The organism is Xanthomonas fragariae, from assembly GCF_900183975.1.
Lineage (GTDB): Bacteria > Pseudomonadota > Gammaproteobacteria > Xanthomonadales > Xanthomonadaceae > Xanthomonas > Xanthomonas fragariae.
On record NZ_LT853882.1, the window covers coordinates 57,672 to 115,342 of the forward strand.

General features: G+C 62.5%; 33 protein-coding genes, 4 other RNA genes and 13 pseudogenes (2 of these 50 cut by a window edge). 27 read left to right on the forward strand and 23 right to left on the reverse strand.

The annotated features are described in order from the left end of the window. Nucleotides 1-1,322: the 5' portion of an NADP-dependent isocitrate dehydrogenase gene (locus PD885_RS00270; RefSeq protein WP_002803633.1), read on the reverse strand. 910 nt of this gene lie to the left of the window's left edge; only the first 1,322 of its 2,232 coding nucleotides appear in the window; it begins with the start codon at nt 1,320-1,322; its stop codon lies off the left edge, out of view. Here PD885_RS00270 and PD885_RS21230 point away from each other — a divergent pair. Further along, on the forward strand, nt 1,321-3,186 hold the full coding sequence (locus tag PD885_RS21230; protein ID WP_145954027.1) for an SWIM zinc finger family protein: 1,866 nt from the start codon (nt 1,321-1,323) through the stop codon (nt 3,184-3,186). The two genes, PD885_RS00270 and PD885_RS21230, sit on opposite strands and share 2 nt — an antisense overlap. Nucleotides 3,187-3,320: 134 nt before the next feature. Here the strand turns inward: PD885_RS21230 and PD885_RS00280 are convergent, their stop codons facing one another. The 5 genes and pseudogenes from PD885_RS00280 to PD885_RS21785 form a co-directional block, all read right to left on the reverse strand. Continuing rightward, nucleotides 3,321-3,881, reverse strand: coding sequence for a hypothetical protein (locus PD885_RS00280; protein WP_040762171.1), 561 nt, complete (start codon nt 3,879-3,881; stop codon nt 3,321-3,323). A gap of 90 nt (nt 3,882-3,971) precedes the next feature. Next, nucleotides 3,972-4,047: non-coding RNA, sX9 sRNA (locus tag PD885_RS00285), on the reverse strand. Nucleotides 4,048-4,143: 96 nt separating this feature from the next. Beyond that, on the reverse strand, nt 4,144-4,437 hold the full coding sequence (locus PD885_RS00290; RefSeq protein WP_002803629.1) for a LysM peptidoglycan-binding domain-containing protein: 294 nt from the start codon (nt 4,435-4,437) through the stop codon (nt 4,144-4,146). 103 nt (nt 4,438-4,540) lie between these two features. Continuing rightward, the gene (gene queF / locus PD885_RS00295) at nt 4,541-5,356 is read right to left on the reverse strand and encodes an NADPH-dependent 7-cyano-7-deazaguanine reductase QueF (protein ID WP_002803628.1); all 816 of its coding nucleotides are present in this window, start codon (nt 5,354-5,356) and stop codon (nt 4,541-4,543) included. 257 nt (nt 5,357-5,613) lie between these two features. Continuing rightward, a pseudogene (locus PD885_RS21785) lies at nt 5,614-5,790 on the reverse strand (amidohydrolase); the annotation flags it as partial. A 263-nt stretch (nt 5,791-6,053) separates the two neighbouring features. Here PD885_RS21785 and PD885_RS00305 point away from each other — a divergent pair. The 5 genes from PD885_RS00305 to PD885_RS22595 all read left to right on the forward strand — a co-directional run bounded on the left by PD885_RS00305 (nt 6,054) and on the right by PD885_RS22595 (nt 16,803). Then, a complete protein-coding gene (locus tag PD885_RS00305) occupies nt 6,054-7,292 on the forward strand; it encodes an efflux RND transporter periplasmic adaptor subunit (protein WP_002803626.1) in 1,239 nt (412 codons plus the stop codon). A 91-nt stretch (nt 7,293-7,383) separates the two neighbouring features. Then, on the forward strand, nt 7,384-10,620 hold the full coding sequence (locus PD885_RS00310; RefSeq protein WP_002803624.1) for an efflux RND transporter permease subunit: 3,237 nt from the start codon (nt 7,384-7,386) through the stop codon (nt 10,618-10,620). Between the two features lie 154 nt (nt 10,621-10,774). Continuing rightward, nucleotides 10,775-13,912 carry an efflux RND transporter permease subunit gene (locus tag PD885_RS00315; protein WP_002803622.1) on the forward strand — a complete coding sequence of 1,046 codons (3,138 nt, stop codon included), beginning with the start codon at nt 10,775-10,777 and terminating at the stop codon, nt 13,910-13,912. A gap of 315 nt (nt 13,913-14,227) precedes the next feature. After that, on the forward strand, nt 14,228-15,697 hold the full coding sequence (locus tag PD885_RS00320) for an XVIPCD domain-containing protein (protein WP_156775337.1): 1,470 nt from the start codon (nt 14,228-14,230) through the stop codon (nt 15,695-15,697). Nucleotides 15,698-16,392: 695 nt separating this feature from the next. Continuing rightward, nucleotides 16,393-16,803: an MBL fold metallo-hydrolase gene (locus PD885_RS22595; protein WP_407071324.1), complete on the forward strand. Its 411-nt coding sequence runs from the start codon at nt 16,393-16,395 to the stop codon at nt 16,801-16,803. A gap of 248 nt (nt 16,804-17,051) precedes the next feature. Here PD885_RS22595 and hglS read toward each other — a convergent pair whose 3' ends face one another. After that, complete coding sequence (gene hglS / locus PD885_RS00335) at nt 17,052-18,419, reverse strand: 2-oxoadipate dioxygenase/decarboxylase HglS (protein WP_002803617.1); 1,368 nt, start codon at nt 18,417-18,419, stop codon at nt 17,052-17,054. Between the two features lie 163 nt (nt 18,420-18,582). Continuing rightward, nucleotides 18,583-19,197, reverse strand: a complete 615-nt coding sequence (locus tag PD885_RS00345) for a hypothetical protein (protein WP_065974996.1) — start codon at nt 19,195-19,197, stop codon at nt 18,583-18,585. 333 nt (nt 19,198-19,530) lie between these two features. Between PD885_RS00345 and PD885_RS00350 the strand changes: the two are divergent. The 4 genes and pseudogenes from PD885_RS00350 to PD885_RS00360 form a co-directional block, all read left to right on the forward strand. Then, nucleotides 19,531-19,853, forward strand: a pseudogene (locus PD885_RS00350) (transposase); the annotation flags it as partial. A gap of 316 nt (nt 19,854-20,169) precedes the next feature. Further along, nucleotides 20,170-20,976 (forward strand): IS5 family transposase, encoded by an 807-nt coding sequence (locus tag PD885_RS00355; protein WP_002801519.1) that lies wholly within the window; start codon nt 20,170-20,172, stop codon nt 20,974-20,976. A 349-nt stretch (nt 20,977-21,325) separates the two neighbouring features. Then, a pseudogene (locus PD885_RS21235) lies at nt 21,326-21,532 on the forward strand (DUF4380 domain-containing protein); the annotation flags it as partial. Nucleotides 21,533-21,600: 68 nt separating this feature from the next. Further along, nucleotides 21,601-23,202 (forward strand): glucan biosynthesis protein D, encoded by a 1,602-nt coding sequence (locus PD885_RS00360; protein ID WP_088057086.1) that lies wholly within the window; start codon nt 21,601-21,603, stop codon nt 23,200-23,202. 544 nt (nt 23,203-23,746) lie between these two features. On the opposite strand, the gene PD885_RS00365 is transcribed toward PD885_RS00360, so the two are convergent. Then, complete coding sequence (locus tag PD885_RS00365; protein ID WP_002803605.1) at nt 23,747-24,382, reverse strand: thymidine kinase; 636 nt, start codon at nt 24,380-24,382, stop codon at nt 23,747-23,749. 112 nt (nt 24,383-24,494) lie between these two features. Here PD885_RS00365 and rep point away from each other — a divergent pair, with 112 nt between their 5' ends. The 4 genes from rep (at nt 24,495) to PD885_RS00395 (ending at nt 29,794) form a co-directional block, all read left to right on the forward strand. Further along, nucleotides 24,495-26,471 carry a DNA helicase Rep gene (gene rep, locus PD885_RS00370; RefSeq protein ID WP_002803604.1) on the forward strand — a complete coding sequence of 659 codons (1,977 nt, stop codon included), beginning with the start codon at nt 24,495-24,497 and terminating at the stop codon, nt 26,469-26,471. Nucleotides 26,472-26,691: 220 nt separating this feature from the next. After that, a non-coding RNA gene (locus PD885_RS00375) (sX9 sRNA) lies at nt 26,692-26,767 on the forward strand. A gap of 635 nt (nt 26,768-27,402) precedes the next feature. After that, on the forward strand, nt 27,403-29,667 hold the full coding sequence (locus PD885_RS00390) for a hypothetical protein (protein ID WP_145954086.1): 2,265 nt from the start codon (nt 27,403-27,405) through the stop codon (nt 29,665-29,667). Nucleotides 29,668-29,727: 60 nt separating this feature from the next. Beyond that, nucleotides 29,728-29,794: non-coding RNA, sX9 sRNA (locus PD885_RS00395), on the forward strand. A gap of 206 nt (nt 29,795-30,000) precedes the next feature. Here the strand turns inward: PD885_RS00395 and PD885_RS00400 are convergent. Continuing rightward, nucleotides 30,001-30,669: a YceH family protein gene (locus tag PD885_RS00400; RefSeq protein ID WP_002803599.1), complete on the reverse strand. Its 669-nt coding sequence runs from the start codon at nt 30,667-30,669 to the stop codon at nt 30,001-30,003. 310 nt (nt 30,670-30,979) lie between these two features. On the opposite strand from PD885_RS00400, the gene PD885_RS00405 reads away from it, so the two are divergent. Both PD885_RS00405 and pyrF read left to right on the forward strand, forming a co-directional pair. Further along, entirely contained in the window at nt 30,980-31,972 is a 993-nt protein-coding gene (locus tag PD885_RS00405; RefSeq protein WP_088057087.1) for a 5'-nucleotidase, lipoprotein e(P4) family, read from the forward strand. Continuing rightward, a complete protein-coding gene (gene pyrF, locus PD885_RS00410; protein WP_002803596.1) occupies nt 31,969-32,700 on the forward strand; it encodes an orotidine-5'-phosphate decarboxylase in 732 nt (243 codons plus the stop codon). The genes PD885_RS00405 and pyrF overlap by 4 nt, the downstream gene beginning before the upstream one ends. 241 nt (nt 32,701-32,941) lie before the next feature. On the opposite strand, the pseudogene PD885_RS00415 reads toward pyrF, so the two are convergent. Then, nucleotides 32,942-33,239, reverse strand: a pseudogene (locus tag PD885_RS00415) (tryptophan 7-halogenase); the annotation flags it as partial. 232 nt (nt 33,240-33,471) lie between these two features. Between PD885_RS00415 and PD885_RS00420 the strand changes: the two are divergent. Continuing rightward, nucleotides 33,472-33,794, forward strand: a pseudogene (locus PD885_RS00420) (transposase); the annotation flags it as partial. Nucleotides 33,795-33,881: 87 nt separating this feature from the next. On the opposite strand, the pseudogene PD885_RS21790 reads toward PD885_RS00420, so the two are convergent. Beyond that, nucleotides 33,882-34,022 (reverse strand): annotated as a pseudogene (locus PD885_RS21790) (tryptophan 7-halogenase); the annotation flags it as partial. Between the two features lie 57 nt (nt 34,023-34,079). Further along, nucleotides 34,080-36,806, reverse strand: a pseudogene (locus PD885_RS00425) (TonB-dependent receptor plug domain-containing protein); the annotation flags it as partial. Nucleotides 36,807-37,209: 403 nt separating this feature from the next. On the opposite strand from PD885_RS00425, the gene PD885_RS00430 reads away from it, so the two are divergent. The 3 genes from PD885_RS00430 to PD885_RS00440 all read left to right on the forward strand — a co-directional run bounded on the left by PD885_RS00430 (nt 37,210) and on the right by PD885_RS00440 (nt 42,313). Further along, nucleotides 37,210-38,184, forward strand: coding sequence for a hypothetical protein (locus PD885_RS00430; protein WP_002803590.1), 975 nt, complete (start codon nt 37,210-37,212; stop codon nt 38,182-38,184). Then, on the forward strand, nt 38,184-40,853 hold the full coding sequence (gene plsB, locus PD885_RS00435; protein ID WP_040762146.1) for a glycerol-3-phosphate 1-O-acyltransferase PlsB: 2,670 nt from the start codon (nt 38,184-38,186) through the stop codon (nt 40,851-40,853). The genes PD885_RS00430 and plsB overlap by 1 nt, the downstream gene beginning before the upstream one ends. Nucleotides 40,854-41,332: 479 nt before the next feature. Beyond that, nucleotides 41,333-42,313 (forward strand): zinc-binding dehydrogenase, encoded by a 981-nt coding sequence (locus tag PD885_RS00440; RefSeq protein ID WP_002803588.1) that lies wholly within the window; start codon nt 41,333-41,335, stop codon nt 42,311-42,313. Nucleotides 42,314-42,544: 231 nt separating this feature from the next. Here PD885_RS00440 and PD885_RS00445 read toward each other — a convergent pair whose 3' ends face one another. Next, nucleotides 42,545-42,748, reverse strand: coding sequence for a YdcH family protein (locus PD885_RS00445; RefSeq protein ID WP_040762144.1), 204 nt, complete (start codon nt 42,746-42,748; stop codon nt 42,545-42,547). Nucleotides 42,749-42,936: 188 nt separating this feature from the next. Between PD885_RS00445 and PD885_RS00450 the strand changes: the two are divergent. Next, nucleotides 42,937-43,349 (forward strand): annotated as a pseudogene (locus PD885_RS00450) (transposase family protein); the annotation flags it as partial. A 394-nt stretch (nt 43,350-43,743) separates the two neighbouring features. Here the strand turns inward: PD885_RS00450 and PD885_RS00455 are convergent. The 3 genes from PD885_RS00455 to PD885_RS00465 all read right to left on the reverse strand — a co-directional run bounded on the left by PD885_RS00455 (nt 43,744) and on the right by PD885_RS00465 (nt 46,191). Continuing rightward, entirely contained in the window at nt 43,744-44,550 is an 807-nt protein-coding gene (locus tag PD885_RS00455) for an IS5 family transposase (RefSeq protein WP_002801519.1), read from the reverse strand. Between the two features lie 321 nt (nt 44,551-44,871). After that, nucleotides 44,872-44,945, reverse strand: a non-coding RNA gene (locus PD885_RS00460) — sX9 sRNA. A gap of 142 nt (nt 44,946-45,087) precedes the next feature. After that, nucleotides 45,088-46,191, reverse strand: coding sequence for a type I restriction endonuclease (locus PD885_RS00465; protein ID WP_088057088.1), 1,104 nt, complete (start codon nt 46,189-46,191; stop codon nt 45,088-45,090). A gap of 198 nt (nt 46,192-46,389) precedes the next feature. Here PD885_RS00465 and PD885_RS00470 point away from each other — a divergent pair. Further along, nucleotides 46,390-46,590, forward strand: a pseudogene (locus tag PD885_RS00470) (IS3 family transposase); the annotation flags it as partial. 236 nt (nt 46,591-46,826) lie between these two features. Further along, nucleotides 46,827-48,196 (forward strand): annotated as a pseudogene (locus tag PD885_RS00475) (IS5 family transposase). A 9-nt stretch (nt 48,197-48,205) separates the two neighbouring features. On the opposite strand, the pseudogene PD885_RS22885 reads toward PD885_RS00475, so the two are convergent. From PD885_RS22885 to PD885_RS22370, 4 genes and pseudogenes are all read right to left on the reverse strand, one after another. Then, nucleotides 48,206-48,366: pseudogene (locus PD885_RS22885) on the reverse strand (mannitol dehydrogenase family protein); the annotation flags it as partial. A 166-nt stretch (nt 48,367-48,532) separates the two neighbouring features. Continuing rightward, nucleotides 48,533-51,151, reverse strand: a pseudogene (locus PD885_RS00485) (glycoside hydrolase family 3 protein). Nucleotides 51,152-51,294: 143 nt separating this feature from the next. Continuing rightward, nucleotides 51,295-51,665 (reverse strand): annotated as a pseudogene (locus tag PD885_RS21800) (hypothetical protein); the annotation flags it as partial. Nucleotides 51,666-51,807: 142 nt separating this feature from the next. After that, nucleotides 51,808-51,933 (reverse strand): hypothetical protein, encoded by a 126-nt coding sequence (locus tag PD885_RS22370; RefSeq protein ID WP_257784599.1) that lies wholly within the window; start codon nt 51,931-51,933, stop codon nt 51,808-51,810. Between PD885_RS22370 and PD885_RS00495 the strand changes: the two genes are divergently transcribed. From PD885_RS00495 to PD885_RS00515, 4 genes are all read left to right on the forward strand, one after another. Next, the gene (locus PD885_RS00495) at nt 51,875-52,900 is read left to right on the forward strand and encodes a LacI family DNA-binding transcriptional regulator (RefSeq protein WP_231892766.1); all 1,026 of its coding nucleotides are present in this window, start codon (nt 51,875-51,877) and stop codon (nt 52,898-52,900) included. The two genes, PD885_RS22370 and PD885_RS00495, sit on opposite strands and share 59 nt — an antisense overlap. 364 nt (nt 52,901-53,264) lie before the next feature. Further along, nucleotides 53,265-54,176 carry a tRNA 2-thiocytidine(32) synthetase TtcA gene (gene ttcA, locus PD885_RS00505; protein ID WP_002803793.1) on the forward strand — a complete coding sequence of 304 codons (912 nt, stop codon included), beginning with the start codon at nt 53,265-53,267 and terminating at the stop codon, nt 54,174-54,176. A gap of 63 nt (nt 54,177-54,239) precedes the next feature. Continuing rightward, on the forward strand, nt 54,240-55,145 hold the full coding sequence (locus PD885_RS00510; protein WP_002803791.1) for a recombination-associated protein RdgC: 906 nt from the start codon (nt 54,240-54,242) through the stop codon (nt 55,143-55,145). A gap of 273 nt (nt 55,146-55,418) precedes the next feature. Then, nucleotides 55,419-56,204, forward strand: a complete 786-nt coding sequence (locus tag PD885_RS00515) for a YgjP family zinc-dependent metalloprotease (protein WP_040762214.1) — start codon at nt 55,419-55,421, stop codon at nt 56,202-56,204. A gap of 72 nt (nt 56,205-56,276) precedes the next feature. On the opposite strand, the gene PD885_RS00520 is transcribed toward PD885_RS00515, so the two are convergent. Both PD885_RS00520 and hemH read right to left on the reverse strand, forming a co-directional pair. Next, nucleotides 56,277-57,143, reverse strand: a complete 867-nt coding sequence (locus PD885_RS00520; protein WP_040762195.1) for an alpha/beta fold hydrolase — start codon at nt 57,141-57,143, stop codon at nt 56,277-56,279. Between the two features lie 2 nt (nt 57,144-57,145). Further along, nucleotides 57,146-57,671 carry the 3' portion of a ferrochelatase gene (gene hemH, locus PD885_RS00525; protein WP_002803784.1) on the reverse strand. Its footprint extends 440 nt past the window's final position, so 526 of the gene's 966 nt are visible here — the last part of the coding sequence; its start codon lies off the right edge, out of view; its stop codon occupies nt 57,146-57,148.

Sequence of the window (57,671 nt, forward strand, 5' to 3'; positions counted from 1 at the left end):
CCATCGGTAACCTTGACGGTGCCGGCGGCAGAAATCTGGAAGGTTTTGTCGTGCGAGCCGTATTCCTCGGCCTTCTGTGCCATCAGGCCGACGTTGGGCACCGATCCCATGGTGGACGGATCGAACGCGCCGTGCGCCTTGCAGTCATCGATCACCGCCTGATACACGTCGGCGTAGCAGCGATCCGGAATCACCGCCTTGGTGACCTGCAGTTTGCCCTCGGCATTCCACATCTGGCCGGAGTCGCGAATCATCGCCGGCATCGATGCATCGACGATCACATCGCTGGGCACATGCAGATTGGTGATGCCCTTGTCCGAGTTGACCATCGCCAGACCCGGACGCTGCGCATATTCGGCCTGGATGTCGGCCTTGATCTGCGCCTGCTGGTCTTCCGGCAGTGCGCCGATGCGTGCGTACAGATCGCCGATGCCGTTATTGGGGTCAAAGCCAACTGACCTGAGCGCATCGGCATGCTTGCTCAGCGTGTCCTTGTAGAACTCGCCGACCACCACGCCGAACAGCACCGGGTCGGAGACCTTCATCATGGTGGCTTTCAGATGCACCGAGAACAGCACGTTCCTGGCCTTGGCATCTTCGATCTGCGCATCGATGAAGCTGGCAAGCGCGCGCTTGCTCAGCACGGCGGCATCGACGATTTCTCCGGCCTTGACCGCAACCTTGTCTTTCAGCACGGTGCTGCTGCCGTCGTTGCCGACGAACTCGATCTTCAGCGTGCCGGCGTCCACTACCGTGATGGATTGCTCGCTGCCGAAGAAATCGCCTTCGTCCATATGCGAAACGTGCGACTTGGAGTCACTGCTCCACGTACCCATGCGATGCGGATGCTTGCGTGCGTAATTCTTCACCGACAGCGGTGCGCGACGATCGGAATTGCCTTCGCGCAGCACCGGGTTGACCGCGCTGCCCTTGACCGTGTCATAGCGCGCCTTGACGTCTTTTTCGGCAGCGTCCTGGGGCGCATCCGGATACTCCGGCAGCGCGTAGCCTTGGCTCTGCAATTCCTTGATCGCGGCCTTGAGCTGCGGTACCGAGGCGCTGATGTTGGGCAGCTTGATGATGTTGGCTTCCGGCGTTGTGGCTAGTTGGCCCAACTCGCCGAGGTCGTCGGCAATCTTCTGCGCGTCGGTCAGCTGTTCCGGAAACAACGCAAGAATGCGGCCGGCCAGCGAGATGTCGCGTGTTTCGACCACAATGCCGGCGGTGTCGGTGTAAGCATCGATGATCGGCAGCAGCGACTGCGTGGCCAGGAAGGGAGCTTCGTCGGTGAGCGTGTAGATGATCTTCGGTGTGTTGGACATGGAGTTTGCGTTGCCTGAAGGAATGAGGAAAGAGCACTGGGCGCGAACCCGTCAGCGGGCACCGGGGGCCTCCATTGTCGCGTGTCGGCCGGCCATGGGCAAAAGCCGGTTCCCGTTGCAACCGCCCAATCATGAGCAAGGTCGGGCGATGCATTTTACACTTGACACGATGACGCCCCCATCTACGAGTTCCATCGATTCACGGCTGCTGCAACGCTTGGCCGACTCACGCAGCTATGCGCGTGGTTTGGCTTATTTCGAGCAAGGCAGGGCAGTGCTTGTTCAAGCCACCGAAGGCCGCGTAGCGGCCAATGTCAGAGGTAGCGAGAACTACCGCGTCACCCTGGAGTGGGACGGCACTCTTCTGCAGGGCGAGTGCGACTGCCCGATAGGCCGCGGTGGGGACTTCTGCAAGCACCAGGTCGCTGTCGCTTTTGCCTGGGCCCGCGGCCAGGCGGTTGCACCTGAAAATACGAGCGCCGGGCGCAAGCGCAGTGCCGGGACGCAGCAGCCCCTCACGGAAGTACAAGAGTGGCTGGCCGACATGCCTGCACACGCAATGCGCTCGCTGCTGCTGGAACTTGCAGCCGCCGACGCCAGCATTGGCAAGCGCCTGCTGGCGCAGGCACACATGGCGCGCAGCACGCCGCAGGAGTGGCGCAAGGCAATCACGACCCTGCTCGGGCGCAAGCGCTTCATGGATTATCGCGCCAGTGTCGCCTATGCCAGGCATATCGCTCCCTTGCCGGACCTGCTCGACCAGGCACTGCAGCGCGACCCAATGGCAGCGCTGGATCTGCACGAATATGCGCTAAGACGCCTGATGACGATCTACCACGAGTGCGACGATTCCAGCGGCCATGTCGGCGACGCATTGGCATCGCTGGCGCGTTCCCACGTGAGGTTTGCGGCAGCCGCCCATCCACAGAATCTGCCGCGCCGCCTGCTCGACCTGCGCCTGCAAGATGCCTGGGGACTGATGCCGCCACTGCGAGATTATTGCCCGCCGCTGGATGAGCGCGACGTGGCAATGTTGCAGCACGCCACGCTGGAAACACTCCAGCAACCCTTGTCGGCAGCGCAGCAGTTAGCAGCCGAGACGCTGCTTGAGGACGCCGCGCGCAATGGCGGAGAGGTCGATGCGATGCTGCAATGGTTCGCTCCCCGGTGCAGCAGCGGATGGGACTATTTCCAGATGGCGCGCCGGTGCCGTGAGCATAGGCGCGAACGTGAGGAGACCAGTTGGCTTGAGCGAGGCATCAGGGCTTGCCCGGACGATGGCCGTCTCAAGGCAACACTTGCCGCGGCCTATACGCGCGACGGCATGACCGAGGAGGCGCTGCAACTGCGCTGGGAGGTATTCACGCAGACACCGTCCGAAGACGCCTATCTGGCGCTGCGCCACGCCACACGTGCGGCACACGTGCCGTGGGAATCCTGGCGTGCGCGTGCACTGGCAGCAGTCGCCGCGAATCGATCGCTGCAACGTCATGCGCAGGATCTGCAGGTGCGGCTGTTCTTGGCCGAGGGTGAGCATACCGCTGCGCTACAAGCGGGTGCGGCACATCAGGCAGACATCGCGATGACCACGTGGGAGCGCCTGCTGCAGGTCGCCGAATCACACGATGCCAGCTTCGCCGTCCGCATCTATAAGTTGCTGATAGAAAACAAGGCCGAACGCACCAATCAACAGGGCTACAGCGCGGCGCTGATCTTGCTGAGATCGCTTCGGCGTTTGTGTGAGATGCACAAGGCAATGAGCGAGTTCGATGATTATCTCGTCCAGATCCGCCAACACTATCGGGCCAAACGCACCTTCATCGAGATGCTGAGCCAGGCATTCGGACTCGGCTCCGGTTCATGAGCCTGCAACCGAACAGCTGGTCTTGATACTTGATAGACGAAAGCGCTGTCGCAATGGATTGTACGGTCTGCGAACCCATTCGCGCCATTTCGGGCGCGAATGGTACGCCGTAAATCGTTCTTGCCTGACGGTGCTTACTTGACCGTAATGGTCTGCGCCGTTCCCGCCGGCTTGCCATCCACCATCACCTGCGCGGTGTAGGTGCCGGCCGGCCAGCCATCGGGCTTGCTGAAGCTGAGGTTGGTGGTTTCGGCGCCCGTGGTGGTCAGTGTGGCGTTCTGTTCGCCGGCAACCTGGCCATCTTGATAGGTGAGCTTGGCTGCGACCGGCACATTGCTCGCACTGCCATCGGTCTTGACCGAGACAATGATGGTGTCCTTGGTGCCGATATTGGCGGAAGGGGTCACCGTCTTGTCGGCAGCAGCCTTGGTGCCGACCGCAACGCTGGAGACGGTCACTGTGGAGCCCGCTGCAGCGTCACCACCAGTGCTGTCCGCGCCGGTTGCGGTGCTCTGCCCTGCCTGATCGCTCGCTGGCGGCGTGCCCGCCGGGCCTGGCATTGCATCAGTGGCAGCGCCGGAGGTCGGATCCTTGGCGACATTGGAATCGTCGTTGGCTTCCTTGCGGCAACCCGATAATGCCAGAACGCCAGCAAGCGCAATCACGAGGGTGCTTGAAACGGATTTAGTACGCATAGATCAATCTCCGGATATCGAATGAATCGTTGTTTCTGGGATGAATGAATCGTTGTTTCTGGGATGTTTGTGAAATGAGTTACTAAGAGTGGCTAACAAAACATAGCGAGCAGTGGACAAGTGGGTGCGGACGGCGCGGAGGAACCGCAGTATACGAGGGGTACATGCCTATTCCGAGCGCGGCCCGCGCCCGCCTGGCGGCTGCGCAGCCGTTTTTTTAGCCACTCTAAGCCGATGCACCAGTTGGTGCTTGGGCGGGGCATTACGCTTTTGGCGGTAAACGCAGCATCTGCCCCGGGAAAATCTTGTCCGGGTCCTTGAGCGTTTCGCGATTGGCTTCGAAAATGCGCGGCCACAAATTGCCGTCGCCCAGATGCCGTTTGGCAATGCTGGACAGGCTATCGCCGGCTTGCACGGTGACCGACTCTTCGATGAGCTGCGCGGTGCTTTGCACGCTGGTGCGGACGTTGGAAAAGTCTGCAGCCGGTGCGACATCTGCGGTACTGTCGGCCGAGGACGCCACGTTGGAAAAATCTGCTTTTTTATCGACACTCATTTACTGCAATCCCTATGCATTACGATGCTTGTAGGGTACACGGAGCACCGTTAAGCGTGGATCGCGCCGCCGTGAAGCCGGCGCGATCCTTGGCAGCAACCGATTACTGACGCAGGTCGCGAAAGATCGACAGCGGTGCAGGCACGCTCGGTGAGCTGCGCAACGGATTGATGTCCAGTCCGCCACGACGGGTATAGCGCGCTTCCACCACCAACCACTCGGGTGCGCAGCGAGTCAGTACGTCATTGAAAATGCGCTCCACGCATTGCTCATGAAACTCGGCGTGGTTGCGGAAACTCACCAGATAGCGCAGCAAGCCATCGCGATGGATCGGTGCACCGCGATAGCGCAACGTGACGCTGGCCCAATCCGGTTGACCGGTAACCGGGCAATTGGATTTCAGCAAGGCCGAGGTCAGTACTTCTTCCACCGTGGCCTGCGCATGCGCGAGCAGATACGCGGCATTCGGCGGGCCGTAATCATCGATGCTGACATCCAGTGTGTCGATCGATTCGCCCTCGCCCACCGCATCGACCGGTGGCAGGCCGAAGTCCACCGACACATCCGCACCGGCACGCGTGGATAGATCGTTGGCGATGCGCGTGCGCACCGCTTCGGCGCTGGTGAAGCGTGTGGCATTGAGCGAGTTGAGATACAGCTTGAGTGACTTGGACTCGATCAACGACGGCGAATCGCTGGGCACATGCAAGGTCGCAGTCGCCACGCACGGCTTGCCGTGCGCGTTGAGCCAGCTGAGTTCGTAGGCATGCCAGCGATCGCATCCGATGAAAGGCAAGGCGCCGGTCAGGCCGATGGCCTCACGCCCGGCCGCACGCGGAATCGGAAACAGCAAGGACGGGTCGTAGCCGCTGGGATAAGCGGTTTCACGACCGAGCGTGGAATCTTCTGGGGTATTCATTGCGCCATTTTAGGCCGCACGGGCTGGCCTTGAGGTGTATGGCGAGCGCCGAACAGCGTAGCTAGGCGAACGGGAAAGTCGGACGTCACAGGGCAGGCCCCTACCTACCTGTCGACCGAAAGCAGGATTTGCCCAGCCGCAGACCAATCTCCAATCCCGACTCCCCAATACCAACTCACCCCTGCTGCAAATAATCCAACGACATCGCGCCAAAGCTGAGCACCGCCTGTTGCTTGGACAGGTTGGAAGATCAGCATCACTTCGCCGGGCAGCTGCTCGCCCATGCCGACCAGTTCGGAGTGCTGATGGAAGTCGCGCCGCCACTGCACCAGCTTGACCTTCAACGGGGCGGCAGCGGCCTGGACTGCAGGCCGCTGCACGGTGTGCGCGGCGGCGAGCGTTGGCAGGGCGAGCAACAGCGTGCTGATCTGCAGGCGGGGGGTGGCGCATCGAGAATCCTCTAATAATGCAACTTCACTATTGCGCGCCCACGCGCTCCCTGTGCTGCAGTGAGGCCCGATTCTGCACGGCCATCAACCGGCGCCAACCGTGGCGCGTTGCCGCATGCATTGCATCTGTGAACGTTGTGGTCGTTTCGCTAGGCGAGCCATTACTTCAGTAGCGCTCAATCGCTATGCTCTGCAAAGCTGTCACCCGGTCGCACCCACGCGCCCGGCCCGCCCTCAGGAGTTGTCGCATGTCGCGTTTTTGGAAGATCACACTGCTGGTCGTAGCGGTGCTCGTCGTGGTGTTCGTCGCAATGCGGATGATGGGTGGGAGCAATCACGGCAAGCGGTCCGGCACGCAGGACGGCAATGGCGCCGAAAACAGCGGCCCGGTGCCGGTGACGGTGGTGGCCGCCACGACCCAGGATGTGCCGGTCTACGCCAGCGCGCTGGGGACGGTCACCGCGCTCAATACGGTCACGGTCAGCCCGCAGGTCGGCGGCCAGCTGATGAGCCTGAACTTCAAGGAAGGCCAGGAAGTGAAGAAGGGCGACCTGCTGGCGCAGATCGACCCGCGCACGCTGCAGGCCAGCTACGACCAAGCGCTGGCGGCCAAGCGGCAGAATCAGGCGCTGCTGGCGACCTCGCGAGTGAACTACCAGCGCTCCAACGATCCGGCCTACAAGCAGTACGTCTCGCGAACGGACCTGGATACCCAGCGCAATCAGGTGTCGCAGTATGAGGCGGCGGTATCGGCCAACGATGCGCAGATGCGCTCGGCGCAGGTGCAGTTGCAGTTCACCCGCGTCACCGCGCCCATCGACGGCATCGCCGGTATCCGTGGCGTGGACGCGGGCAATATCGTCAGCAGCACCTCCACCATCGTCACCTTGACCCAGATCCGCCCGATCTACGTATCCTTCAACCTGCCCGAGCGCGAATTGCAGGCAGTGCGCAGCGGTCAGGCCGCCGCACCGCTGGGCGTGGCGGCGCTGGATCGCGGCGATGCGCATGTCATCAGCGGTGACGGCAAGCTGGACGTGATCGACAACCGCATCGCTGCCGACAGCGGCACCTTCGGCGCGCGCGCGATCTTCGACAATGCCGACAACACGCTGTGGCCAGGCCAGTTCGTCAACGTGCGCCTGCAACTGCGCACCATCTCCGACGGCACCGTGGTGCCGACCCAGGCCGTGCAGCGCGGCCCGGATGGCGATTACGTCTATGTGGTCGGCACCGACAACACCGCGCAGATGCGCACCGTGGTGCAGGGCGTGGAAGTGGACGACAGCCGTGTGCAGATCACCAAGGGGCTCAAGCCCGGCGAGCGCGTGGTGACCGAAGGCCAGTTCCGCTTGAAGCCGGGCAGCAAGGTCAGCGCGCTCAAGCCAGGGGAGACCCCGCCGGAGCCGACCGAGGCCGAACTCAAGGCCGCGCAGAACAAGCAGGAACGTGGCGGTGGTGGCCGACGCGACGGCGGCCCGCGCTAAGTTTCGACCACCGGCGATGGGACTTCCGTTGCCCGTGTGCGTCGGCGCTACGTGCGCCGGCTTCGATTGACGTCTTCAGCAAGGACACCCCGTGGGCTTTTCGACCATCTTCATCCGCCGCCCGATCGCCACCTCGTTGTTGATGGCCGGCGTCCTGCTGCTGGGCATCCTGGGCTACCGGCAGCTGCCGGTCTCGGCGTTGCCGGAAATCGACGCCCCCAGCCTGGTCGTCACCACGCAATATCCCGGTGCCAACGCGACCACCATGGCCTCGCTGGTGACCACGCCGCTGGAGCGCCAGTTCGGGCAGATCTCCGGGCTGCAGATGATGACCTCCGACTCGTCGGCGGGCCTGTCCACGATCATTCTGCAGTTCTCGATGAAGCGCGATATCGACATCGCCTCGCAGGATGTGCAGGCGGCGATCCGCCAAGCCACACTGCCCTCGTCGCTGCCGTATCAACCGGTCTATAACCGGGTCAATCCGGCCGATGCGGCGATCCTCACGCTCAAGCTCACCTCCGATTCGCTGCCGCTGCGCGAGGTCAACCGCTACGCGGATGCGATCCTGGCCCAGCGCCTGTCACAGGTGCCGGGCGTGGGCCTGGTATCGATCGCCGGCAATGTGCGCCCGGCCGTGCGCATCCAGGTCAATCCGGCGCAGCTGTCGAACATGGGCCTGACCATGGAGTCGCTGCGCAGCGCGCTGACCCAGACCAATGTCTCGGCGCCCAAGGGCTCGCTCAACGGCAAGACCCAGTCCTACAGCATCGGCACCAACGACCAGCTCACCGACGCGGCGCAGTACCGCGAGACCATCATCAGCTACAGCAATGACCGCCCGGTGCGCCTGGCCGATGTGGCCAACGTGGTCGATGGAGTGGAAAACGACCAGCTCGCCGCGTGGGCCGACGGCAAGCCGGCGGTGCTGCTGGAAATCCGTCGCCAGCCCGGCGCCAATATCGTGCAGACGGTGGAGCAGATCCGCAGCATCCTGCCGCAGCTGCAGTCGGTGTTGCCGGCCGACGTGCATCTGGAAGTGTTCTCCGACCGCACTGAAACCATTCGCGCTTCGGTGCGTGAAGTGAAGTTAACCTTGGTGCTGACCATCGCGCTGGTGGTGGCGGTGATCTTCGTGTTCCTGCGCCGGCTTTGGGCCACCATCATTCCGTCGGTGGCGGTGCCGCTATCGCTGGCCGGTACTTTCGGGGTGATGGCGTTTGCGGGCATGTCTCTCGACAACCTGTCGTTGATGGCGCTGGTGGTGGCGACCGGATTCGTGGTCGACGATGCAATCGTGATGATCGAAAACATTGTGCGTTACATCGAACAGGGCAAGAGCGGTCCGGAAGCGGCCGAAATAGGCGCCAAGCAGATCGGCTTCACCGTGTTGTCGCTGACCGTGTCGCTGGTGGCGGTGTTTCTGCCTCTGTTGCTGATGCCGGGCGTCACCGGGCGGCTGTTCCATGAGTTTGCGTGGGTGCTGTCGATTGCGGTGGTGATCTCGATGCTGGTGTCGCTGACGCTGACGCCGATGATGTGTGCGTACCTGCTCAAGCCCGATGCACTGCCCGACGGCGAAGACGCGCACGAGCGCGCGGCGGCCGCCGGCAAGACCAATCTGTGGACGCGCACTGTCGGCGCCTACGAGCGCAGCCTGGACTGGGTGCTTGCACACCAACCGTTGACCCTGGCGGTAGCGATAGGCGCAGTGGCGTTGACCGTGGTGCTGTATGTGGCGATCCCTAAGGGCTTGCTGCCCGAGCAGGACACCGGCCTGATCACCGGCGTGGTTCAGGCCGATCAGAACGTAGCGTTTCCGCAGATGGAGCAGCGCACCCAGGCGGTGGCCGCTGCATTAGGTAAGGATCCGGCGGTGACCGGCGTGGCGGCCTTCATCGGTGCCGGCACGATGAACCCGACCATCAACCAAGGGCAGTTGTCGATCGTGTTGAAGACGCGCGGCGACCGCGATGGCCTGGATGAGGTGCTGCCGCGCCTGCAAAAAGCCGTTGCCGGGATCCCGGGCGTGGCGTTGTTCCTCAAGCCGGTGCAGGACGTCACCCTGGACACGCGCGTGGCCGCCACCGAATACCAGTATTCGATCTCGGATGTGGACAGCACCGAGCTGGCTGCCTGGGCCGGACGCATGACCGAAGCGATGCGCAAGCTGCCGGAACTGGCCGATGTGGACAACAACCTGGCCAACCAGGGCCGTGCGCTGGAGCTGACCATCGATCGCGACAAGGCCGGCACGCTCGGCGTGCCGATGCAGACCATCGACGACACCTTGTACGACGCCTTCGGTCAACGCCAGATCTCCACCATCTTCACCGAGCTCAATCAATATCGCGTCGTGCTGGAAGTGGCGCCGGAATTCCGCAGCAGTACCTCGCTGATGAACCAACTCGCCGTGGCCAGCAACGGCAGCGGCGCGTTGACCGGCACCAATGCGACCAGCTTCGGCCAGGTGACTTCGTCCAACTCGTCCACCGCCACCGGCGTGGGCGCCCAGAACACCGGCATCGTGGTCGGCGCCGGCAGTATCATTCCGCTGGCCGCATTGGCAGAAGCCAAGGTCACCAATACCCCGTTGGTGGTAAGCCATCAGCAGCAGCTGCCGGCGGTCACCATCTCGTTCAATCTGGCGCCGGGACACTCGTTGTCGCAGGCGGTGGCGGCGATCGAAAAGGCGCGCGAAGACCTCAAGATCCCGACCCAGGTGCATGCGCAGTTCGTCGGCAAGGCCGCTGAATTTACCGGCAGCCAGACCGATATCGTGTGGCTGTTGCTGGCCTCGATCGTGGTGATCTACATCGTGCTGGGCGTGCTCTACGAGAGCTACATCCACCCGCTGACGATCATCTCCACGCTGCCGCCGGCCGGCGTCGGTGCATTGCTCGCGCTGATGATGTGCGGGCTGAGTCTGTCGGTGGACGGTATCGTCGGCATCGTGCTGCTGATCGGCATCGTCAAGAAGAACGCGATCATGATGATCGACTTCGCCATCGACGCACGCCGCGAAGGCGCCAACGCGCACGACGCGATCCGTCGCGCCTGCCTGCTGCGCTTCCGCCCGATCATGATGACCACCGCTGCGGCCATGCTGGGCGCGTTGCCGCTGGCTCTGGGCACCGGTATCGGCTCGGAATTGCGGCGTCCCTTGGGTATCGCGATTGTCGGCGGCCTGCTGCTGTCGCAGCTGGTGACGTTGTACACCACGCCGGTGATCTATCTATACATGGAACGCGCCGGTGAGCGGCTGCGGGCATGGCGGGAACGGCATGCGGTAGCAGCGGCGCATGGGCGTGCTGAGGGACGGGCATGAGCAGCGGCGTTGGGACCGGGGACCGCAGACCCGGGACCCGGAATGCGTTGACCGGTCGTGCCGTGGAGCCGCTCTTGCATCTGCTTTCCCGGATCCCCGGTCTCCGGTCCCCGATCCCGACGCTTGAAGGCATCACGGCCCCGGAATCTTCCCGATGAACATCTCCGCGCCCTTCATCAAGCGCCCGATCGGCATCTCGCTGCTGGCGATCGGTTTGTTCGTGATCGGGTTGATGTGTTATCTGCGGCTGGGCGTGGCGGCGTTGCCGAACATCCAGATCCCGGTGATTTTCGTGCACGCTACGCAGTCCGGTGCCGATGCCAGCACCATGGCCTCCACCGTCACCGCGCCGCTGGAACGCCATCTGGGCCAGTTGCCCGGTATCGACCATATGCGCTCCTCTAGTTCGGAGAGCAGCAGCATCGTGTTCATGGTGTTTCAGAGTAATCGCAACATCGATTCGGCCGCACAGGATGTGCAGACCGCAGTCAATTCGGCGCAATCGGATCTGCCCTCCGGGCTCGGCACGCCAATGTACCAGAAAGCCAATCCGAACGACGACCCGGTCATCGCCATCGCGCTCACTTCGGACACGCAATCGGCCGATGAGCTCTACAACGTCGCCGATTCGCTACTGGCACAACGGCTACGCCGGATCACCGGGATCAGCTCGGTGGATATCGCAGGCGCCTCCACACCAGCGGTGCGCGTGGATGTGGATCTGCGCGCGCTCAACGCGCTGGGTCTGACCCCGGACGATCTGCGCAATGCGGTGCGCGCAGCCAACGTCACCTCGCCGACCGGATTCCTGTCCGACGGCAACACCACCATGGCCATCGTGGCAAACGACGCGGTGGCCAAGGCCGCGGATTTTGCGCAGCTGGCGATCGCCACTCAGTCCAACGGGCGAATCGTGCGGCTGGGCGATGTGGCCACCGTCTATGACGGCCAGCAGGATGCGTATCAAGCGGCCTGGTTCGACGGCAAACCCGCGGTAGTCATGTATGCCTTTACCCGCGCCGGCGCCAACATCGTCGAAACCGTGGATCAGGTAAAGGCGCAGATTCCCGAATTGCGCGCCTATCTCCATCCCGGCACCAAGCTCACCCCTTACTTAGACCGCACCCCCACCATTCGCGCCTCGCTGCACGAGGTGCAGGCCGCGCTGATGATCAGCCTGGCGATGGTGGTGCTGACCATGGCGTTGTTCCTGCGCCGGTTGGCACCGACGTTGATCGCCGCAGTCACCGTGCCGTTGTCGCTGGCCGGCTCGGCGCTGGTGATGTACATGCTCGGCTTTACCTTGAACAACCTCAGCCTGTTGGCGTTGGTGATCGCCATTGGCTTTGTGGTCGACGATGCGATCGTGGTGATCGAAAACATCATGCGCCATCTCGACGAAGGCATGCCGCGTTTGGACGCTGCACTGGCCGGTGCACGCGAGATCGGCTTCACCATCGTCTCGATCACTGCCTCGCTGGTGGCGGTGTTCATTCCGATGCTGTTTGCCAGCGGCATGATCGGTGCGTTCTTCCGCGAGTTCACCGTGACTCTGGTGGCGGCGATCGTGGTGTCGATGCTGGTGTCGCTGACGTTGACGCCAGCACTGTGCAGTCGCTTTTTGTCGGCGCATACCGAGCCGGAAAAGCCCAGCCGTTTTAGCGCTTTGTTGGACCGCATGCACGCGCGTATGTTGGCGGTCTACACGGTGGCGCTGGATTTCTCGCTGCGGCATGCCTTGCTGCTGGCGCTGACGCCATTATTGTTGATCGCTGCCACCATCTTTCTCGGCGGTGCGGTTAAGAAAGGCGCGTTCCCCGCGCAGGACACCGGCCTGATCTGGGGCCGCGCCAATTCCAGCGCCACGGTGTCGTTCGCCGACATGGTCAGCCGCCAGCGCCGCATCACCGACATGCTGATGGCCGACCCGGCGGTCAAGACGGTGGGCGCGCGGCTGGGCTCCGGTCGCCAGGGCTCCAGCGCCTCGTTCAATATCGAGTTGAAACAACGCGATGAAGGCCGTCGCGACACCACCGCGCAAGTGGTCGCGCGTCTGAGCGCCAAGGCCGACCGTTACCCGGATCTGGATCTGCGCCTGCGCGCAATCCAGGACTTGCCCAGCGATGGCGGTGGCGGCACCAGTCAAGGCGCGCAATACCGCGTGTCGCTGCAGGGCAATGATCTTGCGCAGCTGCAGGAATGGCTGCCCAAGCTGCAAACCGCGCTGAAAAAGAATCCGCGCCTGCGGAATGTCGGTACCGATGTGGATACCTCCGGTTTACGTCAGAACATTGTGATCGACCGTGCCAAGGCCGCGCGCCTGGGAATTTCGGTTGGTGCGATCGATGGCGCGCTATATGGCGCGTTCGGCCAACGCTCGATTTCCACCATCTATTCGGATCTCAATCAGTACAGCGTGGTGGTCAATGCGCTGCCTTCGCAGACTGCCACGCCCAGGGCGCTGGATCAGATCTTCGTGCCCAACCGTGCCGGCCAGATGGTGCCGATCACCGCCGTCGCCAACCAGATGCCGGGTTTGGCGCCGCCCCAGATCATCCACGAAAACCAGTACACCACGATGGATCTGAGCTACAACCTGGCACCGGGCGTGAGCACCGGCGAGGCGGATCTGATCATCAAGTCCACCGTGGATGGACTACGCATGCCCGACGGCATCCGTCTCAGCGGCGACGACAGCTTCAACGTACAACTCAGCCCCAGCGCGATGGGCGTGTTGCTGCTGGCGGCGGTGCTCACCGTCTACATCGTGCTGGGCATGCTCTACGAGAGCCTGATCCACCCGGTGACCATCCTGTCCACCCTGCCCGCTGCAGGCGTCGGCGCACTGCTGGCGTTGTTCATCACCAACACCGAGTTGTCGGTGATCTCGATGATTGCATTGGTGTTGTTGATCGGCATCGTCAAGAAAAACGCGATCATGATGATCGACTTCGCACTGGTGGCGCAGCGCACGCACGGCATGGACGCGCGCGCGGCGGCACGCGAAGCGTCGATCGTGCGCTTCCGACCGATCATGATGACCACGATGGTGGCGATCCTGGCCGCCGTGCCGCTGGCGGTGGGCCTGGGCGAAGGCTCGGAACTGCGCCGCCCGCTCGGTATCGCGATGATCGGCGGACTGGTGTTCTCGCAGGGGCTGACCCTGCTCAGCACCCCGGCGCTGTACGTGATCTTCTCGTGCCTGAGCGAGCGCTGGAAGGCGCGTCGCACACGTGCGCGGGCACGTCGTGCAGCGCGCGCGGCGGCGCGTCGCCCGGCTGCGGCGCACTGAATCGGCATACCCGCGTGGCGCGATTCAAACCCGCCGACTGACACCCCGACCCGCCAGGCGGCACGCGGCCGGGGCTGTCATCGCATTGGCTCAGCCGTCTTGGCCTTCGTTTCGCACAACGGATCCACTCTGCCTTGTGGCGGTTCGTCAACGGCCGTCAGAAAATGCGCGCGCAGCCATCGATGCGCCGGGTCGTGCTGCGCGCGCGGGTGCCATGCAATCGACAAAACGAAAAGGGGGTGAGTTCATCGCTCCGAACAGCACCAATCGTTCTAAACCACCGCCCTGGCGGCGGCGCTTGGGCATCGCGTGCATGTGGATGCATTGGCCGGCATCGCGATGCGCGAAGACCGCACCGGCGCCGAGCTGGGTGATGCGGCGCTGCGCGCGCATTATCCGCTGCGCCCGGTGCAGGTGTCGGCCGAACAGACCGACCCCACGCTGCCAGCGTTCTTCCGGCACGCGCCTCATGCGCCTCATGTCGTGGTGGCACCGCCGCTGCCGGCGGCACCGTCCACCCACACCGGATCGACACACGCCGACACGTCTTCGTTGTCCTCTTCCTCCGCTGCCGCGTCCACCCCGCCCCCGGCCGTGGATGCGCACACGCGCATGCAGCAAGACCACGCCGCCCAACAGCACCAGCAGCGCATCCAACAGGCGCCCTCTCACCGGCAGACAATGGCGCAGCCCTCCCATACCGCCCCGGCCCCGGAAAAACCGGCCAGCGTGGACATGCAGGAACAGGCGCGGATGGCGCAACCGCAGCAGCAGGAACCGCACACGCAGGCCGCGCGTGAGCAGCAACACCACCTCGCGCAGCATCATGCGCAGGTGCACCGCCAGGCCATGGAGGCGCAGCAACGCGACTACGCGCAGCGCCACACCCAGGACACCCGGCCGCACCCACACACACAACCTCAAGCCGCCGAGCCGATGCTCTACACCCCGCCGACGCGTCCGCCGGGTTCGGACGAGCACCTCACCGACTTCCGTCACCCGGACCACCCGCTGCACAAGCGCTATATCCTGTTCAAGAATGCGCTGGAACAGTCCCATACCCTGCCCAGGAATGGCGACACATTGCCCTACGGCCCGGCGCAGCAGGAACGGCTGGCGGCCGGGTTCACCGACGCGCTTGGCGCCGAGATGAGATTCAACCACGACATCAGGGGGTTCAAGCAGCACCAAGGCCAACTGCTGGCCTATGAGCAGCCGCCCTCGTTCGACCAAAAGGGCAAGGTGCTGAGGATCGATCCCCAGCACGCGTTGGCGCAATCGCCCGAGCAGCATGCCGCCACATGGCGAGCGCGCGAAGCGACCCATGTACCGGCGCCGCCAAGCCGCGCCATCGCCCCGGTCGTGATCACGGCCGAGGACATGCGCCATCCCGCGCATCCGCGCCATGCGCTGTTCGCACAGGCCCGCGATGCCATCGCCGATGTCCATGAACGCTGGGGCCGGCTCGTGCCCGATGCGGCGCAGTTGGACCGTCATGCCGCACAAGTTGTTGTGGAGACACGCAAGTTGGGCCAGACCGAAGTGGAAAAGATCTACCTGGGGATGCCGCAGGGCCACGCGACCCAGATGCCGCACTACGGGGTGCAATCCAACGGGGAGCTATGGGCGAGAGTCTCTGCGCCGCAACTGACGCAAGCGCCGGACGTCGCCCAGGCCAGCCAGCAATTGCAAACGGTGGAGCAGCAGAACCTCGCCGAACAGGCCATGCAGGCCCAACGCGCCGCGCAAATGCAAGGGCAGATGCAGGGGCAGGCCATGGCGTAGTCACCGGTTACCCACGATCATCCAGGCAACACCGCATGGACAGCCATGCGCCGAACCGCATCACGCCCGACGATTTCACCACCGCGAGGCGTTGCAGCATTCCGCACACCCTCTTTCCCAAGGAAGACCCTCCCTATGCGTTCGCGCACCAAATTCGTTGTTGCCGTCGTCGCGTTGCTGCCCGTTGCCGTGGCCGGCTGTCTCTGTCCGGCTGTCTGGTGCTGGCCCTGGTGAATTCACTCGCGAAGTGCAAGGCTGTTGTAGTTGAAAAAGCCTTCGGCTGGGCAGAGTGGCCACACAGTCGGCATGGGGCATGCAGCAGGGCGGCCTGGTGGTAGCCGGGCACAGTGAGAACCACACGGCGCTCGACGCCGAGTTCGCTCAGGCGCGCATCGACAGGACTTGTGAACTCGCCGCCTGGCGACACCAGCACGTGTTACACCCCGCAATACGTTTCCAGGTCCAGCTACGCAGTTCCGCGGGGATGCCCTTTGCGCTCAGCCATGCGAAACGTATCGTTGAGCAACGGTCGCTGCTTTAGAGTCTCCGGAAGCGCCGTTGCCGCACCTACATACAGCTCCACCTCGCCTTTTCCATGCGCGCTGTGAGCGTGCCCATGTCAGGTACCACAAAGCTCGTCCCCAGTTCACGGCCGTGCTGGCCGAGGATGGCCTGGGCCACTGGTCGACACCGGTATCGGCAATGCGAAAGAGCGGCCGTTCAAACTCGCCTTCCATCGCCTCAATACCAATTATCTTGGTCGGCTTGCCCACGCCGGCATTGCGGTCGAGGATGTAGACGCTGTTTTACTGACTTATCTGCATGTCGACCACACCGGTTGGAACACCGTCAGAACAGATAACGATTGGGCGCCGACCTTTCCAAACGCACGCTACGTCTACGCACGCGCCAAAGAAGACTTCTACGCGACAGCACAAGGTCAAGCGCGTCGCAGCGTGTTTGAAGACAGCGTGCGTCCGTTGATCGACGCCGGCCAGGTAGATCGGATCGAGCAACCGGGCGGTCGCTACGACGAGCACTTCATAGCGTTGGGCACATGGCGATCGGGCTGCTTCCGCAGGCGAGCGCGCGTTGTTTGGCGGTGATGTCATGCACCGTCCGATTCAGCTCACCTATCCGCACCGGAACTTATGCTTCTGCGCCGATGCTGTCCTAGCGCGCCGCTCGTGCGCGTTGGTGCATGACCACGTTGTAGAAAAGCGGGCCATGTATTTCAGTTGGCATTTCGCCGGGACCTCGGTGGTGCAGGCGACCCGTACCCCCATGGCAGTGGCGTGGCAAATCGAGGGCGACAACTGTTGCCACCGGGCTGCGGTTTGCAGCCGCTGTCTGCCTACCCCAACAACGCCTGCAGCGACGCGCGCTCCAGCTGCGCATACAAGGCAAACGCGTCGTGTACCTGCGAACCCAACGCCTGCTCGAAGCTGTCCTTGCTTGAGTGTGCGGCGTAGGCACGTTGCTCTGCGCCGCCGAGGTTGGACTGGAAGATGCCCGCCGCACTCACCGGCAAAAAATCTTCATAGATGATCGGATCGGCGCTGACCAGACCAAGTGCAATCGCGGTTTCCGCCGGCATCGCGGCCACCTGCGCCGGATCGGCGCGGCCCGCATCGGTCAACGCGTAGCGAAAATAGCCCAGGCCTTCCTGACGCAGCACCGCCTCATCGTCGGGGAACGCTACAAACGCGGTTTGTAGCCGCGTGGCGTAATCGGTACCGGTGCTGCCCGCACCATCGCTGTCGCGGGCCTGTGCTAACAACGCGTCGTAAAGCGCGCGACCTTTGGGCGTCAGTGCAAGCCCGCGCTGCTCGATTTCGCCGAAGCGCGCGGTATGTGTGCCATGTTCGGCCTGTCCACTGTCGCCTAAAAAACGTACTGGTTCTTCCAGCGCCTTGAAGCTGGTCTGGCGCAGCAGGATCGGGATGCGACGGCGCGGCGGCCCTTCGATCACCGTTTTCGCAGCGATGCCGGCGCGCTGCATCTGCGCCTGCGCCGCATCGATATCCAATGTGCGCGGGGTCAGGTGATTGATGTGCGGGCCGTGGAAGCTCACGACATCGGCGATCAGCTTGTGGGCTTGGCTCAGCGCGCGATAGGTCTGCAGCGACACGCAGGCATCGCCGTGCCAGCGGAAAGTTTCCAGCGCTTCGGCAACGAACTGCTGCGCCTGCGTCGCATCCAGCCCGCCGACACGCTCGCGCTGTTCGATCAACTCCAGGACCCCGGCAGTGAAGATCTGCCGCTGCTCGAGAATCTGCGCCGCCTGCTCGCGCAACGCGGCATCCTCGATCAGTTCCAGCCGCAGCAGCGAAGTGAACACGCGGAACGGATTGGCCGACAGCGCCACATCGTCGATCGGGCGGAACGCGGTTGAATGCACCGGCACGCCGGCCACCGACAAGTCGTAATAGCCCACCGCGTGCATGCCCATCACCGCAAATAGCCGGCGCAAAGTGGCCAGTTCCTGCGCCGTGCCGACCCGGATGGCGCCATGCCTTTCCAGATCCAGCCGCGCGCGCTCATCGTTGCGCTGCAGCCGTACAGCCAGCGCAGCATCAGCTCTCAGAGTGTCGGCATTGACCTGCGCCACCAGCGTCATCAAGTCGCCGTACAACGGCACCTCAGCGCGATACATGTCGGACATCGCCTGGGCGAACAGGCTGCGGATCTGATCGGGAGAGACAAACACGGTATCGCGCATGAGGTGGTCTTGGCAGAGCCGGCCAACGCCAGCGTTATTGCATTCTCGCCGACGGCGCCATGCGCCGGCCAGCTGCACGGCAGCATCGCGGTGAGCACGTTGGTGTGCAGACAGCCGCACAAGCGGTCGACTGCGCTACAGCTCGCCGCTGCGCCAAGCTGCGCTAAAGCCCGGCCTGCGCCGCCGCTTCTGCCGCTTTGCCGGCCTGACGCGCCGCGTCCAGCCGCTGCGCATGATCGCCGAGTTGACGACGCAGCAACGGGTCTAAGCTGATCGGCCGTTCCCAGTGGTCGTAGCTGGCGACGATGGCATGCCGTAATGCGCGCATGTGCACGGGGTCCGGAGCGACCGACAGGCGCGCGATTACGCCCTCCCAGCTATCGTGATGGTCACGGCTGTAGGCACGCACGCTGTCGCGGCACGACAGCTGCACCGTCTGTGCCCAGAAACAGGCGAAATAAATGTCCCCTGCATGCCAGCCATGCACCTGCAGCAGCGCCTGCACGTACCCGCGCGGCGTTCCGGTGTAGCGCGCCACCTCGTCGATGAAACTATCCGGATAGCGCTGCGCGTAGCTGTCCATGTCGGCCAGATGTTGATTCACCCACGCATCGCCGGTGCCGGGCATCATCACTGCCGGCGCCGGGTCTTCTGGTGCAGGTGCGGCTGCAGGCGCGGCCTGCGCAGCAGCCAGCGCAGGCAACAGCAGCGCCATTCGTAATGGCAGAGATCGCAACAAGGAAGGGCTTGGCGCAGGCATACGCCGATGATGCCGCATGCCCGCCCCAGTGTCAGGCCGACCGCCGATTTAGGGGCGCTTCCCCAACGCGCCAGCTGACGACCTTGCCGTCTGCATCGGTCTCAAGTGCCAGTGCCGTGTGTGGTTGCGTCGGCAAAGTGCAGCCTGGGGCCGTTGGGCACGTATATCACGCCTATCTTCCGCGCCGTATGCACCCACCTGGCGACTGCTCGCTACGTTTTGTTAGCCACTTTTGGTCGCCCCTGAAAAACCAGCAACACCCAATCACCGCTACGCTTTATAGGCCGCACAGGCGTGCCAGATCTGCCGGTTTTCGCTACGCTGAGGTCTGGTTTCTGGCAGTGTCCGCCCATGCGTACACGCCGTCCTGCTGCTGATTGTTCCGTTCGCGGCTGGAGAACCAGATCGATCTGCGTCACCCGTTGGCGCAATTGAGCCAACGGATGCCGTGGGCTGCATTGGAACAGGCGCTTTTGCCGCGCTTGCCTGCCGCTGGCGGCCGTCCCGCACTGCCGGTGCGCTTGATCGCCGGCTTGCTGTATTTCAAGCATGCCTACGTCTTGTCAGATGAAGCGGTCTGCGAACGGTGGTTGGAAAATCCGTGCTGGCAGTTCTTCACCGGTGAGGTGGGGTTTCAGACGCGCTTGCCGTGCGATTCGAGCTCGCTGAAACGCTGCACAGTGCTGGGACGGGTCGTGCGCAACCTCCAACGCAAGCGCGATCAGGTAAACAGCGGCGAGCGCGAGCGCATCGCTGGGTGGTTGCAACGCGCACAACAGGTGCAAGCGCAACGCCCCAAAGACAAGCGAAAACTCGACGCATGCGCTGGATCGCGTTTTTGCGTACCTGGATCCGGGCGATGGGATGGGCATCCTTGAGCACCGTGTACCGTGCACCGTGCACCGCTGGCGATTGGTGCTTGAAAGGGGTTTTTCAGGGATGACTTAGAGCGTGTTATGAACTTTGCCCTTGTCACGCTAACGTATACGGATGAAGCCTCGTAAGCCTTATTCCACCGATATTTCCGACGAAGAATGGGCCTTTGCGGCTCCCTATTTGACGCTGATGGACGTGCAGGCACCGCAGCGCAAGTATGAGCTACGCGCGATGTTCAACGCACTGCGGTGGATCGCGCGCGCCGGCGCACCATGGCGATTGCTTCCCAACGATTTTCCGCCCTGGGAAGCGGTGTATCAGCAAACACAGCGCTGGCTGCAAGCGGGCTGCTTTGAGGCCATGGTCAGTGATCTGCGCTCACTCTTGCGTGTGGCGCAAGGGAAAAAAGGCCAGCCGAGCGCGGTCATTTTCGATGCTCGCACGCTGCAGTCCACCTGCGAAAGCGGGCCGCGTGCTGGATACGATGGCTATAAACGCAAGAAAGGCAGCAAGGTACACATGGCCGTCGATACGCTTGGACATCTGCTCGCTGTCCAGGTGACGCCGGCTAATGAGCAGGAGCGCGCGCAAGTCCGATCGTTGGCACAAGAGGTACAACACGTGACCGGTGAAACGGTCAAGATCGCCTTTGTTGATCAGGGCTACACCGGTCAAGAACCGGCGCAGGCGGCCACGGAAGAAGGCATTGAGTTGCACGTGATCAAGCTGCAAGAAGCGAAAAAAGGCTTTGTCTTGCTGCCGCGCCGTTGGGTTGTCGAGCGCAGCTTCGGATGGGCCAATCGTTTCAGACGGCTGGCACGCGACTACGAGCGATTGCCGGAAACCTTGGCCGGTTTGCACTTCGTCGTCTTCACGATCCTGATGCTTGGAAATGCAGCCACCCTCTTTCAAAGTTCATAACACGCTCTAATTAATGACAGCGCAAAAGTCAATTTTGCGCGCCATCTCAACAGTGCTGATTGAAATCGCAAGATGCTGGTTGATTGAGTGGTCGCGCTAGCGCACGCGATGCCTCCGCACGACAATCGCGGTGTCTCGCGACTGGGATGCGACATGCCCGCATCATTGCCCCGTCGTTCGCCCCTGATAGTTGTCGGTGACTTGGCGTTGCACCCAACCGCAGATGCGAGCGCGGATGAGGTTGCATCGACCAATCACTCCGCTGCCAAGCGTGTCCAACTCCACAACGCCGATGTGGAGCTCAGTGCCACACCGGCGTCTGGCGGGCGCGTTCAGTCTTTCTGATCTAGCGCCACCCCAGCATCCCGAGCGAGGACCGCTGGAGGTGGACGCGCTGTTTCGGCAGCTTGCGCCAGGCGCACAGATGCAGGCGCATTGGAACCTGCTGCGCTACACCGTGCCGGACGCGCGGCAAGTGCAACAACAGTTCCTGTGCAGCAAGGCCAAAGAGTTGCAAGTGACCAATGCGTGCGTGGCTTCGTCTGCGGCACCCTGAGCTGCGCATTCACGCCTATGCCGGGCTGTGGCTATGATGTCGCTCATCCCTTGATTAGATCGATGCGCATGCAACGACGCCACTTTCTGCAAAATGCAGCGGCCGCATTGGCCGCGCTCGGTTTGCCGGCGTTGCCGCAATGGGCATTGGCGGCAAAGGCAGTTGGGCTGCGTCGGCTTGGGCAGCCGCAGCCGTTCGACTATGCTTGGCTCAAGGGTCAGGCGCGCGAACTGGGGAAGGCGCCGTACAAGAGCCATACGCAGGTGCTGCCAGGACCGCTGGAGGCATTGAACTGGGATCAGTATCAATCAATCCGCTACCGCCAGGGCCACGCATTGTGGGCCGGCGGCAATGGCAAGTTCCAGGCGAAGTTCTTCCATCTGGGGCTGTTTTTTCATACCCCGGTGGACATCTACGACATCGTCGATGGCAAGGCGCAGCAGCTGGCGTACGACCCGACCGCGTTCGACTACGGCAGCAGCGGGCTGGATGGCACGCAGTTTCCCAAAGATCTTGGATTTGCGGGCTTTCGACTCAACTCACGCAAGGACCCCGATCGCGATTTCTCGGCGTTTCTGGGCGCGAGCTATTTCCGTGCCGTAGGCAAGGAGGGCCAGTACGGGCAATCGGCACGCGGGCTGGCGATCGATACCGGCACCGGTGGGCCGGAAGAGTTTCCGGACTTTATCGCCTATTATCTGGAACAGCCGGCTGACGATTCGGACACCGTGGTAGTTTACGGCCTGCTTGACTCGCCCAGCGTCGCCGGCGCATATCGGTTTGCCATCACCAATGGCGAGGTGCTGGTGATGGACATCGACAGCGCGCTGTATCCGCGCAAGACCATCGAGCGGCTCGGCATCGGCCCGTGCACCAGCATGTATCAGGTGGGCGAAAACGACAGTCGGATGGATTGGGACTGGCGCCCGGAGATTCACGACACCGACGGCCTGGCGATGTGGACCGGCGTCGGCGAATGGATCTGGCGGCCGCTGTGCAATCCAGCGAATCTGCGTTTCAACATGTTCGTCGATGAGAACCCACGCGGGTTCGGGCTGCTGCAGCGCGACCGTAACTTCGACCATTACCAGGACGATGGCGTGTTCTACGAGAAGCGCCCATGCCTGTGGGTGGAACCCAAGAGCGGCTGGGGCAAAGGCTCGGTACAGCTGGTGGAGATTCCCACTGTGGACGAGACAGTCGACAACATCGTGGCGTTCTGGAATTTGCAGGCCAAGCCGCAGGCAGGGCAAGAGCTGCTGATGGGCTATCGGTTGTATTGGGGCGCTCATCCGCCGGCCAGCTCGCCGTTGGCGCATTGCGTGGCCACGCGTACCGGCTTGGGCGGCATCGTCGGGAAGAAGCGCAGCCATTTTTCCTGGCGGTTTGCGGTGGATTTTGCCGGCGGCGAACTGGCTGCGCTGGTCAACGAGCCCAAGGCCAAAGTCGAGACGGTGCTGCAGGTCTCGCGCGGCACCACCGAGATCGTGTCGGCGCGTCCGTTGCGTGAGCTCAAGGGTTATCGGGCGATGTTCGACTTAGTGCCGCCGGATGACAGCACCCAGCAGATCGATATCCGTCTGTACCTGCGCGCCAACGGCAAGCCGCTCACCGAAACCTGGCTATACCAGTGGACGCCGCCGCCGGTGAGCGAGCGCAAGATCTACTGAGCGCAGATCTGCGACGCGGCGGCCCGACGCCGCGTCCAATTGTCGAGCGTTGCGGAAATCGGTCCATAGACAGTGTTCGAGCAACGATTGCTTGCTGCGCAGGTTTGGCGCGGGTCGATGCCATCCACATTTCAGACCTCGATGCGTAGCCGCCCTTGCTCGCTGACCGCGATCGCCTTGATCAGCTAACGCTGCCGGCCTTGCACCACAGCATTGAGTTCGTCGCCGGGGAAACAGACCGAAGGACAGGTCGTCGCGCACGTGGCAGGTGATCCAGCACACGCGCGACGGCGGCAGCAAAGCCCATGCCGGTCAAACCCCTTGCATGAAGCCACTGCCTGTTGCCAGGCTCTGCATACGCTGCAGCAAAGTGGTAGCCGCGCTGGCGATAGCACTGCGCACCGCACATGCACACCAGGACGATGAAGACGCATGCGAGGTTTGTACGCAGTGTGCCGATGTACGCAATACAGTCGCGCACAGGATGGCGACGAACGCCCTTTCCGCGCCGATGCTGCGCTTGCAGCAGCATCTACCCCATAAGTCACGCCTCTGCAGGCGGCAGCGGCAGCACGATCTGCAGCGGGTCGATGCGGCCTTCGCCGCGCATGATCTTCTTGAACTCGGCGCGGCTGACCGACACATAGCGCTCGTTGCCGCCGATCTCCACCTGCGGGCCGTCCTGCACGGCGTGCCCCTGCGCATCCACGCGGACGGTCATGGTGGCCTTGCTGCCGCTGTGACAGATGGTCTTGATCTCGTCCAGCTCATCGGCCCAGGCCAGCAGGAACTGGCTGCCTTCGAACAGCTCGCCGCGGAAGTCGGTGCGCAGGCCGTAGCACAGCACCGGAATGCGCAGACGGTCGACCACCTCGCTCAGTTGCCAGACCTGTGCGCGGCTGAGGAACTGCGCCTCGTCGACCAGCACGCAATGCAGCGCGCCCTCGGCCTGGATGTCGCGCCCGATCAGCTGCTGCAACTCGGTGTCGCGATCAAACGGGCGCCCGTCCGCACGCAGGCCGATCCGCGAGGCGACCACGCCACTGCCGGCGCGGTGATCGAGCTTGGGCGTGAGGATCAGTGTGCGCATGCCGCGTTCGCGGTAGTTGTGCGCCGATTGCAGCAAGGTGGTGGTCTTGCCGGCATTCATCGCCGAATAGTAGAAATAGAGCTTGGCCATCGAGCGATTTTACCGGGCCAAGTGGCGTCCGGTGGCGGCCCGTTGCATGAACCAGCCGCGCCGCTTGCCCGACGCAGCGCCGGTACAATGGCCCGCTCTGCTGGAAACCCCTATGCACGGTCTCAATCCCCCGCAACGCGCCGCAGTGCTGCACTGCGAAGGTCCCTTGTTGGTGCTGGCCGGTGCCGGCAGCGGCAAGACGCGTGTGATCGTGGAAAAGATCGCGCATCTGATCGCCATCGGCCGCTATCCGGCCAAGCGCATTGCAGCGATCACCTTCACCAACAAGTCGGCCAAGGAAATGCGCGAGCGTGTGGCCAAGCGCATCCGTGGCGATGGCGCCGATGGCCTGACCATCTGCACCTTCCATGCGCTGGGCTTGAAGTTCCTGCAGATCGAGCATGCCGCTGCGGGTTTGAAGCGCGGCTTTTCGATCTTCGATTCTGACGATGCCGCAGCCCAGATCAAGGACTTGATGCACGGCGCCAAGCCCGATGCGATCGAAGACGCCAAAAACCTGATCTCGCGCGCCAAGAACGCCGGACTGTCGCCCGAACAGGCGATGGCGGCGGCACGCAGCAATCGCGAAAAAGAAGCGGCCAGCCTGTACGAGCGCTACCAAGCGCGGCTAACCACCTTCAACGCGGTGGACTTCGACGATCTGATCCGCCTGCCGGTGCAGATTCTGGAAGCCAACGAAGAGATCGTCATGGGCTGGCGCGAGCGCATCGGTTATCTGCTGGTGGACGAGTGCCAGGACACCAACGATGCGCAGTACCGCCTGTTGAAGATGCTGGCCGGGCCGCGCGGCAACTTTACCTGTGTGGGCGACGACGACCAGAGCATCTATGCCTGGCGCGGCGCAAATCCGGAAAACCTGCAGCAGATGGGGTGCGATTATCCGGCGCTGAAAATCATCAAGCTGGAGCAGAACTACCGCTGTTCCAACCGCGTGTTGCGTGCGGCCAACGCATTGATCGCGCATAACCCCCACGAGCATTTGAAAACGCTGTGGAGCGATCAGGCCGACGGTGAACGTATCCGCGTGTGGGAATGCCGAGACGGCGAGCACGAGGCGGAAAAGGTTGCCGCCGAGATTTCATTTCTGGGCACTGCCAAGCAGGTGCCGTGGAGCGACTTCTGCATCCTGTTCCGCGGCAATTTTCAATCGCGGCCGCTGGAAAAAGCGCTGCAGCTGCTGCGGGTTCCGTATCACTTGACCGGCGGCACCGCGTTCCTGGAACGGCAAGAGGTCAAGGATCTGTTGTCGTGGTTGCGGTTGATCGTCAACCCGGACGATGACGCGGCGTTCTTGCGTGCGGTGCAATCGCCTAAGCGCGAAGTCGGTGCGACCTCGCTGGCGCGCTTGGCCGAGCTTGCCAGCGCCAAGTCGGTGCCGATGTCGCGCGCGGCCGAATCGATGGGCGCATTGCAGCATCTGCCGCCACGTGCGGCCAATGGCTTGAGCGCGTTCAACGATATCCTGTGCGACATGCGTCAGCACTCGGCCACGATGTCGGCCGGCGAATTGGTACGCATGCTGGCTGACAAATCCGGCCTGCTCAACGATCTGCGCAATCAATCCAAGGACGAAACCGGATTCCAGCGGCGCAAGCGAAATCTGGACGAATTGGCCGAGTGGTTCGAGGGCGGCCCACGCGGCGCCAGCGCCAGCGATCTGGCCGCGCAGCTGGCGCTGCTGTCGCGCAACGACAAAGACGATGGTGGCAACCAAGTGCGCATGATGACCATGCATGCGTCCAAAGGGCTGGAGTTCCGCTATGTGTTCATCGTCGGCTGCGAAGACGGCGTGCTGCCGCACGAAGTGAGCCTGGAAGAAGGCAATCTGCAGGAAGAGCGCCGTCTGCTGTATGTGGGCATCACCCGCGCCAAGCAGCAGTTGTGGATGAGCTACAGCAAGTTGACGCGCAAGTTCGGCGAACATGTGCGGCTTAAGCCGAGCCGGTTTTTCGACGAACTTCCGGCCGAAGAATTGCAGCGCGACGGCGCCGACCCGGTGGCCGACGCCGAGCGCAAGAAAGAGCGCGCCAGCGCGGGCTTGGCGGCGATCCAAGCGTTGTTTGATTAATAGCGGCTAACAAAAACCTCCTGCATGCTGTATCGGTAGTGGGAAAATTGCGACGGGCCATGCCAGCAATCTTGCCACCGCCAATTCGGCGCTCAGGTTGGTTTTGTCAGCCACTCTAAAGAACTTATGAATAACCCACGACGTGGTGAGTGAACTTAGGGCGGCTAACAAAACGACTGTGCTCACCGCCAGGCGGGCGCAGCCGGTGATCGGAATCGGCATGTACCACTCGTAAACTGCGGTTCCTCCGCGCCGTCCCCATCTACCTGGTGACTGCTCGCTACGTTTTGTCAGCCCTCTTCGAGTGTTGCACAAACGCGACGATCGTCCATGCTGAAAATCAGATGCTTACGCATCGGGCGATTGTCTCAGTCGTTGATCGAAAGCGCATGGAGGAGTTTGCAGATCTTCCTTGGGCGCTCAGGTTGATGTTCGGCAAACCTGCTACGCCTTCGCCATCTGCGCACCGGATTTGCGATCGATAGATCACGATGTTCGATACCTGAGAGCTGGGTGGGCAGCGCTTCGACCAGACGGGAAGCAAGCTCACCAGTGGAGCCAATGCGCAAGAGCTGGCGCTGTTCAGCGGATATCCCTGAGCCGCATCAGCTTGATGAGACCCATGAACGAGCGGTCTTTTTCATCACGAAGCGGAGCGAAAAAAATGGTGAGGCCCAAGAGCAGCAATCGTCGGACGCATGCCCAGAGCACCTACCAAAGCGTGCCAGAGCAGGCGACGGGCCGGCCGGCGAGCCCGGGCGCCGCTCCGGCCGGAATGGCGTCGTCGTCAGCGCCCTTTGGCGTTCTCGGCGAACTGACAGCTCGACCGAATAAGCGCCGTCGCACCGAGGTATCTGCTGCGCGTTCGGCGCCGGGATTGGGCGCGCATCCAGCTCGGAACCGCACATCGATACCGTCTCCCTCCTCCGCGTTGCCGGACGACAGCCCGCCCCCAAGCCGTCCTCTTCATCATTCTCCGCTTTGGCGCGCTGATGCGCCTGAGTCTCAGGAAGCAACAGCGCAGCAGCCTGCTTTTGAAGACGCTGCAATTCATGAAGAACGTCCGGCGCCAGTTGATTGTTCATCAACCTTTGGCCGTAAGCGCAAAGTCCCGATTCCACGCGGCACCGGGTCGTCAGATGCCGATCTATCCTATTCAGCCGATAAGGAACTCATCGCGGGTTTTTTAGACGGTGCCGAGAAGGGCGGGAGCAACGTCAACACCGCAAAAAAATATTCTTTTCTTTTGATTAGTTTTAGCGCTTGGCTTAAGCAGCAGAAAAAGGGTGGCTTGAAAGACCGGCTCTCCCAAGACGAGCTGACACGTGATGCTGAGGAGTTCCAAAGACAGACTGGCCGCACGAATGTGACCGTAGCACTGACACATCTGCGCTCCGTGGAATCCCACGGAACGGTAACGATCTCGACTCTACCCCGACATCTGACTCCTGCTGGTGATGCGCAACTCATCAATGATGCGTCTTCTGCTATCTCCCGCCGGTATTTAACCGAATTGCGCGCGTTCAGTGAATGGCTCCATGCCGCGCATAAAGAAGGATTGTGCGCACCGGGCAGACTGGACTCCCAAAGCTTGGAAGGTGACGCCAATACCTTCTTAATCGAAAAGGAAAGGCTGAGCGTGTATACGGTGTTTTTGGCGCTGCGGAAACTGAGGGCCTTTTGCCGCGGCGAAAGGCCGGCCGTGCAGAGTAACGTGCGGAGTAATAAGCGTGAGATCTCCGACGTCGACCGCCAACTCAAAGAGCAATACCAATATGCTTTGTCGATTGCCTTTTCGGCGTCCGGCCCCGAGAAGAAATACGCTAACGGGGAAACCTACTCCGGTAAGATGGCAGGCAGTATGCACACCTTCAGCGCCTGGCTAAAGGCGAAAAAAAAGGCGTCAATGGCGACACGTTTGCACGCCCCAACGCTGGATGAGGATTTTAATCTCTTTAAGGATGCCAAATACCCAAGGGACACCAGGGCTATAGGAAACATGTTAACGCAAGTGCGCGAAATGTATCCTTCTGACGTGCAGTCGCCCGACCAGGCTAATAAGCGTCAGGCGCACGATCTCGACCGCCAACTCAGCGAGCAATTTAAAGCTGCTTTGTTGGCGCCCGGCCGCGAAACGACATCCATTAAGCGGGAAAAATATGCCGATATGCTGTCAGCCCATGTGCGCCACTTCAGCGCTTGGCTACACAATAACGACAAGGCGCCAATGGCGTCGCGTTTGCACGAGCCAATGCTGGATGACGATTTGAATCTCTACATCCGTGGCAAGACCTTAGGCTACAAAAGTGTTCTGAGACACATGCTGATGCAAGTGCGCCAGGTGTGCCCTTCTAACGTGCAGTTGCCCGACCTTGGAAGCACAGCTGAACCGTCGGGGTCTGCTTGCTCCTCCCTGTTGCCATCCACTCTTCCGAGCGGTTTGCCGCAGGCGCCTGAAAACGTCTTGACTCCCGATACGCCCGCGGAGAGGGTGGCGGAGCCTTCGTTGCCAGCCCAGCCCGAGGCGTCGAGTCCCATATCCGAATTCGACTGGGATGCGCTGGATGAAGTGGATGGTTTTCAGCCGCCGCCTCAAAGCGACTTGGATTTCGAGACACTTGCGGATGAGTTGATGGCACCTTCGTGGTCAGTGCAGCCCGAGGCGTCGAGTTCCACCTTTCCAGTCGACTCGGATGCACCGCATCAAGCGAGTGGATTGCCGCAGGCGCATGAAAGCAGCTGGACTCTCGAGACACTTGCCGAGGAGCTGCTGGGACCTTCGTGGTCAGCGCAGCCCGAGGCGTCGAGTTCCACCTTTCCAGTCGACTCGGATGCACTGCATCAAGCGGATGGTTTGCCGCAGACGCATGAAAGCAGCTGGACTCTCGAGACACTTGAGAAGGAGCTGCTGGGACCTTCATGGTCAGCGCAGCTCGAAACCTCGAGTTCCACCTTTCCAGTCGACTCGGATACAGTGCATCAAGCGGGTGGATTGCCGCAGGCGGATGAAAGCAGCTGGGATTTCGAGAAACTTGTGGAGGAGGAGATGGGGCCTTCGTGGTCGGCCCAGTCCGGAGCGTCGATTTACGACTTTGCATTCGACTGGAATGCGCTGCATCCAGAAAATGCAGTGCCGCACCGCACCACAGCTATGCCGCAAGCGTCATTACCGACCTTCGACGAGGATGACACTTAGAGCGGCTAACAAAACTACTGCGCCACCGCCAGGCGGGCGCGGCCAGTGCTCGGAATCCTCATGTACCACGCGTACACTCCGGTTCCTCTGCGCCCACCTGACGACTGCTCGCTACGTTTTGTTAGCACCTCTTAACCCAACTGGGAAGATGGCCCATAGCCTGTTCCCGAATGGCCGATGCCGCTGCCTGCCGAGTTTGCCGCGGTAGGTTGGATCGTTTAGTCGGCCAGCACGGACTCACGATGCACCGCGCGCGTGGCATCGTGGCCGGTCGGTCCATTAGTTCCTCTCAGGCGTAAAGTGACCTGGACATCTACGAGAATACGTCGGCGATCAGGCGCCGGCCGCTTCCAGCCGTGCCTGCACCGCAGCGAGCGCATCCTGCAGTTCGGCAACGGTGGCCTCCAGGCTTTGCACGCGTGCCTCGAGCTCGCTGCTATCGGCGCTGTTGCGAGCACTCGGTGCAGCGCGCGCCGCTGCGGCCTGTAACGCTTCCACATCCAGCTCGCCACTGAGCAGATGCGTATAGCGCTCTTCGCGCTGGCTGCTAGCGCGCGGTAGCTGTACCGCCAGGGTGCGCTGGATCAAGCGGTCCAGATGATGGCGGACGTCGTCGGCATCGTTGAAGCGCGCCAGCCGTTCGCTGCGCGCATACAACTCGCCCAGCGTCTGCGGGCCACGCAACAGCAGCAGGCCGATCAGGGCGACTTGTTGCCGGGTCAGATCCAGCATGCTGCCCAACCGGTGTTCGTAACGCTCGGCGCGCGAGGAAAACTGCTGGCGCACCAGTCCCATTGTTTCGAGCTGACGCAGGGCGTGATGCACCACGCCGGTCTCCAGATTCAGCACCGGCTCGCGTGCGGTCTTCTGGTTGGCGGCAACCTGCGCGGCGTTGACCGTGAGCGGATACGCATCCGGCGTGGTGGCTTCTTTTTCGATCAGGCAGCCGAGTACGCGGGCCTGGGCGGTATCGAGGACGGGCGGGGGCGAGATTTCTGGCATGGGTGACTCCGGGGCAATCAGCTCGCAAGGATATGCCGATCCGGTGTCGTCATTCTTCAGATGGCGCGATCAGGCGGCGCGGCTTTTCTACATCGACATCTGCATGCAAGAGCCGCGCGGCGCCGGGACTGTGGGCCTGCGCATGTACGGGGCAGGCAGAGACAGCAGTCGGCAACGGTCCTGAAACCCTGCAGCGACCATGCCGCCATCCGTGCGTATTCGCCACTGCCAATGGCACTGCCGTTAGCAAGAGCGGGCGGTGTGGTGCGAACCCGCTAAAATCGCGGACTTCATTGCCGCTCCTGTTCTGGTGGATGCCATGCGCCCCTCGCTTTACGCACCGTTGCCCCTGCTCGCCTGCACCGCGCTCGCATTGAGCGCCTGCAAGCCCAGCGACAAGGGGCCTGTGCAGTCTGCCGCCGTATCCGCAACTGCAGCGCCCAGCGCCACTGCGGACAAGACCGCCACACCCCCCGTAGCCACCACCGCACCAGCCGGCGACGACAACCTCAACGCTGTGTTGTGGATGCAGCGCTCGGAGGAATATCGCGCCGTGGCCGAGCAGACCTACCGCGCCGCGGCCGACAAGCTGGATACCGCACTCAAGCAAGCCAACTGGGACGCGTTGGTGCCCAAAGAACGCAGCAATGCCGCCACCGGGCTGAAGCCGGCGGTGGTGCTGGACGTGGACGAGACCGTGCTGGACAACTCGCCCTACCAGGCGCGCCTGCTGCGCGATGGAAAGGAGTACGACGAGCTGAGTTGGGACCAGTGGGTCGCCGAGAAGAAGGCCACCGCGATTCCCGGCGTAGTGGATTTCGCCAAGGCCGCCAGTGCCCGCGGCATCACCCTGATCTACATCTCCAACCGCGCTGTGCACCTCAAGGACGCCACGCTGACCAACCTGCGCAGCGTCGGGCTGCCGGTGGCCGATGACAGCGTGTTTCTGGGGTTGGGCACGTTGGTGCAGGGCTGCGAGCAGAGCGGCAGCGAAAAAAACTGCCGTCGCCAGCTGGCGGGGCAGAAATACCGCGTGCTGATGCAGTTCGGCGACCAGCTGGGCGACTTCGTACAGGTCACTGCCAATACCGGTCAGGCGCGTGGCGCGTTATTGCAGCAGTACCACGACTGGTTTGGCGAGCGCTGGTGGATGCTGCCCAACCCCAACCCCAACCCCAACCCCAACCCCAACCCCAACCCCAGCTACGGCGGCCGGGAGCCCGCCCAGTTCAACAACGATTTCGCGCAGCCCTGGCAGGCGCGCCACGACGCCAAGCGCGCCGCGCTGGAGGTGGCCCGATGAGCCGCGTACCGTTGCCGCTGGCCGCGCATGAGCGGCTGATCTTCGCGCTGGATGTGCCCAGCCATGACGAGGCGATCGCCTGGGTCGACCGCCTGGGCGAGGCGGTGTCGTTCTACAAGATCGGCATGGAGCTATTGGCGTCGGGCGAGTATTTCCACGTGCTCGATGCGCTGGCCAAGCGCGACAAGCGCGTGTTCGTCGACCTGAAGTTCTTCGACATCCCCGCCACCGTGGCCGGCACCATCCGCCGCTTGGCGCAGTGGCCGGTGAGCTATTGCACCATCCACGGCTGGCACGCCGGCATGCTGCAGGCGGCGGTCGAGGCCAATCACGGCGACATGCGTCTGCTGGCGGTCACTGTGCTGACCTCGATGGGCCGGCCGGACTTGGCCGCAATGGGCATCGACCGCGAGCCGGTCGAGGTAGTGGTGGAGCGCGCGCTGGCCGCACAGGCCGCCGGCATCGACGGCGTGATCGCCTCCGGCCAGGAAGCCGGCCCGATCCGCCGCGCCACCGGCCGGGCGTTTTCGATCGTCTGCCCCGGTATCCGCCCCGGCGGCCCGGTCGGGGACGACCAGCAACGCACTGTCGGCGTGGCGCAGGCCTTCACCGACGGCGCCGACGCCATCGTGGTCGGTCGCCCGATCCGCCTTGCCGCCGATCCGGCGGCGGTGGCGGCGGCGATTCAGACAGAGATTCTGGCGGCGGCGGGGCAGCAGCAGCGCTGATAAGACATTACTGACGCGCACGTGGTCCGTGCTAAGCCACGCAAAATCAATAAGTTAAATCAATTGAATTAAAGTATTGCCTTAACGTTAAAGTCTACGTACGATGCCCCTCGTCCGAGGTCAGTCGGAAGCTGTGCCACGCATTGTCCACCGGGCTTGTCCCGGTTTTCGACGGGATCGGGCCTTGTGCCCGATCCTTTTTTTTGCCTGGCAATCGAGAGCCGCAGCGTCGAGCAGTCGCTCAATGCACCGCCGCCGCTTTCCAATAGCGATCGATGAATTGCCGGTGGGTCGGCATCACTTCCACGCAGTGACCAATGGTCTGCGCGACGCTGGCCAGCAAGCCTTCGGTGTCGCGATCGGGCACCTAGTCCACCAGCGGGTGGTAGCCCTGCGGCAGAACGCCCTGGCCCACCATTACCCGCACCCAGCTGATCTCGGCAAACATTTCTTCGGCATTGCGATAGAAGCGCCCACTCACTATCGCCGAACAGGTCCAACATGGATTGCAGCTCCGGGGTGATCTGCATGTTGCGGCAGCCCGATTCCAGCAGTGCTTGCGTCGCCCGGTGGCGAAGCGCAGCGGGCGCGGGTCAGCCGGCACATCGCCGGCGGCGGTCATGAACTTGCCGTGCGCCGAAGGTGGGACCAAGTAGTCACCCCTGAAAAACCCCAACCACCCAACGACCGCAAGGCCTTGATGTCTGCACCGGCGTGCCAAAACTACCGGTGTTCGCTACGCTGAAGGCTGGTTTCTGGCAATTTCCGCCCATGCGTACACGCCGTCCTGCTGCCGAAGACAGACCCGCCGACGAGTTGTTTCGTTCGCGGCTGGAGAACCAGATCGATCTGCGTCATCCGCTGGCGCGGCTGAGCCAACGGATGCCGTGGACGGCGTTGGAGCAAGCACTTTCATCGCGCTTGCCGGCCACCCAGGCCGGTGGCGGTCGGCCGGCATTGCCGGTTTGCTCTACCTCAAACACGCCTACGACCTGTCCGATGAAGCGGTGTGCGAGCGCTGGCTGGAGAATCCGTACTGGCAGTTCTTCACCGGTGAGGTCGTGTTCCAGACGCGATCGCGTTTTTGCGTGCCTGGATGCGGGCGATGGGATGGTCATCCTTGAGTGCCGTGCCGCTGTCACCGACGGCACTTGGCGCTTGAAGTGGATTTTTCAGGGACGACCAAGTACCCGCGCGAAGGCAGCCGCTGCCATCCAACCGGCGGTGCCACCGCCGACGATAACGATATTGCGAAGCGCAGCGGGGACCATGCCTGTGCGTTCCTGGGCGAAGACAGCAGACGGATAAACGAACGGGGCCACCCGGCCTCGTTCGAAACCCTACACGCCCGTGTCGGCACGTGCGGCGATGGAAGCCAATCAGAACTTGGCGCCGAGCTCGAAGGTCAGTGTGCGCGGCACGTAGTTGATTTCGCCAGTAGTGTTGATGGCGATGTCTGGGTCGAACTGACCGTCGCTGCCGAAGCCGTTGTACGCGTAAGCGCCGTAGTTTTTGAAGTTGAAAGCGTTGAGCAGGTTCACACGCGCCGACATCTTGAAGTCGCCGGCGATGGTGAATTCCTTGGTAGCCTGGAAGTCCAGCGTGCGGTAGCCCCAGATATCGCCACCGATCAGGAACTTGCCGCTACCTGGCGGCGTGACGCCCACTTGCTGGCAGGTTGCGCCATCGGGATCGGTGAAGCCGAAGCAGGCGCTCGTGTTGATCGGCTCGGGCGTGGCCAACACCAGCTTGGCACCGAAGGTGACATCCCACGGGCCGTCAATCGAGCCAGAGGCGACGAAACGATGCGCAGCCACCGCGTCGGATTTGACGAACGGATAGTCGCGGATGGTTGCCTTGTCGAACCCGTACGGTTCATCGATGTTGCGGTTCTGGCGCGCGCTGGTATGGGTGTAAGACAGCGTCAGACCCCAACCGGATTCCTTGGTATACGGCTTGTCGGCCGAGAGCAGCACCTGGCTGTTGCGCTGTTCCAGACCATTGTTGCCCACAATGGTGTTCTGGTAGCCCGGAACAGGCTCGCTCCACGGCACGTCGCCATTCTGGAAGTACGCGCCATCGGAATAACGGTTGATCAGGCCCATCGCAAAACCGTCGTAACTCAGCACGCGCTGGAAGGTCGCATCCGTCAACCACTCGCCGACCTGATTGGTGATGCCGATGCTGTACTGGTCGCTGTACGGCGTCTTGAGTTTGTTGTTGAACATAAACAACTCGGCGCTGTCGGCGACACCGGGAATGGTGTTGAGCTGATCGATGCCGTTGAGGTAGCGCGGGTCGAATGCAACACATGTGCGGTCACTGCGATAACAGGAGTTGGTGACCGGATTTTCGAAGTACACAGCGACAGGCGACAACGCCGACTTGCTGGTTTCCAACGCCAACTGCTCGAACAGGTTGCGATCGTACGAGCGCGGCGCGCCGCCATGCAGCACTGCGGTTTCATCGCCGAAGAGGTCATAAGAGAAGCCGAAGCGCGGCGCCCAGGCGTTTTTGAAATTCTTGCGGTTATTGCCGGTGCCGATGTAATCGGCAACGTTGATGCCACTGGGCACAAGACGATTGGCCCACGGCTGGCCGGGATTGTCCGGATCGTCGGCGTACAGCGCGTTGACGAAGTCTTGCGAGGTGACGAAGTTGGTGTAGGCCGGTGTGTCTTCGTAATCCCAGCGCACACCGATGTTGATCATCAGCTTGTCGGTGGCGGCCCAGTCGTCCTGCAGATAGATGCCGTACTGCCTGGACGGCGACACCACAGTGGCGCGCTGGCCAGCGGTGGTATAGGGCGCAACGAAGTCCACGCGATACGGCGTGGCTGCCACGCTGCCACTGTTGACGCGATAGCTGAATTGCGGATTCACCGCAGCCGCATCCTGCGAGGTCAGCTCGATGTCCTTGTAGCTCGCACCCATCTTGATGGTGTGCTCGCCATGCCACTGGAAGCTGGTGAAGGTCAGATCGTTCTGGATGAACCAGCCCTTCTGACTCTTGCGCTGCAAATTGAGGCCGCCAGCCGAGCCGGTGGTCAGGAGGGTGCGCTCATCGATATCGGTGGAGCCGGAACGCGGCTGGAAATAGGTATAGACGATGCCGTTGCCGAGCGTGCGCGGGGTTGGGCTGTTCTGCGAGTTCTCGGTACCGACAATGACTTCGTTGAACCAGTTGTCGGCACTGTGCTGCCAACGCAGGTTGGTGCGCTTGTCCTTGTTGATCTTGTCGGTGGCCTGCGCAAGCGTGTTGGTGCCGCCGACATTCGCGGTCTGGGTTTCGGCGCGATAAATCGTGCTCAGCTCGATGCGATCGCGGTCGGTCGGCTCGAAATCGACCTTGCCGAAGAACAGGTCTTCTTCGAACGGCATGTTGGCCGGCCCGTACTGGCTGGCCAGATCCGATGGCAGCTGATCGATGAACGCTCCTGCCTCCGCACTTGGCTGCACGCTCTTGGGTGCGAGGTTCTCCTTGCCTTCGTAGGCGACGAAGAAGTGCATACGGTCCTGGATGATCGGCCCGCCCAACGCAAAACCGTATTCCTTGGTCTGCGAATCGATCTTGCCGCCTTCTTCTTCATCAGGGCGCTTGTCGCGCAGATCCTGATCGGTGTAGCGATAAAACACTTCACCGTGCAAGTCGTTGGTGCCGGACTTGGTCGCCGCGGTGATCGCCGCGCCACTGATCTGGCCGTACTCGGCGTTGTAGTTGGATGTGATGACTTTGTACTCGCCGATGGCCAGCTGCGGGAACGGATTGCCCTGCGTATCGCTCTGGCCGGCAACGCCGCCGCTGCGCACATAGCTATTCTGGCCCACGCCGTCGATGTACAGATTACCGGCGCTGGCGTTGGACGCACCGCCGCGCAGCTTGGTGTTGCCGTTGCCGTCCACCTGAAACACCATGCCCGGCACGGTGTCGGCAAATTCCAGAAAGTTACGGGTTGCCTGCGGCAACTGCTGAATCTGCCGCGCCGAAATAGTGTTGCCCACTTCCGAGGTTTTCACGTCGCGAATCATCGGCGTGCTGACCGTCACCGTGTCCAGCGTGGTCGCATTACCAACTGGCGCTGCCGCCGGCTTCGGACCTTGGCCGACTCATGCCGCGCTTTCCAAAAAAATGTAGCTGACGTCGCCTGCCAGAGAGAGACGCACGATCCGTTAGCGCAGAACGTTCGTGTCACATATGCGCATGGACTACATCAACTTCATCCGATGCCGGCCCCAGAGCTGGATGGCGGACTCTAGCAGGAACTGCAAGTGCCTACGTGATGTGCTGCACCCTTGTGCCAAACCCAAGTGGCACAAGGGTTGCGGCGAATGCCTGGACACGTTTGTCCGGATGAGACACCAGTCGTCAATGTCGGGCACTGGCCGACAACGTGCATGAAACTACAAAACTCAACATCTTGCGGCCATACCTGGGTGCACGGGCCATGCCTTGCCGCCGGTGCATTCAGGCAGCAAGATGCGCCCATAAATCAAGGGGAACATCGTGCGCATGTCGCTATCTACCGCCCGCGCAGGCCGGTTCCAGTCCATCGCGTGGGCGCTACTGGCCGCGCTATGCGTCAGCGGCTGCCAGCGCAACGACACTGCCGCTGCATTGCCGGGGGCCAAGGCCGAGCCGGCCGCGGCGATGCAGTCGATGACACTGCCGCTGCGGCGCAACGATCTGGTCGCCTATGCACGGATCCGGGTCACGCCTGCGCAGTACGCCCAACTGGAAATAGCCTGGCGTAGCGGTGCCAGTCGCTGGCCACTGACCGAGCTGCCGCTGCCCAATGAGGTCGGCGCGTTACTGGGATCGTTGTCGGCGCCGGGCGCCGAGCGCGGCCTGCAACAGTCCTTCGATGCTCAACTGGCTGGGCAAGCGCAGGGCATCGCCCAGGCCGCACAGTCGCTGGGCCAGTTCGGCGTGCAGTATCTGCGCAGCCGCAACGACTACCGGCCTGAGCAGCGTGCCCATTACGTGCAATTGGTCGACGCCCTGAGCGCCTGGGCCGCCACCGCGCCGTTGGCCGATCGCACGCGCGCCAAGGCCAGCATCGCCGACCTGGTAGCCGCGGCCCGCGCCACTGGCATCAGGTCCGACGCCGATCTGCAGCGGTTGGGCATGGAAGAAAGCCTGCGCCGGCTCGGGCCGTTCTGGTCAGCGTGCAAGAAGGTACTGAAGCGTTACGACCTGTCGCTGGACAACAGCCTGGATGGGCTGCGCGCCGGCCTGATCAAGCAAGACGGCGACCGCGCCCAGGTGCGGCTGCGCTATCTACTGGCCGCGCACGACATCGACCTGACCGTCGACCTGATCAAGCGTGACGGGCACTGGTACCAGCAGCAGACCCAGGACGAGGTGCAGGCGCTGCTCAGCGCTGCGCCGGCCCAGCCCTTACCCGATGCCGCTGCAACGCCTGACACCCCGGCGGCTGCGCCCGCCATGCCCGCCAACACCGGGCAACGCCCAGCTGGGCGATAATGACCGCGATGCCAGAACAGAATCCCCTGCCGTTCCCGAACGGCCAGCCCGCCCCGCCCAGCGCTGCCGCAGCCGCCAACCCCGGTGCGACCTCCGTGGCGCTGTCTGCCGCGCCGTCGGCGTTGGACACCCCCCCGCTTACTACGCCGGTGCTGGCGGCCGGCCGCAACGCCAAACGCCCCTGGTGGGCGCGCCTGCTCGGCCGCCTGGCCGACCCGTGGCTGAGCCTGACCATCGAACCGGACCAACCCGGCCGCTACGACGACGGTAGCCCGGTGGTGTACGTGCTGGAAGACTACGGCCTGTCCAACGCGCTGATCCTGGACAAGGCCTGCCGTGAGGTCGGCCTGCCGTCACCGCTGGTGCCGTTGCCGGGTGACCCGCTGGAGCGCAAGCGTGCCTACCTGGCCCTGTCACGGCGCAGCAGCAGCAATTCGCTGATTCCCGAGCAGCGTGGCGGCAAGACCCACTCCGACTCGCTGGCCAAGCTGCTGCAGGCGCACCGCGTGCGCGACGAACTGGACGTGCATTTGGTACCGGTGTCGATCTTCGTCGGCCGCGCGCCGGACAAGCAGAGCGGCTGGTTTGCGGTGCTGTTCTCGGAAAACTGGGCGCTGGTCGGCCGTTTCCGCCGCCTGTTGTCGGTGCTGCTCAACGGCCGCACCACCATCGTGCGCTTCGCTCAGCCGATCTCGTTGCGTCAGATCGTTGCCGAGGGGTTGCCGCCCGAGCGCACCTTGCGCAAGTTGCAGCGGGTGCTGCGCATGCACTTCCGGCGCATTCGCGAGGCAGTGATCGGCCCGGATCTATCCACCCGTCGGCTGCTGGTGGATCAGGTGCTTGCCGCCGACTCGGTGCGCGAGGCCATCATCATCCAGGCCAAGCGCGACAACAGCAAGCACGTTGATGCCTGGCGTAAGGCGCATGCCTATGCTTGGGAAATCGCCGCCGACTATTCCAGCCCAGTGGTGCGCTCGGCGAGCTTCCTGCTGACCCATGTGTGGAACCGTATCTACGCCGGCGTGCTGGTGCATCACCTGGACAAGCTCAAGCAGGCCGCGCCTGGGCACGAAGTGGTCTATGTGCCCAGTCACCGCAGCCACATGGATTACCTGCTGCTGAGCTACCTGTTGTACGAACGGGGCATCGTGCCGCCGCACATCGTGGCTGGCATCAATCTAAATCTGCCGATGGTCGGCACGCTGTTGCGCAAGGGCGGTGCATTCTTCATCCGGCGCAGCATCCGCGGCAACGCGCTGTATTCGGCGGTGCTCAGCGAATACGTCGCGCAACTGGTGGCCGGTGGATATTCGATCGAATACTTCGTCGAAGGCGGGCGCTCGCGCACCGGCCGTCTGCTGCAACCCAAGGGCGGCATGATCGCAATGACGCTGCGTGCTTATTTGCGTCAGCCGCGCAAACCGGTGCTGTTCCAGCCGGTGTACATCGGCTACGAGAAGCTGATGGAAGGCAACAGCTACCTCGACGAACTCACCGGCCGACCGAAAGAAAAAGAATCCATCTGGCGCCTGCTGTGGTCGATTCCCAAGGTGCTCAAGCAGAACTACGGCCAGGTGGTGGTGAACTTCGGCGAGCCGATCGCGCTCAGCGAGGTGCTTGCCAGGCACGCGCCGGATTGGGACGGCCAACCGCTGCCCGACGATGAAAAACCCACCTGGCTGGCGCCAGCGGTGGACACGCTGTCGACGCAGATCCAGACGCGCATCAACTGCGCCGCCGACGTCAACCCGATCAACCTGCTCGCACTGGCGCTGCTGTCCACGCCCAAGCACGCGATGGGCGAGGCCGACCTGATCGCACAGATCGAGTTGTGCAAGAAGCTGCTGGCAGAGATGCCGTACTCGCACCGCGTCACCGTCACCCCGCATACCCCGGCGCGCATCATCACCCACGCCGAAGAGATCAACGTACTTACGCGCGTGTCGCATCCGCTGGGGGATGTGCTGAGCGTCAGCGGCGACACCGCGGTGTTGCTGAGCTACTTCCGCAACAATGTGCTGCACCTGTTTACCGCGTCGTCGTGGGTAGCGTGCTGCTTCCAGAACAACCGTCGCATGAGCCGTGCCGGGTTGCTGCGTTTGGGTCGCACCGTGTACCCGTTCCTGCAGGCGGAGTTGTTTCTGCCGTGGAGCGAAGATCGCTTTGCCGAACGCATCGAACAGACCATCGACATGTTCGTGCGCGAAGGCCTGCTGCTCAACGTCACCGACGACGACGGCGGCATCCTGGCACGCAACACCGGGCAGACCGACGAGGTGTTCCGCTTGCGCGCGATCGGCCACTCGTTGCAGCAGGCCTTCGAGCGCTATTACATCGCCATCTCGGTGCTGGTGAAGAACGGCCCCGGCGTGCTCGGCGCCAGCGAACTGGAAAGCCTGTGCCAACAAGCCGCGCAGCGTCTGAGCTTGCTGTACGCGCCGGCCGCCCCGGAGTTCTTCGACAAAACCCTGTTCCGCAGCTTCATCCAGAAGCTGCGCGAGCTGCGTCTGGTGTGGCCCGACGAAAACAGCAAGCTGATGTTTGATGAGCGGCTGGACGCGTGGGCGAAAGATGCCAAGTTCATTCTTGGCCGCGAGCTGCGTCACACCATCGAACGTGTCAGCCCTGAAGCGGCCAAGTCGCAGGAAGCGGTCAAGCCGCAGGATTAGGCAACGGTGTCGGCGGCGAGAACCGGGCGTCTGGCGATGCGCTCGGCATCATGGCGCAGATAGTTTTGTCCGGCGCGGGCGAAGGATGCCAACAAGTTCATTCTTGGGCGCGAGTTGCAGCATACGATCGAATGAGCGAGTCGATAAGCGGCGAAGCCAAATGTGGTGGTGCCGCCGGTTGAGTAAAGCGGCGATGCGATGGTGGGGCAATAACAGTTGAGCGCAGACGCGGCCGGTGCTCCCTTCTCTCTCCGGGACCTCGGTCCCCTTCATGGGGAGAAGCGGACCGAAGGGCGGATGAGGGTCGGGTAGCACGCGCATCAACAGGCTCTGGGCTATTGGTGCACTCCACCAACACCACAAACTTCACACAACAGTTTCTTTCGTTTCATCAGCTTCTTGCAGCCCACCCGATAGCATCGCGCCACCCTTTCACAATGAGCGGGCGCGTCGCACTACGCGCCCGGCAGGAGGTTCCCATGCGCGCAGCTCTCCACACCCAATTCGGCGACCCCGCCAAGGTGCTTGGACTCGGCGAGCGACCCACGCCCCAGCCAGGCAGGGGCCAGGTGCGCATCGCAATGCGACGTTCGCCGATGCACAACCATGACCTTTGGACTGTGCGCGGCAACTACGGCTACAAGCCCGAACTGCCCGCAATCGGCGGCAGCGAGGCAGCTGGCGTGATCGACGCACTTGGCAAAGATTTCGTAGATCTGCCAGTTGGCCAACGTGTCGTCGCAGCCGGCGTGCATGAAAGCTGGGCGGAATACTTCCTAGCCTCCGCAGACGGCGTCGTCCCGCTGCCCGACGCACTAGACGACGATCGCGGCTGCCAATTGATCGCCATGCCCTTAAGCGCATTGATGCTGATCGAATTCCTGCACGTCGAAAAAGGCGACTGGATCGTGCAAAACACCGCCAATGGTGCCGTCGGCAAAACCGTTGCCATGTTCGCCGCCGCACGCGGTATTAACGTGATCAATCTCGTGCGTCGCGATGCCGGCGTCGACGAATTGAAGGCCCTTGGTATCGGCAATGGGTTCTCCACCGCACAGGGTGGCTGGCAGGACCAGGTGCGCGCGCTGGCCGGCAATGCACCGATCGTGCGCGCGATCGACTCGGTCGCCGGCAAAGCGGCAGGCGATCTATTGGGCCTGCTTGCCGAAAGTGGCGAGCTGGTCTCGTTCGGCTCGATGACCGGCGAACCGTTGGAAATTTCCAGTGGTGATGTGATCTTCAAGCAGGCCACCGTGCGCGGCTTCTGGGGCAGCAAGGTCATGCAGGCCACTCAAGCTGAGGACAAGCGCCGCATGATCGGGGAACTGCTGAACGCCGCGCTCGACGGCAGACTGGCCTTGCCTGTGGAAGCGGTGTTCGATCTGGAAGATGCCGGCAAAGCGGCAGCGGCAAGCGCTGAACCCGGGCGTCGCGGCAAGATCCTACTGCGCGCGGGCTGAGGACAAGCCAGGCGGCAGAATGGAGCCAAGGAGGCACCGAAAAGCCTCTCTTCCCCGTGAGAGGGTTGGGGCGAGGATACAGTCGAAGCGACCAACGCGATGTGCCTCGGCTCAAGCAGGCAGTCGCGATGAACCACGCCCCTGCCCCCATCGCCGGCTGACCAGACTGCCTGTAACCGTGCCTGGACTTGCGCTATCGCAAAGCGAACCCAAGCCACCGAACACAGAGTCTCAAGCCGGCTCGTCAGGCACCAGCTCCATCTCCAGCCGCGTAATACAGTCCTTGATATGCAGCTTGCGCTTCTTCAAGCGCTTCATCTGCAACTCGTCTTCCATGTTCGCGGGCAAGCGCTGGATCTCTTCGTCCAACGCACGGTGGGCGCGTCGCAACTCGGCGATCTGCTCGACAATCTCGGCGGGTGAGAGGGTTTCCACCCCCCGAGCATACACAACCCCAGGCTGCGCGCGTCACCCCCGCTTGCCAACATGCCCGAGGCTGCGGCAATTCCTGCGCTCCGCTGGCGAAACGGCGGCGCGCCTCATCCTGTCACCTCCCGCTAAAATCAGTCCACGCATAGATCCAGAGGTCTCGGGTCACACTAGCCCCAAGGAAACCCAAGGTGCGCTCCACGGCGCGCGACGTGCATCGGCCCGACCGGGACGAGGAAGTGATCGCGGTGCTATCGGAGTTGGTCGAACGCTTTCCCGAGCGCGGCTTCGGGAGGTTATTCCAGTGCATCGGCGGGCGCGGCTGGCGTGGAATCACAAGAGGGTACGGCGCATGTACTGCCTGATGACGCGCAATTTGCGACGCCGCGTGCCCATGCGGCATGCGCAGCCGCTGGTGTGCGGCGATCGGCTCGACGCGGGTTGGTCGATCGATTTGATGTCCGATACGCTGTGGAACGGACGCTGCTTTCGCACGTTCAACATCATCGACGACTTCAGCCGTGAAGCGTTGGCCATCGAGGTAGACCTAAACCTGCCGACGGCGCGCGTGATGGGCACCCTGGAGCGCATCGCCGGCTGGCGTGGCTAATTGTTCAGAGCTTCCTTAGAACTCGATCATTTCCTCCCTGCTTCCAATTCACTTTCGCGAATCTGGCGCGTTAGCCTTGTGGGATCCTCAATTCTAACGCCTGTCAAACAATTAGATCCTGTCGCATCGAAAAACATTGTCGCTGCCGATCCCCCGGAAAAAAGCGCGTAACCGAACGTCGGCCTGGGATCGTTAGCCAGCGGTGGCAAGACCACCCTTCCAAGCAACAGCTTCTGCTTTGCAAAGTCCCAATGTATACAGCCCTGACTTGCTTCTAAGATAACTACTGGCTTGCCGTTTTCCTCCCGCAACTGAGTGTCGAAGAGTACATTTCCGAAACGCTTCTGCGTGCCACGCTGGATCTTTGGCAAATCGCTGGTCTTAGAGCGTGTTATGAACTTTGAAAGAGGGTGGCTGCATTTCCAAGCATCAGGATCGTGAAGACGACGAAGTGCAAACCGGCCAAGGTTTCCGGCAATCGCTCGTAGTCGCGTGCCAGCCGTCTGAAACGATTGGCCCATCCGAAGCTGCGCTCGACAACCCAACGGCGCGGCAGCAAGACAAAGCCTTTTTTCGCTTCTTGCAGCTTGATCACGTGCAACTCAATGCCTTCTTCCGTGGCCGCCTGCGCCGGTTCTTGACCGGTGTAGCCCTGATCAACAAAGGCGATCTTGACCGTTTCACCGGTCACGTGTTGTACCTCTTGTGCCAACGATCGGACTTGCGCGCGCTCCTGCTCATTAGCCGGCGTCACCTGGACAGCGAGCAGATGTCCAAGCGTATCGACGGCCATGTGTACCTTGCTGCCTTTCTTGCGTTTATAGCCATCGTATCCAGCACGCGGCCCGCTTTCGCAGGTGGACTGCAGCGTGCGAGCATCGAAAATGACCGCGCTCGGCTGGCCTTTTTTCCCTTGCGCCACACGCAAGAGTGAGCGCAGATCACTGACCATGGCCTCAAAGCAGCCCGCTTGCAGCCAGCGCTGTGTTTGCTGATACACCGCTTCCCAGGGCGGAAAATCGTTGGGAAGCAATCGCCATGGTGCGCCGGCGCGCGCGATCCACCGCAGTGCGTTGAACATCGCGCGTAGCTCATACTTGCGCTGCGGTGCCTGCACGTCCATCAGCGTCAAATAGGGAGCCGCAAAGGCCCATTCTTCGTCGGAAATATCGGTGGAATAAGGCTTACGAGGCTTCATCCGTATACGTTAGCGTGACAAGGGCAAAGTTCATAACACGCTCTAGAAACAGCTACTGTATCCGAAACGCCTATCTCGCTAGCGGCGACAGATAAACCCGCACTTCGTGCACGGGAAACGTCTTCAACGAATGAGAGCGCCTGAGACTGGGCCTCCACGGAGGCTTCCTCCCACTTCTTAATCTTTTATTTCTTAAAATGCACTTATATCAAATGAAAAAGCAGCAAGAGCCACTATAAAGCCGAATTTATTAAAAATGACATTTACCTCGCAAAGAATATTTGGCATTGTAGTAACTCTCGTGTCGCTGCGTGTAAGAGCGGCTAACAAAACTATTGCGCATTCGTCAGGTGGGTGAAGAAGGCGCGCTCAGAACCGGAGTGCGAGTGCTACATGACGCTTCTGAGCGCCAGCCGCGCCCGCCTGACGGTGAGCGCAATAGTTTCGTTAGCCACTCCAAGTTCACCCGCTACGCCATGAATTGCTCAGAAGTTGGCTGGATGCCGGTGAGTTGTCCAGAGGCTCGCTGATCCGTGGTCAGACTTCCTGAGGCAAATAAGCGTTGACGGTGGCCTTGATCCTGTCTGCAAAGCTGTAGATGTCGTCGATCGAGCTGATATCAAGCTGCTCCTCTTCTTTGTCCTGATTGAAAATTCCAAGTCGTAGCTTCTGAAGATTATTGAAGCGAAGTCTGCAGATCGGTTTCCTGTTATTGTCGTCAAGAAGGATGGCACAATAGGTTTGTGCGTCTCTCATGAAAACACGCTTGCCAGGAATCACTTCACGTACGATTGCCCGAATGATGTGGAAGCCTTCGATTTCTTCCGGTGTGGTGACGATCAGAGAGTCGGCTATCAGTGGTGACGTCGTCGTGGCGGGTTGGTCCGCAACGACAGTCACCGGATGCTCACCGATTGAGATCGCTTCAGGTGCCATTGCTCCTTTAAGTCGCTCATTGATGCGCTCGCTGATCAGCTGATCAAAGGCACGACGTGTGATCGATGTGAACTTATCGCGGATTGCAGGTGTAAAGCGTCGATTCCCGACGAGGTCGGCGGAAACCAGTTTGACGAATTCTTCGTTTGGATGATGCATCCACTCCGCCAGCCTTGTTTGAATCGCTCGTGTGTACTTCAGCTCGTTCGCAGTCGTCAGGATGGTGTCCAGATCGAACGCGGCCTTTGCGAATTTTTTCAGTTCTTCAACGTCGCGGTCCTTGAAGTCCAAGATGTTGAACTCAAAGAACGGTTTCTCATCCATCTTGTTTGGCTGTTCCAAGTCGGTGAAGAATCGATAGACCAAGCCGTTGGTGGGAACCCCGAAGCGAGCGGCAGTGACGTGGAAGTAGCGGAAGAGTTGGCTGGCGTGGTTGATGCTCAGTTCAGCGCCTGCCCTCTTGCATTCGAAGAGGATGATGGGCTTGCCGTCGCGAAGGATGGCGTAATCAACCTTCTCGCCCTTTTTGGTTCCAACATCCGCCACAATTTCCGGGGTGACCTCAAGCGGGTCGAAAACGTTGTACCCCAGAATCTGGATGAGAGGCATCACCATTGCATTCTTGGTGGCTTCTTCCATTTGAATCAGTGCGCGGTTCGTACTGATGTCTCTTGCAAGCGCACGCAGTTGATCAATGAAATCCATCCCAGTTGCCCCTTCCCCCCGATGTGACAATGTTTACCACAGCAGATGCAGGTCAGAGTGCAATCCGAGAAATTATTTTTTCGGATTTATGGATCAGCCCGGTTGAACGGTCTGTCGCATCAAAGCGATGCTTGAATGACTTTGAGCGCACCACCGCAGCACGCCTACTGGACTTGCAGCATTGAGCGCGGTGTAGGCACGTTGCAACACTTCCACTACGACGACCACGCACAACTGCATCAGCATCTGGCCGACTTCATCGACGCCTACAACTCCGCTCGCAGGCTCAATGCCCTGAAGGGCCAGACACCGTAAGAATTCATCTGCAAGCAGCGGACATCCGAACCCAAGCGGTTCAAGGTGGATTCGATGCATCTAATGCCGGGACTGAACACTTAGATAAGCGAGTGCGGAGTGTGGCCCGTTGAGCAGACGCTGTGGTCGCTGGGGATGACGCTGTCGACCATCAGGCGCGGGAAGGTGACGTAGGGCGTCGCGTACGTGTGGGCTGTGTAACGAGTCGCCCCTGAAAAACCCCAACCACCCAACGACCGCAAGGCCTTGATGTCTGCACCGGCGTGCCAGAACTACCAGTGTTCGCTACGCTGAAGGCTGGTTTCTGGCAATTTTCAGTCATGCGTACACGCCGTCCTGCTGCCGAAGACATGCCTGCCGACGAGTTGTTTCGTTCGCGGCTGGAGAACCAGATCGATCTGCGTCATCGGCTGGCGCGGCTGAGCCAACGGATGCCGTGGACGGCGTTGGAACAAGCACTTTCATCGCGCTTGCCGGCCACCCAGGCCGGTGGCGGTCGGCCGGCATTGCCGGTGCGGCTGATTGCCGGTTTGCTCTACCTCAAACACGCCTACGACCTGTCCGATGAAGCGGTGTGCGAGCGCTGGCTGGAGAATCCGTACTGGCAGTTCTTCACCGGTGAGGTCGTGTTCCAGACGCGTTTGCCGTGCGATGCCAGCTCGCTGACGCGCTGGCGGCAGCGCCTGGGTGAGACCGGGATGGAAGAGCTGCTGGCGCACACCATCAACGCCGCGCATGCGATGCAGGCGGTGGACGCACGCGAGTTGTCGCGGGTGATCGTGGACACCACGGTGCAGGAAAAGGCGATCGCCTATCCGACCGACAGCCGTTTGCTGGAGGTGGCACGCAAGAAGCTGGTGTTACTGGCCAAGCGGCACGGCATCGGATTGCGGCAGAGCTACGCGCGGCAAGGCCCGGCCCTGAGCCGCAAGGCAGGTCGGTATGCGCATGCGCGCCAGTTCAAGCGCATGCAGCGCGTGCTGCGACGTCAACGCACAGTGCTGGGACGGCTCATGCGCGACATCCAACGCAAACTCGATCAGGTAAACACCGGCGTGCGCGAGCGCATCGCTGTCTGGCTGGAACGTGCGCAACGGCTGTACACGCAGCGTCCGAAGGACAAACAAAAACTGTACGCATTGCATGCCCCGGAAGTGGAATGCATCGGCAAGGGCAAGGCGCGTCAAGCGTACGAATTCGGCGTCAAGGTCGGCATTGCAGTCACCGCCTGCAAGGGATTGGTCGTGGGTGCGCGCAGCTTCCCGGGCAACCCGTACGACGGCGATACCTTGGCCGAGCAGCTGGAGCAGACACGCGGGTTGCTGCAGGATGTGAGCGTAGAACCGACGGTGGCGATCGTGGACCTGGGCGATCGCGGGCGCGAGGTCGATGTGGCGTGCAGGTCCTGCATCGCGGCAAGGCCAAGACGCTGACGCGACGGCAATGGCGCTGGATCAAGCGACGGCAGGCGGTGGAGCCGGTGATCGGACATCTGAAAGACGACTGCCGGTTGCGTCGCTGCAGGCTGAAAGGTGCCCAAGGCGATGCGCTGCACGTGCTCGGCTGCGCGGCCGGCTACAACCTGCGTTGGCTGCTGCGCTGGATCGTGTTTTTGCGTGCCTGGATGCGGGCGATGGGATGGTCATCCTTGAGTGCCGTGCCGCTGTCACCGACGGCACTTGGCGCTTGAAGGGGATTTTTCAGGGACGACTAACGAGACGGCGCAGATGGCCCAGGTGGGGGTTTCGGCAGCAGGTCGTCGATATAGACGGCTTGTTGCGCGCGGTGGAAGGCGCCAACGCCCAGGTGGACGATGACGATGATGGTTTGTATGGGGTTGTCGTTGGGTTTTAGCGTGATTTCGGGTAGGAAGGGGTGGGGTGTGAGGGAGAGTTATGGGAGTGGCATGGGGGTTTTGTTTGGAATTGTGAGGTGCTGCAAGGTCGCTTGCTGACCGTACCCGCACCCCAACCCTTCTCCCCATAGAGGGGACCGGGGTCCTGCAGGCCGAGGAGCTTTGGAGGCGTTATTTGTCGGTGACGGTGAAACCTTGTTTGCTGCGGATGTCTGCGCTGGAGGCGCCTATCTGCACCTCGTATGCGCCTGGGTCCACGGCATACGCTTTGCGTTGGTCGTCGTAGATGCGCAGGGCGTCGCGGGGTGTGATGGTGAAGCGCAGTTCGCGTTGTTCGCCCGGTTGCAGGGTGATGCGCTGGAAGCCCTGCAGTTCCTTGATGGCGCGTTCGCGCTGCGGTGTGAGCGGGTGCAGATAGAGCTGCACGACTTCATCGCCTGCGCGTTGGCCGGTGTTCTTCACTTTTACTGTGGCGCGCAGTGAGCTATCGGCTGCCAGTGTGCTGCGATCAAGGCCTAGATCGGAATACGCAAATTGCGTATACGACAAACCATGGCCGAACGGGTACAGCGGCTTGCCTGCGAAGTAGCGGTAAGTGCGGCCGCGCATGGCGTAGTCGTCGAAGGCGGGCAGGCGCTCGTCTTGCTTGTAGAATGTGATCGGCAAGCGGCCGCCGGGACTGGCATGGCCGAAAAGCACATCGCCCACGGCGCTGCCGCCGCGTTGGCCGGGGTGCCAGGCCAGCAGGATGGCGGGTACGTGTTGCTGCGCCCAGTCGATCTCCAAAGCCGAGCCGGTGGTCAGTACCACTACGATTGGCGTGCCGGTGGCCTGCAGCGCTTGCAGAAGGTCGCGTTGTGGTTTGGGCAGGCGCGTGTCGGTGCGGTCGCCGCCGGCAAAGCCGGGGTAGTTGACGTCCATCTCTTCGCCTTCGACATCGCCGGTGAGGCCGCCGACGAACACCACTACATCGGCGTTGCGCGCGGCGTCCACCGCTTCGCGCAATGGCGGTTTGGCACCGGGCATACGCCATGCCAAGCGCACACCTGCATCGCGGGTGGCCTCGTAATATTCAACGCGCAAGTGGTAGGCCTTTCCAGCTTGCAACGCGACACTGACATTGCCGCCGCGCATGCGTGGGGCGTCGCTCCATTGGTCGATCAGCAGCCTGCCGTCCAGGTACAGACGTACGCCATCGTCGGCGGCGATCTGCAGCATGTAGGTGCCTGACACCGGCGGCAGCAATTGCCCATGCCAGCGCACGCTGAAGTCGTTCTTGCCGAGCGCGCGGTCTGCATGCAACTCGCCGCGCCCTACCGCATCGTCGGTGGGTGCATTGCGATCCCAGCGGAACGCGATGCGTGGGTCGATGCGGGTCAGCGCCGGTTGGCCAGCCAACGCTCGACCACGGAAGTATTCGCCGGTGAGGCCGTTCTGCGTGGCGCCTGCAGCCGTGCGCAGATAGCGCGTGTCGATCGGCGCGGTGGCGTTGGGGTCTTCGCGGCCCTCCACCAGATTGCTGCCGCGTGCGTAGACCACTTTTGCCTGCGGTGCGGCATCGCGGATGCCTTGCAGAATGGTGACTGGCGCGGCGGGGATGCCGTAATAATTGCCCAGCAGCGACATCGGGTCGTCTGCGGTGGGGCCGATCACGGCGATGCGCTTGAGCGTGGACTTGAGCGGCAGCAAGCCGTAGTTTTTCAACAACACCAGGGACTCGCGCGCGGTGCGGCGCGCCAGTGCATCATGCTGCGGCTATTGATTGGCCGAGGCCGGAATCTGCGCCCACGGCACCTTGGCCAACGGGTCGAACATGCCCAACCGCATGCGCGTGGTCATCAAGCGCTTGAGCGAGGTGTCGATGCCGGCTTCGTCGATCAAGCCTGCGCGTACCGCAGCCGGCAACGCGGCATAGGTAACGCCGCAATCCAGGTCGGTGCCGTGCTTGACGCCGAGCGCGGCGGCGGCCTCGGGCGTGGGCACGATCTTGTGGTTCTGCCAGATGTCGCCAATGGCGGCGCAGTCGCTGACGATGTAACCGTGGAAGCCCCAATCGCGGCGCAGAATGCCTTCCAGCCGTGCGCTGGCCGATGCGGACTGGCCATTGACGCGGTTGTAGGCGCCCATCACCGCAGCGACCTTACCTTCCTGCACCAGGGCTTGAAACGCAGGCAAATAGGTTTCGTAGAGATCGCGTTCGCTCGGATGCACATCGAAATGATGACGGTCGGCCTCCGGGCCGCTGTGCACAGCGAAGTGCTTGGCGGTGGCATCGAGCTTGCGATACGGGCCTTGCTGCGCTTGCAGGCCTTGCACGAAGGTCACGCCCATGCGTGCGGTCAGGAACGGATCTTCGCCATAGGTTTCCTGCCTACGGCCCCAGCGCGGATCGCGAAAGATGTTGATGTTCGACGACCAGAACGTGAGTCCCTGATAGCGCTTGTGTTCGCCGCGCGCGAGAAAGGCGTGATGCTTGGCGCGTGCTTCGTCGCTGATGGCGGTGGCGACGTCGGCCATCAACGGCGTGTCGAATGTGGCCGCCAACCCGATGGCTTGCGGAAACACCGTGGCACCGCCTGCACGCGCAACGCCATGCAGCGCTTCGTTCCACCAGTCTTAGGCAGGAACGTGCAGGCGCGCGATGGCGGGCGCGTCGTTCTGCATCTGCGCAGCTTTTTGTTCCAGCGTCATGCGCGACACCAGATCGGCGGCGCGCGCGTCGAAAGCGCGTTGCGTGTCCAGATACGGCGGCGGCGTTGCAGCCTGTGTGCTGCCTGCCGCAAGCGTCATCGCCAGCACGCCGCGTGCAAGTGCGCGCCGTGCGGCAGTGGTGAGGTGGGCGGGGTGCGAATGCATGGTCAGCTCTCCGTGGTACGGTCCGGTTCCCACTGGGCAAAAGGCCCGAGCATGCTGCCGAACGGTGTGCCTTCCGGTGAGCCGTTGTTGAGCAGGTACGCAGTGCCATCGGTATCGAAGAACGACAGCCAGTTCCACAGCGAGGCACCGGCATGGTCCCGTTCGGCCAGGCCATCGAGGCTGTGCCAATGATTTAGCATGCGCAGATGCAGCCGCGTTGTCATTCCTCACGCGCCACGTGCAAGGTCGGCACGTCGCCAATGACCACCAGCTCGCTTGCGCTATCACGCAATGGCTTGGCATTGGCCAGCCACTGGTAGCGAAACCATAAATCGTAGCCGTTCTCGGGATGTGCACCGGCAGTGGCCAACATGCCGCCACATGGCAGCGCCAGCCACATCAGCACCAACGCACGACAATACTCGTCACAGCGTCCTATCAGGCGCATGCGGCATGTTCCAGCGGCGTGGACGTGCTTAGGCGCATGTCGCCGCTCTGCCTGCTTCCCGGTACCATGACCTGCACACGCATGCAGGCACATGGCACCGGGGTTGTAGCAATAGCACGTGTGCATCCCGGAGCTTTCGCACTCACTTGAAGAGGCCACGCTTGGAGAAGGTCAGGAAATCGGTCCGCCGCACCAGCCGCGCAACTACCATCGATGAAGTGGCGGCGCTGGCGAAGGTGTCGCCAATGACGGTCTCGCGTGTGGTCAACAACAACCGCAGCGTGCGCGATGCGACCCGCGAGCGAGTCCGGCGCGCGGTCGACAAGCTGGGCTATACGCCCAACCTTGCGGCAAGCGCGCTGGCAGCCGCGCAGAGTACGCGCATCGCATTGATCTATAGCGACCCTAGGGGCGCGTACCTGCGCGAGTTGCTGCTGGGCGTGTTGCGGGTGGTATCGGGCACTTCGATCCAGCTGGTGATCGATTGCTGGGACGACCTGGATGCCGATGCCGAGCGTAAGGCCGCACGCAAGCTCGCCAAAGGCGTTGCTGGGGCGATCCTGCCGCCACCGTTGTGCGAGTCGAAGGCGGTGGTATTGGCACTGGTGCGCGCCAAGGTGCCGGTGGTGGCGATCGCCTCCAACCATTTCCTTCCCGACGTGGCCTGCGTGCGTATCGACGAATTCGCCGCTGCCAAGGAAATCACCGAGCATCTGATCGCCCAGGGGCATACGCGCATCGGCTATATCGCCGGGAATCCCAATTTGTCTGCGAGTACGCGTCGTTTCGAAGGTTTCCAGGCTGCGCTGGCCGATGCCGGGTTGCGATTGGATCGGCATCTGGTGAAGCCGGGTGACTACACCTACAAGTCGGGTTTGATCGCTGCGGAAAAACTGCTGGCGCGCAAACGTCGCCCCAGCGCCATCTTCGCCAGCAACGACGACATGGCCGCCGCTACGATTTCGGTCGCGCATCGACGCGGGCTAGATGTGCCACGCGATCTGTCGGTGGTCGGCTTCGACGATACCTCCGCCGCCACGGCCGTGTGGCCCGAACTCACCACCGTGCAGCAGCCCATCGCCACAATGGCCGATGCCGCGCTGGATATCGTGTTGAAGACGATTCGCGCCAAGGAGCGCACGGCGAAGATGGTCGATCATGTAGTCCCGCACCTGTTGGTCAAGCGGGATTCGGTGACCGCGCCGGCTGCGTCGGAGACAACCGAGTCACCGTAGCGCTGCACGCAACGGTGCGCGCGCGCAGCAGGCGATTACCTGCGCAACATCAACGCTTCAGAGACTGATTGATCAGGTTTTCTTATGCATCCTGGTGGCCGCTGATCTGCGTGGGCTCACCGCTGCTCGCGGCATATTTGACCACATCCCAACGTGATGGTGCCGTCGGCAAACGCCGCACCAGCGCCGCTGTCCAAGCTGCCGTAACGCTCGGCGCGCCGCTGTTCCAGCGCGATGGGTTCGCTCGCGTCACGACAGGGCGCACAGGCCCGGAACGAGCTGCCATCAGCCGACTGACCGCTCATTCAGCCGCGCACGCTCGGCACCGGCCTGCCGCGCTCGGGGCAGCTACAATGGCCGGCTTATGACCGCTGCCCTGCCGCTGCCGCACCCTCTGACCGACCCTGCGCCGCGTGACCCGCGCCAGCGGTTACCGCCCGAGCAGCTGCGCCTGGCCAAACGCCTGCAGCGCCAGGTGGGTCAGGCGATTGCCGACTTCGGCATGATCGCGGCCGGCGACAAGATCATGGTGTGCCTGTCCGGCGGCAAGGACAGTTACACCATGCTGGACATGCTGCTGCAGTTGCAGCGCAAGGCGCCGGTGCCGTTCACCCTGGTGGCGGTCAATCTGGACCAGAAGCAGCCGGACTTCCCCGCCCACGTGTTGCCGAGCTATCTGCGCAACCTCGGCGTGCCGTTCGACATCGTCGAGCAGGACACCTATTCGGTGGTCAGCCGGGTGATTCCGGCTGGCAAAACGATGTGTTCGCTGTGCTCGCGTCTGCGGCGCGGCGCGCTGTACGCCTATGCGCAGGCGCATGGCGTGACCAAGATCGCGCTCGGCCATCATCGCGACGACATCGTGGCCACGTTTTTTATGAACCTGTTTCACCACGCCCGGCTCGCGGCGATGGCGCCCAAGCTGCACAGCGACGACCGCCAGCATGTGGTGATCCGCCCGCTGGCCTATGTGCGTGAAGCCGACATCGCCGACTACGCGCAGGCACGCCAGTTTCCGATCATTCCGTGCAACCTGTGCGGTAGCCAGGAAAACCTGCAGCGCCAGCAGGTCGGCAGGATGTTGCAGCAGTGGGACCGTGAGCAGCCGGGGCGGGTCGATCAGATCGCCCGCGCACTAGGCGATGTGCGCCCCGCGCAAATGGCGGACCGCACGCTGTTCGATTTCTGGTCGCTGGGCCGCAGCGACGCAGCAGCGGCCGGTCCCGATTCGAACGCATGGCTGGCCGCCAGCGACACCCCACACGACAGCGACTGACGCGGCCCACCCGGTCGCCGTCCGCCTTCCACACTCCACGTTTCTTCTTCTTTGGTCTTACGCATGTTCTTTCGCAATCTCACCTTGTTCCGTTTTCCGACCACGCTGGATTTTTCCGAAATCGATACGCTGTTGCCGCAGGTGCAGCTCAAGCCGGTCGGCCCGCTGGAAATAAGCTCGCGCGGTTTCATCTCTCCATTCGGTCGCGACGAGCAGGAAGTGCTTTCGCACCGCCTGGAAGATTTTTTGTGGCTCACCGTCGGTAGCGAGGACAAGATCCTGCCCGGCGCGGTGGTCAACGATCTGCTCGAGCGCAAGGTCGCCGAGATCGAAGAGAAAGAAGGCCGTCGCCCCGGTGGCAAGGCGCGCAAGCGGCTCAAGGACGACCTGATTCATGAGCTGCTGCCGCGCGCTTTCGTCAAGAGCTCGCGCACCGACGCCATCCTGGATCTGCAGCATGGCTACATCGCGGTCAACACCTCCAGCCGCAAGAGTGGCGAGAACGTGATGAGCGAGATCCGTGGCGCGCTCGGCAGCTTTCCGGCGCTGCCGTTGAACGCCGAAGTGGCACCGCGCGCCGTCCTCACCGGCTGGATCGCCGGCGAGCCCTTGCCCGAAGGCCTGAGCCTGGGCGAAGAGTGCGAGATGAAGGACCCCATCGAAGGCGGCGCGGTGGTCAAGTGCCAGCACCAGGAACTGCGCGGCGACGAGATCGACAAGCATCTGGAAGCCGGCAAGCAGGTCACCAAGCTGGCGCTGGTGCTGGACGACAATCTGTCGTTCGTGCTCGGCGACGATCTGGTGATCCGCAAGCTCAAGTTCCTCGATGGCGCACTGGACCAGCTCGAGCACAGTGACGACGAAGGCGCTCGCGCCGAACTGGATGCGCGCTTCGCACTGATGAGCGCCGAAGTGCGACGCCTGTTCCTGTTGCTGGAAACGGCGTTAAAACTCAGCAAGGCGGAGTAATGCCGACAGTGGCCGGGCGCCGGTGCAGACCGCATCTGGTCACGCATCGATGGTGCCATCCTGCACTTTGCTGCGCGCCGATCGCGTATCGCGCAGGCCGCTGACGTGTCGTTGCTGCGCGCGCCCAGCTAACCGGTCTGGCTGGGTGTGGCGCATTGCGCCAAGTACCGCCGTACGCATGCAAACGTGACCGCAGATCACCGTCTCGCCACCATCGGACGCATCAATCATTCCGTCCCACCGCCTGACACATCGCAGCGCTATCCTGTGCCCGTGTTCAAGCCCGCCCGCCGCCTTATCGCGCCCACACCGCAGGTGGTCGAACGCGACTGCGTGCGTCTGCAATTGGACGGACGCGAGATCGCGGTGCTGCGCGTGCGCGACCCGCGTGCGCGGCGCATCAAACTCAGTGTGGACGAGCGTGGCGCGCGCCTGACCTTGCCGATACGCGCAAGCTTGGTGTCCGGCGAACGGTTTTTGCTCGCGCATCTGGAGTGGCTGAGTACGCAGCTGTCGCGTTATCAGCAAGTCGATGCGTTTCCCGCGCTCGACCGTGGAGTGCCTGGGCAGCTACCGTTGCGCGGTGTGTTGCTGCCGCTGAGCTGGCACGAAGGGCGTTATGCGCGCATCGAGATCACCGATGACGGCGCGCAATTCCAGGTGCCTGCGCGATTAGGCGATTCCGGTGTGCGCCGCACGCTGAAGGAATTTTACGAAGCGCAGGCACGCGCCGATGTCGGCCGCTGGTTGCCGCGCTATCTGCCCGGCTTGCCGCGCGCACCGACACGGCTGCGACTGAAGGTGATGTCCTCGCAGTGGGGCTCGCTTGCACCGGACGGCTCGATGGCGCTGGACCTGGCGCTGGTGCTCGGTCGCTCCTCCGCTTTCGAATACGTGCTGGTGCATGAGCTTTGCCATCTGGTGCAGGCCAACCACTCGCCCGCGTTCTGGGCCGAAGTGGAACAGCGATTTCCGGCCTGGCGCGACGAGCGCAGCTATTTCCATGAACACGGCCGCCAGCTCAAGGCGCAATTGCGGCGTTTGTTGCAGGCCGAGTGAGTGGCGTGTGTCGCTGCGTTACGCAAACACCGCGCCCGTCATCCAGTACACCTGCATCATCCACATCCACCATCAGCCGCGCGGTGGCGACAACTCGGCCAAAAACCCGTTGATCACCGCTGCCACTGCCTCGGGCGCTTCCATATGCATATGGTGCGTGCCCGGCATCAGATGCAGGCGCGCATCGCGCATGAGTGCCACGCGGTGATCGCGTAACGCATCCGGGAAGTACACCTGCGCCGGCGTGGCGAAGATGGCTTGGGTGGGGCAGGCAACGCAGGCCAATAGCACGTCGATCTGCGCCTCGGTCATGCGGATCGCGGTCGGCAAGGTCAGGCGCGGGTCGCTGCACCAGCTATAGCCGCCTTCGACCACGCGCATGCCCCGTTCGACCAGCAGCCTTGCGGCCGGTTCGGTGAGCTGATTGGCCATCATGCGCGCGCGCACCAGCATCTCCATCGACGGAAACACGCGCAGCGGCCGCTGTGTCAGCGTGCGTGCCGAGGCCACCGCATTGCGCAGGCGCGTGGCGGTGCTTTCCACCGGCTCGGCCAGCGCGCCCAATGCCTCGATGGCGATCAAGGCGTCCACGCGCTCCGGCGCCGCAGCCGCGAGCAGGCTGGCAACGCCGCCGCCCAGCGAGTGGCCGAGCACGCTGAAGCGCTGCCAGCCCAGGTCATCGGCCACCTGCAGCAGAATCCCGATCGTGTTGCTGAGCGTGTACTCGGCACCGGTCGGCAACCACGCGCTGTGGCCGTGGCCGGGCAGATCGAGCAATACCAGATCCAGGTCGTGTGCGTGCAGATGCGCGCTCAGGGGCAGAAAGCTTGCCGCGTTATCGAGCCAGCCATGCAGTGCCAGCACCCGGCGCGGGCCGCGTTCGTGATTGCGCAGCCCGGTGATCCGGCCGATGTCCAGGCCACACGCATACGGCTCCAACCTCACGCGCGGCGCGCCACGGCGGCCAGTGCCCGCGCATGCGCATCGCTGGCATTGAGACAGGGGATGTAGCTCAGTGCGGCGCCGCGTTCGGCCAGCGTTTCGGCAAAGCCCAGCGCCACTTCTTCCAGCGTTTCCAGGCAATCGGTGGCGAACCCCGGGCAGATCAGATCGAAGCTGCGCACGCCGCCCTCAGCCAGTTTCCATAGCGTCGGTTCGGCGTAGGGCTGCAGCCAGCGTTCCGCACCGAAACGCGACTGGTAGCCCATCTGCCACTCGTCCGCGCCCAGGCCCAGCGCAGCGACGATCGCCTGCGCGCTGCGCTCGCATTGCTGAGGATACGGGTCGCCGGCATTTGCCACGCGTTGCGGCAAACCGTGGAAAGAAAACATCAGCTTCTCGCTGCGCCCATGCGTTTGCCAATGTGCGCGAATCGAATCGGCGATCGCCGCGACCCAGCCGGCGTCTTCGCAATATTCCTGAATCACCTCCACCGCAATTTCTGGCGCGCTCGGGCGCCACGCATCC

Coding starts and splice junctions, on each gene's coding strand:
- PD885_RS21230 (WP_145954027.1), top strand. CDS start 1,321: ATGGAGTTTGCGTTGCCTGAAGGAATGAGGAAAGAGCACTGGGCGCGA.
- PD885_RS00360 (WP_088057086.1), top strand. CDS start 21,601: ATGCAACGACGCCACTTTCTGCAAAATGCAGCGGCCGCATTGGCCGCG.
- PD885_RS00465 (WP_088057088.1), bottom strand. CDS start 46,191: ATGGATTTCATTGATCAACTGCGTGCGCTTGCAAGAGACATCAGTACG.
- PD885_RS00315 (WP_002803622.1), top strand. CDS start 10,775: ATGAACATCTCCGCGCCCTTCATCAAGCGCCCGATCGGCATCTCGCTG.
- PD885_RS00280 (WP_040762171.1), bottom strand. CDS start 3,881: ATGCGTACTAAATCCGTTTCAAGCACCCTCGTGATTGCGCTTGCTGGC.
- ttcA (WP_002803793.1), top strand. CDS start 53,265: ATGACCGCTGCCCTGCCGCTGCCGCACCCTCTGACCGACCCTGCGCCG.
- PD885_RS00510 (WP_002803791.1), top strand. CDS start 54,240: ATGTTCTTTCGCAATCTCACCTTGTTCCGTTTTCCGACCACGCTGGAT.
- PD885_RS00365 (WP_002803605.1), bottom strand. CDS start 24,382: ATGGCCAAGCTCTATTTCTACTATTCGGCGATGAATGCCGGCAAGACC.
- PD885_RS00305 (WP_002803626.1), top strand. CDS start 6,054: ATGTCGCGTTTTTGGAAGATCACACTGCTGGTCGTAGCGGTGCTCGTC.
- PD885_RS00400 (WP_002803599.1), bottom strand. CDS start 30,669: ATGCCAGAAATCTCGCCCCCGCCCGTCCTCGATACCGCCCAGGCCCGC.
- PD885_RS00345 (WP_065974996.1), bottom strand. CDS start 19,197: ATGCGGCATCATCGGCGTATGCCTGCGCCAAGCCCTTCCTTGTTGCGA.
- PD885_RS00440 (WP_002803588.1), top strand. CDS start 41,333: ATGCGCGCAGCTCTCCACACCCAATTCGGCGACCCCGCCAAGGTGCTT.
- queF (WP_002803628.1), bottom strand. CDS start 5,356: ATGAATACCCCAGAAGATTCCACGCTCGGTCGTGAAACCGCTTATCCC.
- pyrF (WP_002803596.1), top strand. CDS start 31,969: ATGAGCCGCGTACCGTTGCCGCTGGCCGCGCATGAGCGGCTGATCTTC.
- hglS (WP_002803617.1), bottom strand. CDS start 18,419: ATGCGCGATACCGTGTTTGTCTCTCCCGATCAGATCCGCAGCCTGTTC.
- rep (WP_002803604.1), top strand. CDS start 24,495: ATGCACGGTCTCAATCCCCCGCAACGCGCCGCAGTGCTGCACTGCGAA.
- PD885_RS00430 (WP_002803590.1), top strand. CDS start 37,210: ATGTCGCTATCTACCGCCCGCGCAGGCCGGTTCCAGTCCATCGCGTGG.
- plsB (WP_040762146.1), top strand. CDS start 38,184: ATGACCGCGATGCCAGAACAGAATCCCCTGCCGTTCCCGAACGGCCAG.
- PD885_RS00290 (WP_002803629.1), bottom strand. CDS start 4,437: ATGAGTGTCGATAAAAAAGCAGATTTTTCCAACGTGGCGTCCTCGGCC.
- PD885_RS00355 (WP_002801519.1), top strand. CDS start 20,170: ATGAAGCCTCGTAAGCCTTATTCCACCGATATTTCCGACGAAGAATGG.
- PD885_RS00455 (WP_002801519.1), bottom strand. CDS start 44,550: ATGAAGCCTCGTAAGCCTTATTCCACCGATATTTCCGACGAAGAATGG.